Origin of the sequence: Ochrobactrum quorumnocens (assembly GCF_002278035.1) — a bacterium.
Lineage (GTDB): Bacteria > Pseudomonadota > Alphaproteobacteria > Rhizobiales > Rhizobiaceae > Brucella > Brucella quorumnocens.
Genome location: NZ_CP022604.1, coordinates 1,772,595 through 1,829,496, shown reverse-complemented (window position 1 = coordinate 1,829,496; position 56,902 = coordinate 1,772,595). Strand labels below are relative to the sequence as shown.

Below are 56,902 nucleotides of genomic sequence, written 5' to 3'. Positions count from 1 at the left end.
TCACAAATGAATCATCTGTGACGTAACTTGCTATATAGAAGCCGCTTTCCAAAATCAGATCACCGGACGGGCACCTTTTAGGAGACATGTTCTAGCTTTGATCAAGGACAAGGTGAATGGCTGTGTAGAGCGTCGATCTGATTATCAGGTCGACGCTCTACACATTTTAACGCGCATCTTGGTCCGAAAACCGTTTCACACTTTTCGGGGTGCGCTACAGGCAGCTATTCACCGTCCCCATGTCACAAGTTAGGCCTCACGATAGCGTCACTTTGCTGGGTAAGAAGTTTATCTTTCACCGACGTGTGAGAAAAACTCCAAGTTATACCTTTACACGCTCATAAAGCATCTTATTCTGCGCGCTGATTTGATGGGTGCGGATACAATTTGAATGACCAATGAAGCTGTCTCCGGCGGGCAACCGCCGCTATCCAATTTCGCGCGGCAGCTCTTGCAGTTTCTGGATCGGGTAGAATATCGTCGTGTTGTTCAAGCGGAAGATCTCGAAGAGATCGGTCGGTTGCGCTATCGATCCTATCGTACACGCAATGTGATGCATGAAGCGGAAGTGCCATCAATCGTCGATGACATTGATCGCGATAGCCATGCCTTTGTCTATGGTATCCACATTGATGGGCAGTTGGTCAGTACGTTGCGAGTTCACCACATCACGCCAGATCATCGCCGCGGCACAAGCTACGCACTTTTTCCTGATATTCTTGATCCGTTGCTGAACAGCGGCATGAGCTTTGTCGATCCCACACGATTTGCAGCAGATCCTGAGCTGCTGAGCGAATATCCGGCCATTCCTTATGTCACGCTTCGCATTGCCGCGATGGCTTCCGAATATTTCGAAGCTGATCAATGTCTTGCTTCAGTCAAGCCAGAGCATATGGCGTTCTACAAGCGCATTTTTGGTACAACGGTTATGGCTGAAGCGCGTGAGCATGAAGGTTATGGGATCAGGGTTGGCCTCGGTGCCGCGCCTATCCGCAATATTCGTGACGCGGTTGCTGTTCGATTTCCTTTTTTCAAGTCGCAGCCGCATGAACGTCGCGCCATGTTTGGCAATCTTGTAAATGGCGTGGGACCGCTGACCATCTTGCCGACCGCCAAATATACGGGTCTGGGTGTGTAACATCAATTGATGCGGAAAATGTGCAAACGCACGATCCTTACGACTGATCTTTTAAATCTTTTTGAAAGTTGCTCTAAATATTTAGATGTAGCACTTTTTGAAAATTGCCGCTAGTTAGGTGGAGGAGCCGCACTAAGCGGCCACTTGCGGAATGGAGGGGCGCTGCGACAAACAGCCGGGTAGGAAAGCCAGAGGCTAACTCCGGTAAAGGTTGCATGCGCGTTGAAGATTGCGGATATTCTGGCTAAGAATAGTCAAAATATCTCAATGGGTGGAACTAAACATGGCAGAACATCACAATACAGCCCCAGCTGAACTTGGCGCGTCGATGGATTATCCTGAGCATGAGAAAACTTATGCGGGTTTCACGATCGTATTTAAATGGGGCACAGTAGCACTCGTTGCGCTTCTGGCTGCCATGGCGTTCGGCTTCTTCGCGGGTGGTTTCTTCTCCGCGACCGTTCTTTTCCTTCTTATCTGCGTTGCTGCCTGGTTCCTTCTCTAAGGACTTAAACCAGCAATAATCCGTACGATTTGATCGAATGCCTTGGTATTGGTGCCGCCCGCACCGTGCCGGGGCTTTATGCATGTCGTCTACTTTGAGCGCATCTCGAAAATTGTGAAACGGTTTTCGGAAAAGATGCGCGCGAGAACAAAATGTTGAGACCGCCGATCTCAATCAATGAGGTCGAAACGCCTCGAATGAACTTTGATGGAGCCTCTTCCCTGAGGTTCTGAATTGTGCCCGCCCGCAAGGTCGGATCAAGCCACGAAAGGGAAACCAGTTGGCCCAGACTATATTCATTCCGAAAGAGAGTGATCCCAACGAGACCCGCGTTGCGGCATCCGCCGAGACGGTGAAGAAATTCATTGCTCTTGGCTTTGATGTCGTGGTGGAAAAAGGCGCAGGCGAAAAATCGCGTATCATCGATACCGAATTTTCTGGTGCCGGGGCGCGTATAGGAACTGCGACAGATGCCAAAACGGCAGATGTGATCCTCAAAGTACGCCGTCCAAACGACGCGGAACTCAAAGGATATAAATCGGGCGCGGCTCTCTTTGCGATGCTTGATCCTTATGGTCACGAAGATGCCGTCGCAGCATTGGGCAAGGCTGGAATTTCCGCATTCACCATGGAATTCATGCCACGTATTACGCGTGCGCAGGTGATGGACGTTTTGTCATCACAGGCCAATCTCGCGGGTTATCAGGCGGTCATTGACGCGTCCTCAACCTATGATCGCGCCATGCCGATGATGATGACGGCAGCGGGCACTGTTCCTGCGGCGCGCGTTTTTGTCATGGGTGCGGGTGTTGCAGGCTTGCAGGCTATTGCGACCGCACGTCGTCTTGGTGCTGTCGTAACCGCAACCGACGTGCGTCCGGCTGCCAAAGAGCAGGTGGCTTCCCTTGGTGCGAAATTCATCGCTGTCGAGGATGACGAGTTCAAGGCGGCTGAAACATCAGGCGGTTACGCCAAGGAAATGTCGAAGGAATATCAGGCAAAACAGGCTGCACTCGTTGCCGACCATATTGCCAAGCAGGATATAGTCATTACCACAGCACTCATTCCCGGCCGTCCGGCTCCGCGACTTGTGACCAAGGAAATGGTTGCGGCCATGCGTCCGGGTTCGGTGCTGATCGATCTGGCGGTTGAGCGCGGCGGCAACGTTGAGGGTGCAATTGCTGGTCAGGTTGCCGAGGTGAATGGTGTAAAGATTGTCGGGCATCTCAATGTACCGGGCCGGATCGCAGCGACTGCCTCGCAACTTTATGCGCGTAATCTTTATGCGTTCCTTGAAACACTTGTCGACAAGGAAGCCAAGCTTCTCAAACTCGATCCAGAAGAAGAGCTGGTAAAGGCAACGCTTCTTACCCATCAGGGCAAGGTCGTGCATCCGGCTTTTGCCAAGGTTGACGTGGTCCCCGTGGTTGAGGCCGAAACAGTCGCAAAGCCGAAAGCAGCACCCAAGACAAAGCCAGCGGCTGTGAAAGCAGAAGCGGCACCTGCTGCTGTAAAACCTGCTCGCAAGACAACCAAAAAAGCTCCCGCAAAAGCCGCAAAAACTTCCGCTGATGGAGGAGAGGCATAATGGCCGATACAGCACTTGAAAAAGCTCTCGAGAGCCTCAATCAAGCGGCAGATGCCGTAAGACAGGCAGCCGAAAACACCGCTGGTCTTGGGGATGCAGCGGCGGCTGCAGCACATGCCGCAACGGGTGGTGTGGTCGATCCGTTTGTTTTCCGCTTTGCGATCTTTATCCTGTCGATCTTCGTCGGATATTACGTCGTCTGGCAGGTGACACCTGCGCTCCACACCCCGCTTATGGCCGTCACCAACGCTATTTCATCCGTCATTGTTGTCGGTGCACTGCTTGCGGTTGGCCTGTCGCTTTCGGGCTGGGCCACTGGCTTTGGTTTCATTGCGCTGATTCTTGCGAGCGTGAATATTTTTGGTGGCTTCCTCGTCACCCAGCGCATGCTTGCCATGTACAAGAAAAAAGAAAAGTGAGGCTGAACCATCATGAGCATTAATGTTGCAGCCTTTCTTTATCTCGTCTCGGGCGTGCTGTTTATTCTGGCGCTGCGTGGTTTGTCACATCCCACGACCAGCCGTCAGGGCAACACGTTCGGCATGGTTGGTATGGCCATTGCTATTGTTACGACATTGTTGCTGGCCCGCCCAAGCTTCGGCGGTCTGGTCCTGATCCTTCTTGGTATCGGTATTGGTGGCGGTATTGGCGCGGTGATTGCGCGTCGTATTGCCATGACGGCGATGCCGCAGCTCGTTGCGGCCTTTCACTCGCTGATCGGTCTTGCGGCGGTTCTCGTTGCGGCTGCTGCGATTTACTCGCCGCATTCCTTTGACATTGGTGAAGTGGGCCAGATCCACGCTCAGGCTCTGATTGAGATGTCGCTTGGCGTTGCTATTGGCGCGATTACCTTTACTGGCTCGATCATAGCCTTTCTTAAGCTCGACGGTCGTATGTCGGGCAAGCCGATCATGCTGCCCGGACGCCACCTGATCAATGCAGCACTCGCAATTGCGATTGTTTTGCTGATCGCCGTTCTGGTGAACACCGAAAGCCATTTCGTATTCTGGTTGATCGTTGTCCTATCGCTTGTCTTCGGTGTGTTGATCATCGTGCCAATTGGCGGCGCGGATATGCCGGTTGTCGTCTCCATGCTCAACTCCTATTCGGGCTGGGCTGCGGCAGGTATCGGTTTTACGTTAGGCAATCTGGCGCTGATCATCACTGGTGCGCTGGTTGGTTCGTCCGGTGCGATCCTGTCTTACATCATGTGTAAGGGCATGAACCGTTCGTTCATCTCGGTTATTCTCGGCGGCTTTGGTGGCGACACTTCTGCTGCCGGCGGTAATGGCGAGGTCGAACAACGCCCGGTCAAGCAGGGCTCGGCTGACGATGCGGCTTTCATCATGAAGAATGCATCGAAGGTTATCATCGTGCCGGGTTACGGTATGGCGGTAGCACAGGCACAGCACGCGCTGCGTGAAATGGCCGATAAGCTGAAGGCCGAAGGCGTGGAAGTGAAATACGCAATCCACCCTGTTGCCGGTCGTATGCCTGGCCATATGAACGTGTTGCTGGCTGAAGCCAATGTGCCTTACGATGAAGTGTTCGAACTTGAAGACATCAATTCGGAATTTGCGACGGCTGATGTTGCCTTCGTGATTGGTGCGAATGACGTGACCAATCCGGCAGCGAAGACCGATCCGCAATCGCCGATTTTCGGTATGCCGATCCTTGATGTCGACAAAGCTGGCACGGTTCTGTTCATCAAGCGCGGCATGGGCTCAGGCTATGCGGGCGTGGAAAACGAGCTGTTCTTCCGCGACAACACCATGATGCTCTTTGCTGACGCGAAGAAGATGGTGGAGAGTATTGTGAAGGCTTTGGATCACTAGGCCTTTGATATTCGGGTTCTGGCGGCCTGCAAATGACATGGTTCTGCGCTTCCGGTGCTCATGTACTTTAAGTACACTCCGCTCCGGTTCTCAAACCCCACCATTTTCGGCGCGCCATTTCCCCGAATCTCATAAGGCCGGGGTGTTCTGGCAAGAAACAAAAACGGCGGCTTCGAGCCGCCGTTTTTGTTTGTGCTGGTAATTTTCGATCAACCGTAGATCATCTTGTCCTGCAACGCACGCAGCTCGGCAATCTTGGAGCCGGGCTGTGGTGCTGCGTTGGCATAGGTGATGAGTTCACCCTTTTTGATTGGTGCAGTGACGGTGCCGTTTTGCAGCAAGCCGCAAGGAATGGCCTTGGCACTGCGTGCTTCCGGTGTCGTCATGATCCACGAACGATAGCAATATTGACCGATGGCATCGAGATGATCGCCCGGCTGCAAGTCTTTCTTTGCGACCGCGCAGACTTCCGCTACCGGCTTTGGCAACGGCACCATATCGGATTTGCCGTACAGAACGGCGCGCGCGACTGTCAGTGGCACTTCAAGCGACGTAAGGTGATAAGGGCGGTGGAAGGTGAAGTAGGGGCCTTTACCGATTTTCAGATCTTCCAGCCGCTCATTGAGGCGAGGGTGGTCCATCTTAGCCACAACAAAGACGCCGGGTGAAACGCCTTTGCCGATAGAATAATCGACGACACCGCTTTTTGTCAGCACGCCACCATCGGCTTGTGGGATAAGCGTGCTGCTTAACTGATCGATTGCTGCACGCGGTCCGTGCATCCCGGCAATATCAGGAACAAGGCCAGTTGCATTGGCAATGGCTGCCATCTCGACCATGGTTTTTGAACCATCAATGAATTCGACCAGCAGGCGGACATTCATGTTCCGACGGTCGGCTTCTTCCTGATAGTCGTCAGGGATGGCATCAAAATTGAGCGGGTTGTTCTTGCCCTTGCCTGCGGAAACGACTTCGTAGCCAAGCGCCGAGACGAATTCGATCAGTTCCATGCAGGAGGAAGGTTCGTCACCTGCTCCCAGCGAATAAATCACGCCGTGTTTATCTGCTTGTGCTTTAAGATAAGGGCCGATGGTGACATCGGCTTCGACATTCATCATCACAAGATGCTTGCCGTTTTCAATCGCCTTGATACCGGTTTCAGCACCCACTTCGGGAATGCCGGTTGCATCGATAATGACGTCGATCAGCGGATTGGTGAGAATCAGATCGTTGTCGCCAGTAACTGCAATCTTGCCGCCCTCAATGGCGCGGGTCATGGCACTCTCAGTATTTGCTTCTTGTGCGTTGTCTTCATCGCCATAAGCGGTGCGCACGGCTTTGAAAGTGTTAGGCAGGCGTCGCGCAGATAGCGCGCCGACTTCAATGCCAGGCATGCGGGCAACTTGCGTGACAATATCGGTGCCCATCTCGCCAGCACCGATAAGACCTATGCGGATTGGTTTCCCTGTTTCAGCGCGTGCCTGAAGGTCGCGCGCCAATCCAACCAGTGCCACATTCGTTGTCATGAGAGTCTCCGCAATTTTTTAAAGCGGCTCCAGTTAAGACTGAATCGTTGGAACCGCGTCTCACTTTTTGTCTTTACGCATTATCTGACGCAAAAAGCTCACGTCCTGATGGCTCAAATGCTTTCACTATCTATTCCGCGATAATTTTGTCACGCTTATACTGTTATAGATGCGCAATTGACGAACAGTCTCTATATCAACAGTGGCAAGCGCGCACCTCAAATCGGCGCGACAAAATACGCATTCCACATACCTACTCCATCGGAGCCTTCATGAGTAATCTATCCCCCTTCGACCTCGTTATCTTTGATTGCGACGGCGTGCTCGTCGATAGCGAACCACTATCTTGCCGTGCATTCGAGCAGGTTTATGCCAATCACGGTATGGCACTGCCGCAAGGCACTGTAGCCAAGGGGATTGGCATGAAGCAGGCAGATATTATGGACATGATTGCCGATCTGACGGGTCATCGTTTGCCGGAAGAGGCGACCAGTCAGTTTTGGCCTGAGACGAAAATCCTGTTTGCCGAACACTTGCAGCCTGCCGTGGGCATTGCAGATTTTCTTAAGGTTCTGCCGCATAAGCGTTGCGTTGCCTCGTCTTCGCAGCCGGAGCGGATTGCATTCAGTCTGGAGAAGACGGGGATCAACCAATATTTTGGAGAAGCGGTCTATTCTTCCAGCATGGTCAAGCGCGGCAAGCCTGCGCCGGATCTCTTCCTGTTTGCCGCAGACAAGATGGGCATTGATCCAGCGCGCTGCGTGGTGATTGAAGACTCGCCTTTTGGCATTGAGGGAGCTGTTGCTGCTGGCATGACTGCTTTTGGTTATACGGGCGGTGGCCATACTTATGAAGGTCATACCGAAAAGCTATCATCAAAGGGCGCAAACCGCGTTTTCTCGCACTGGGATGATATTGCACGTGAAATACTGGTCGCTGCCTAATCGGCGACCTTGCCGTCTTGTGATTAGAGCGGTTCCAGTTAAGATCGAGTCGTTGGAGCCCTCTAATTATTTGTTTTTACGCATTATCCCACGCAAAACCGCTTCGCACTTTTGGCTCAAATGCTTTAATGGATAACAAAAGAGTATCAGTTCAGCAGAAAGTTTCATGGCATGAAAGACGCAATTACGCTCGACCAGTTGCGCGAAGCAATCGGTACGGAAATTGGATGCTCCGAGTGGCGTGAAGTCACACAGGCGATGATTAATCAGTTCGCGGATGCGACGGACGATCATCAGTTCATTCATGTTGATCCGGAGCGCGCAATCAAGGAAACGCCTTTCGGCGGCACGATTGCTCATGGCTTTCTGACGTTGTCGCTGCTTTCGACACTGGCATTTGAAGCGCTGCCGATGCTGGAAGGTGCCACGATGGGCATCAATTATGGCTTCGACAAAGTCCGCTTCATGTCGCCAGTGAAAACCGGCGCGCGTGTGCGTGCCCGCTTCAAGCTCGCTAACGCCGATATCCGTCCATCAGGCCGCGTGGTCAATCATTACGATGTGACGCTCGAAGTCGAGAATATGGTGAAGCCAGCACTGACCGCCACGTGGCTCACCATCGCCGTGGTTGAGCCGCCGCAAGCATAACAGCTTTCCGTTTTACGGATTGATAAGCCGTCCCTCTTCATCGAGCGGGGCGGCTTTGTCTTTATAGGTCGTCATCAGTTCGCGGAAAAAGAACGGGCCGTGCAGAAACATGCCGAAGTCAAAGAAATTCTTCTTCTCCGCACCGCGCATATAAAGCAGATGCATGAGGAAGAAGTTGCCCTTTGAGCGCTTGTAGCGGTTTTCGCTATGAACATTCTTAAAGCGGATACGGTGGATCAGGGGCGGATTGGCTGTCTTGATCTTGAGCGTTTTTGCGGGGTCAGAACCGTAGAAGTGGATGATATCCGTCAATACCTGAAACTCTGACCAAAGAACCGGACTTTCTTCCATCACCACACGCACATCTTCGCGCAAGCCACGTGCCTTTGGGTGAAGTGCGATCATCAGGAGGCATGAGCCAATGGCCAGCATCGATACAGGCTGTTTCTTAAGCAGATCAGGGCGCTCACGCTGAACATCCGCCAGTGCTTCGACAGCTGGCACCGTTCCGAGGCTGTGGGCGACGATAATCACTTCGTCAGCGTTGCTTTCTTCGATCTTCGTTTTGAGCGCTTCGGCAAAGGCTCGGCGACGTGCATTGAGCTTGTCGTTACGGCAATAGATGCGGTCATAGGCTGCCGACCAGTCATCCAACAGATAGGACATGAAGAAGCGGTCGCCTGGCCAGCGCACGAGCAATGTCGCGATAACAGCAGCCAGCGGCAGCGACCAGACGAGATTCCACAACGGGAAGCCTGCAAGCGTGGGCGCAGAGGCAATCAGGGCCGCGATTGCTATAATGACGATGGACAATAGAAACGGCCACATGAAGAACATCACGAAGCGCCAGCTTGTCAGCAAGTAGCGAAACAGGGTGCCGGTGAAGAAAATATTCATGAAGGCGTGAAAGCCGGTCAGCATACGCTTCGGTGTGGAACGGGCAGCATAGTCATCGAAGATGTCAGCAGTACCGAACTGGCAGAACTCCGTCTCGGTTTGCCAGCCGTTGCCCTGCGTCGTCGCGATCAGCGTTCCGCAATCATCTGGCTCATCGGTTATGGGTGAAAGCTTGGTCTTGGCTTTCCATAACCGATCAAAATCCTTCAGCGCCTGTGCATGGCGTATGCGCACAGCTTTGGGATGCAGGCCTTCATAGCCTGTAAACTGAATAACGAGTCGTTTGCGTAGGGACATGAAATTTAAGCGAAGGAATCAATCGAAAGGGAAAAAAGGCTGTGAATTGCCTGACTGTTCCTATGGTGGAGCAATGAGGCTGAATTGTGCGAAACTGGGTGGCAGATAGCGTATTCGGGACCAGTCAGTCATTATAAATCGATATAAGTCCATTATTTATCTGCAACGGTGGGCAAAGTTGCATCTGGAGGTGGACAGGGGGTGGGCTATCTGGTAATAGCCACCACCAATTTGCAGCGTTTAAGCTGCGAAGCTTGGGAGCCTTTGGGCGTTTACCGGTTGACTCGATTAGCTGGAACTCGTTAAGAGACGCCCTTAATGCCTCAGGCTCAATCGAAATTCTAACCGATACGGGATTACACGTGCAGGTACTCGTCCGCGATAACAATGTTGATCAGGCTCTCCGCGCTCTCAAGAAAAAGATGCAGCGCGAAGGTATCTTCCGCGAAATGAAGATGCGTGGCCACTATGAAAAGCCATCTGAAAAGCGCGCCCGCGAAAAGGCTGAAGCCGTTCGCCGCGCACGCAAGCTGGCTCGCAAGCGCGCGCAGCGTGAAGGTCTCATCGGCGGCGGTCGTCCTGCTGCTCGTTGATTGATCTGAAATTGGCGCTGCCTATGCGGCGCCTTTTTGCTTTCCGGTGCGGCTTATGGCTTGCGCCGGTTTTTGCATGTCTGGCGGTCGGAGCATAGTTCTGGTGTGCTTCACGGGATAAAACATGCCGATTTTATTAGTCAGCGGACCGCCATATACAGACCTTTATTGTGGCGTTGATCCATCTGGAGCGAAAATCCGATAACATCAGATCGTGCTTTATTGAGTTGAGTTAACGCGTATCTTCTCCGAAGGACGTCTTCAGTTTTCGGATGCGTTTTAGGGCGCAGTTTTTCTGCTGCCTTTTGCTGTGCTATAGAAGCAATTATAGTATTGTGGCTGTTGTATCAGCCGGGGACAAAGTTGACGGACGTTCAGGGTTTTAGATCCTTCGCTCCGGTCAAGCAGAAAGGAACGCTGTCTTTGCCAAAACGCTTTAAGGTGATGCATTCGTCCGGGAAATTTGTTGTGATGGCCGGAAAATCAACAAGCTCTCATTTTGCACGAAACAGCCTATTGGCGGTCACGGCAGTTCTGGCACTTGCTGTTGCTGGATGTCAGAGTTCTTCCACGAGCGCATTGACTTCTGTTGATCGTGCGCAAGGTTCGAGCGAGAATATCGGTTCGCTTACCAGCGTCATCCAGAGTAACCCGCGCGATCCTGAAGCCTACAATGTGCGCGGCTCTGCCTATGGTAAGGCTGGGCGCTACAAGGATGCGCTACGCGATTTTGAGCAGGCTATCGCGCTTAATCCGAATTTCTATCAGGCTTATGCAAATCGCGGACTGGTCTATCGTTACATGGGCGACAGCGGCAAGGCAGCGCAGGATTACAGCCGCGCAATCCAGATAAACCCGCAATATGACGCAGCTTATGTCGGCCGCGGCAATGTCTACCGTCTGGCCGGCCGTCTCGATCAGGCGCTGAGTGATTTCAATCAGGCGATTGCACTGCAGACCACCGATGGGCGCGCTTATCACAATCGTGGTCTGATCTATCAGGCTAAAGGCCAGCATCAACAGGCGATTGAAGATTTCTCAAAAGCGATTTCGCTCAATTCGACGGCGCCTGAGCCTTATAATGGTCGTGGCATTTCCTATGTTGCCCTTGGTGACTACGACAATGCGTTTGACGATTTTAATACGGCTATTACCCTTGATGGAAACATTGCTGAAAGCTGGTCCAATCAGGCGCTGGTTTATGAACAGCGTGGCGATAAGGCGAAGGCTGCCAACTCCTATTCGCGCGCGCTTCAGCTTGATGCAAACTATCAGCCAGCCAAGACAGGCCTTGCGCGTACACGTGGCTGATCTTTGACTTAGAGTGTGTCGCGCTTAATCGCACCCATGGCGCGTTCGCTCTAGATTCTTTTAACTGTCGCATGTTCGCGGGAGCTCAAATGAATCCATTTAACTGCAACATGCTTTAGGAATAATAAGGGCGGCGCTCTCCAAAATTGGGAGCGCCGCTTTCCTTTATTCAAAGCCGACATATAATGAACCCTATGTCGCTCTTCGATCACATTGGCTTTCAAAGCAGAAATCTTCGCCGCAGCCTTTCCTTTTATGAAAGCTGCATGCCCAAGCTTGGGCTGGCCGTTATTGCCCATTCGGACAGCGGTTTCTTCGTCAGTGGCGGGGAGAGGGCGCCGGTACCCTTTCTATGGATACATAGCGGCCCAAAGCCGGGCGCTGACGAGCCTGGCGGCAAGCCGGGCAACCACCTGCATCTCATGTTCAATGCCAGCAGTCGCGACGATGTAGAGGCATTTCACCGTGCGGCCCTTCAGGGCGGCGGCAGTGAAAGCGGGGCGCCGGCTTATCAGGGGCCGGAAGAAATGGGATATTATGCGGCTCTGGTCTTTGATCCAGACGGCAATACGCTGGAAGCCGGTTTCCGCCAGCGGGTAAGATAAAGCATGTAGCAGCTAAATGGGTTCATTTGAGCCCCCGCGAACATGCGACAGTTACAGCGGTTCCAGTTAATATTGAATCGTTGGAACCGCTGTGACTATTTGTTTTTACGCATTTCCGAACGCAAAACCGATTCCCACTTTTGCTGGATGTGCCCTACGCTCTCGAACGCAGATTGCGCTTGTCGAGACGGGTGACCAAACGATCACCGATCCACTGAACACCACAGACCATGATGATCAGAATAATCACAACAGCGATCATGATGGTAGTTTCGAAGCGCTGATAACCATAACGGATTGCAAGATCGCCAAGACCGCCTGCGCCGATTGCACCAGCCATTGCTGACGCACCAACAAGGGTGATGATGGTGACCGTGAAGCCTGCGACGATACCCGGCAGTGCTTCAGGCACCAGCACTTCGCGAACGATTGTCCAGCGGTTTGCCCCCATGGAGCGTGCAGCTTCGACAAGACCGTTGTCCACTTCGCGCAGCGAAACTTCCGCAATACGCGCATAATAGGGAATAGCAGCGATCGACAGCGGCACGATGGAAGCCCAGGTGCCGATAGACGTGCCAACGATAAAGCGTGTGACTGGAATAAGGGCCACCAGCAAGATGATAAATGGCACCGAGCGGAAGCCGTTGATGATCGCGCCCAGAAAGGTGTTGAGCGTCAGGTTCTGCGCCAGTCCACCACGTTCGGTCAGAATCATGATGAGTGCAAGCGGCAGGCCAACCACCAGCGAGATCAGGCTCGAAAAGCCCGTCATAATGATGGTTTCCCAGAAAGAGCGCCAGAGAAGATCAAGCATCGCCTGAGACATAACCAAGTACCTCCATGGCGTCTGCGTGGGTGTTGATGTAGCTGATAGCAGCGTCGAGTTTTGCCTTGTCCAGCGCGGGCAGGGCAACGAAGAGAGTGCCGACGGGCTCACCCTGAATTGTATCCATGCCGCCGTGAATAAGGCGTGTCTCAAGACCTGTTGCGGACGTGATATCGTTGAAGAAGGCGCTTCTTGCCGCCTGGCCAGAAAGTCTGATTTTAACGACTGCCTGATCGCTTGTTTCACTGACGAGCCGCTCACGCCACGAGGCAGGCAATTCTGGCGTCAGTACGTGCAACAGACTTTGCGTGACTGGCGCCTGTGGCCTTGCAAAAACCTTCCAGACCGGACCTTCTTCAGCAATTGCGCCGTGATCAAGCACAATTACGCGATCGGCGATACGACGGATCACATCCATTTCGTGGGTGATCAACAGGATCGTGAGGCCGAGCTTGGTGTTGATGTCTTTAAGAAGCGCCAGAATCGACTGTGTTGTCTCAGGATCGAGTGCTGAGGTTGCTTCGTCAGACAGCAGAACGGCGGGTTCGGCAGCAAGTGCGCGTGCGATGCCGACGCGTTGCTTTTGGCCACCCGAAAGCTGAGCTGGGTAGTGCTTTGCCTTATCGGAAAGTCCGACAAGCTCCAGCAGTTCCGCAACACGCTTCACGCGCTGGGCTTTCGGCTGCCCTGCGATCTTCAGCGGCAGAGCGATGTTCTGCTCAACGGTTTTTGCAGACAACAGATTGAAGTGCTGGAAAACCATGCCGATGCGACGACGCACCGGCTGCAGGCTGTTTTCCGTGAGTGCCGTAATTTCGCGGCCTTCGATCTTGATTGAACCGGCATCGGGTTTTTCAAGGCCATTGATGCAACGGATCAGCGTGGATTTACCTGCGCCGCTGCGGCCAATGATGCCGAGAATTTCGCCGCGCGCAACCGAAAGAGAAACGCCGTTGATGGCCGGCGTTTCACCGAACATTCGGCGCACGTCTTTCATTTCGACGATGGGCGCTAAAGCGGCGGTTTGCGGTTGAGTGGTCACGATCGTATCTTCTGCTTCTTGCACCGCGGAAAACCGCGACTTTCTAATCGGTAAGGCTTCAATGAAAATGATGCCAAAGGGGCTCATATGGGCAATGCCGCATTATATGTGAGCCATCGCGGATGCTTTTGGGCAATTTTTTTGCGTACGTCAATAAAAGCCGCGCCGGAAAAGCTTTTTCCGGCGCGGTCTTTCAATCTCCTACAGGGGATTAGTTCCAGGCTGGAATACCTGTTCCCTTGTAAACGCGGTCGAGTTCGGCCTTCACAGCATCGTTCTGGAACGAGGCTACGAGATTCTTGACCCATTCAGCGTTTTCATCATCGGTGCGGACCGCGATGAAGTTGTTGTATGGGTTGTTTTCCTTCGATTCCCAACCGATTGCTTCTTCCTTCTTGAGGCCAGCCTTGCCAGCCCAGTCGTTATTCACGATGGCGACATCGAGATCATCAATCGAGCGGCCGACAACACCGGCGTCGAGTTCCTTGATTTCGATCTTCTTAGGGTTTTCGACAATGTCGATTGGGGTTGCGAGAATGCCTGCATCTGGCTTCAGCTTGATGAGACCGCTGGCTTCAAGAACGCGGAGCGCACGGCCTTCGTTCGATGGGTCGTTCGGCACACCGACAACTGCGCCTTCTTTCAGTTCATCAAGACTCTTGATCTTGCGCGAATAGATGCCGATTGGCCATACAGCGGTGTAACCTGCAACGCTGATCTTGTAGCCGTGCTGCTTGATCTGTTCGTCAAGGTAAGGCTTGTGCTGGAAAGCGTTGGCATCGATTTCCTTGCGTTCCAGCGCTTCATTTGGCTGGTTGTAATCGTTGAAGGTCACGCGCTCGATGATGAGGCCGTGTTTCTTGCCTTCTTCGGCAACAACTTTCCAGACGTCTTCATCTTCGCCGCCCATGATGCCGACCTTGATGGTCTTGTCTTCTGCATGGCTTGGCGCGCTTGCAAAACCAACGGTGAGAGCTGCAGCGGTGAAGAGGGCAGCTTTCAGACCCGCGCGGCGGGTCAGCGAATAGCGGGAAAGGACTGACGACATTCTTATTTTCCTTGTCTAAAGTTTTTTGGAGAGCCGGTCCCGGAAAGCGATCATGTTAGATGATCTTTCTCCCCCTGCCCACCTTGATGCCGATAATTCCCGTTTGCACGGCAATAAACAAGGAAAATTATTTCAGTTTAACGAGATTCAGCAATCGCAAAATTGCGTTCACAGCTGCGTGAGCGGATTGCCATTTCCGCTCATCGGGCTCACGGGAATCGGGTTCTAACGATTGTCCGAAATGATCATCTGAGCCGCCTTCTCGGCAATCATCAAAGTGGGTGAGTTTGTGTTGCCTGAAGTGATTCCGGGCATGATCGAGGCATCGGCCACGCGCAATCCCTGAATGCCGTTAAGCCTCAAACGCGGATCGACAATCGCTTCTGCATCAGCGCCCATTCGGCAGGTGCCGACCGGATGGAAAATCGTGGTGCCGATATCGCCTGCTGCCTTTTCAAGCTGTTCCTGCGTTTCATAGCTTGGTCCGGGCTTGAATTCTTCCGGACGATATTGCTGCAGAGGTGCCTGCGCCACGATGTGGCGGGTCAGGCGGATGGAGTCGGCTGCAACGCGGCGGTCACTCTCCGTGGCGAGATAGTTTGGCCGAATTGCCGGTTGCATCCGATGATCGGGCGACTTGATATGAATCGAACCGCGGCTGTCGGGACGCAGATTACAGACCGATGCGGTAAAGGCCGGGAAGGGGTGGACGGCTTCGCCGAATTTCTCAAGGCTCAATGGCTGCACATGATATTGCAGATTGGCTGTTTCATAGGATGAGTCCGAGCGGGTGAAAACACCGAGCTGGCTGGGTGCCATCGACATGGGGCCAGAGCGGCGAAGCAGATATTCCAGCCCGATCATTGCTTTGCCTGAAAGTTTACTGGCTTTTTCGTTCAGTGTTGGAATGCCGGTTACTTTATAGGCGCAGCGCAGCTGCAGGTGATCCTGCAAGTTTTCGCCCATCTGCTGGCGTTCGAGTTTCAGCGGAATGCCTGCCTGTTGCAGCACATCACCGCGCCCAACCCCTGACAGCTCCAATATCTGCGGCGAGCCGACGGCACCTGCTGCCAGAATAATCTCGCGTTTTGCTTGTACGGTTCGGGTTGTCCCATTCTGATCGAAAGTGACGCCGGTTGCGCGCAACGCTTCGATTTCGATGCGGCGAACATGGGCGCCGGTTTCAACACGCAGGTTGGGGCGATCAAGGGCAGGACGCAGAAAGGCTTTGGCCGTATTCCAGCGAATGCCGCGCTTCTGGTTGACCTTGAAATAGGACACGCCTTCATTGTCACCGCGATTGAAATCGTCGGTTGCTGGTATTCCGGCTGCAACGGCTGCATCACGGAACGCATCCAGAATATCCCAGTGCAGGCGGGCGCTTTCGACACGCCATTCGCCGCCCGCTCCATGCAGCTCACTTGCGCCTTCAAAATAGTCTTCCGACTTTTTGAAGAAGGGCAACACGTCGTCCCAGCCCCAGCCGTCGCAACCGGCCTGTCGCCACAGATCATAATCGCGCGCCTGTCCGCGCATATAGATCATGCCATTGATAGAGGAGCAGCCACCAAGCACCTTGCCGCGCGGATAGCCGAGCGAGCGTCCATTCAGGCCTGCTTCCGCTTCTGTGGTAAAACACCAGTCGGTGCGCGGATTGCCGATGCAATAAAGATAGCCGACGGGGATATGAATCCACGCGTAATTGTCTTTGCCGCCTGCTTCAAGCAGCAGCACGGAACGGTTCTTATCTGCGGAAAGGCGGTTCGCAAGGGCGCAGCCAGCCGTGCCCGCGCCAACCACGATGTAATCGTAGGTGTCGGTCATGATTTCATATCCAGTAAAAAGGTGGAGCCGCTATCGTATGAACATGCGGCTCCGTCGGTTATCCGAACAATTTCTTTCCAAGCCGCGATGCATAGAACTCGCCTACGATGCCTCTACGGAAGAGCAGAACGCAGGCCATGAAGATGACACCAGTGACGATTGTCACGGGGAAGTCCGAGGTTGCGAGATAGTTCTGAAGAGCGACCACGAAGGCTGCGCCGACGATAGGGCCGATCAGCGTTCCGATGCCGCCAAGCAGCGTCATCAGGATCACTTCGCCCGACATCTGCCAGCCCACATCGGTGAGTGTGGCAAACTGGAAGACAAGTGCCTTCATGCCGCCTGCAAGGCCTGCAAGCGCTGCCGACATGACAAAGGCTGCAAGCTTGTAGTGATTGACGGAATAGCCCAGCGACACGGCGCGGTTCTCGTTTTCGCGCACCGATTTGAGGATCATGCCGAAAGGCGAATTGATGATGCGCCAGATCGCAAAGACCCCGATCACAAACACAGCCAGCACAAAATAATACATATTCATGGGCTGATTAAGGTCGATGAAGCCAAAGAGATAGCCGCGCGGCACACCCTGAAGGCCATCTTCGCCGTGTGTAAAGGCTGCCTGCAGACAGAAGAAGAAGAACATCTGCGCCAGCGCCAGCGTGATCATCGTTGAATAGATGCCCTGACGACGGATGGCGAGATAGCCGATGATGAGGCCGAGACCTGCGGCTGTCAGCATACCAAGCAGAATGCCGATTTCGGGCGTTACACCCCATTCCTTGACCGCATGAGCCGTCACATAGGCAGCACCGCCAAAGAAGGCTGCATGGCCAAATGATAGAATGCCGGTATAGCCGAGCAGCAGATTGAATGCGGAGGCAAAGAGCGCAAAGCACAGCATCTTCATCAGGAAGATCGGATAGACCATGAAGGGTGCTACGATCAATCCAGCAATGGCAATCGCCAGAACGACTGCCGAAAGGCTGTTGAGGGCCGGCGCTTTTGCCTGATGATTTGCCGTCGTTGCTTTGAGAGCAGTATCAGTCATATCAGGCCTCCTTCCCGAACAGTCCGGCGGGTCGCACCAGAAGGACGATAGCCATGATAACGAAGATGACGATGCTGGAGGCTTCAGGATAGAAGACCTTGGTCAGACCTTCGGCCAGCCCCAGCACATAGCCTGTGATGATCGCGCCAAGGATCGAACCCATGCCACCGACCACAACCACGGCAAAGACCACGATGATAATGTTCGACCCCATCAACGGGCTGACCTGATATATTGGAGCGGCCAGAATTCCGGCAAAGCCAGCAAGGGCTGCACCCAGAGCATAGGTGAAGGTGAGAAGCAGCGGCACATTGATGCCGAAGGCTTTGACAAGTGTGGGGTTTTCGGTCGCAGCGCGAAGATAGGCGCCAAGCTTGGTCTTCTCAATCAAGAGCCATGTGCCAATACAGACAATGAGCGAGGCCACCACCACCCATGCGCGATAGTTGGGCAGGAACATGAAGCCCAGATTATTGCCTCCGGCAAGCGATGGCGGGACGGCATAGGGCTGACCGGCAGCACCATAATAATAGCGGAAGGTGCCTTCGATCACGAGCGCCAGACCAAAGGTAAACAGCAGGCCATAAAGCGGATCGAGATTATAGAGCCTTGAAAGGGCAACGCGCTCGATGATAGCGCCGCCCAGACCCACGATCAGTGGAGCGAGAATAAGTGCTGGCCAATAGCCGATGCCTAGGCCGCTCAACAGCAGATAGCCCACAAATGCGCCGAGCATATATTGTGCGCCATGAGCGAAATTGATGATGCGCAAAAGCCCGAAGATGATGGCGAGGCCAAGGCTCAGGATTGCATAGAAGGACCCATTGATAAGGCCCACGAGCAACTGCCCGAGAAGTGCCTGCACAGGGATACCGAAGATCATTGTCATTGTTTCAGACCCCCAAGGCTTGCGTGAGTTCTGCCATGCGGGCAGGCAGCTCAGTGGTGGGGAAGTTTTCCGTCACCACACCATGATCCATCAGATAGAAGCGGTCCGCGACCTTGGCGGCAAAACGGAAGTTCTGCTCGACCAGAAGTACCGTCATGCCTCGCTTCTTCAGCTCCACCAGCACATCGCCGATGCGTTGGATGATGACAGGCGCCAGCCCCTCAGTCGGCTCATCTAGCAACAAAACTTTGACGCCAGTGCGCAATATCCGCGCAATCGCCAGCATCTGCTGTTCACCGCCCGATAGCTTGGTGCCGGGGCTGTTGCGACGCTCGTAGAGATTGGGGAAGAGCTCATAAATTTCATCAAGCGACATTGCCCCGCCGCCCTTGGCGACAACCGGCGGAAGCAGCAGGTTTTCATGCACATTCAGCGTTGCGAAAATACCGCGCTCTTCTGGCACAAAGCCAAGGCCTGTCCGGGCAATGCGATGTAGCGGCACGCGCAAAAGGTCTTTGCCATCAAGCGTGATCGTACCCGTGCGCTTGCGAATGATGCCCATGATCGCGCGCAATGTTGTGGTTTTGCCGACGCCGTTACGACCTAAAAGCGTGATGGTTTCACCACTCCAGATATCAAGATCGACGCCGTGAAGCGCATGGCTTTCGCCATACCAGGCATTAAGCCCGCGCACCGAAAGCAGAGGTTGGCCTCTATTCATGTTCAGTTCCCATGTAAGCGGTGCGGACGCGCTCGTCTTGGGAGACGGTGGCATAATTGCCCGATGCGAGGATCTCGCCGCGTTGCAACACCGTGACGTGATGGGCGATGTCAGCCACCACTTTGAGATTGTGTTCGACCATCAGCACCGCGCGATCCTTCGCTACATCGGTGATGAGGGCGGCAATTATGTGCACGTCTTCGTGCCCCATGCCGGCCATCGGCTCATCCAACAGCAATACTTTCGGATCGAGCGCCAGTGTGGTGGCGATTTCAAGCGCGCGCTTGCGGCCATAAGAAAGATCGGCGGCCAGCGCATGACGGGCATCAGCCAAACCGACGCGCTCAAGAAGATCAATCGCTCTAGCATCGAGCTGATCGAGTACAGATAGTGACCGCCAGAACTGTGTTGCCAGACCACTCGGGCGTTGAAGCGCGACCTTCACGTTTTCAAGTACCGTCAGATGGGGGAAGGTTGCGGAAATTTGAAACGAGCGCACCAGACCCATCCGCGCCACCTTGGCGGGGTTGGTTTTGGTGATGTTTTCGCCCAGAAGTGTAATCTCGCCGCTTGTCGGCTGGAGGAATTTGGTGAGCAGGTTGAAAACGGTCGTCTTGCCTGCGCCATTCGGTCCGATCAGGGCATGAACGCGGGCGTGCTCCACATCAAGATCGACATTCTTCACCGCATGAAAGCCGCCAAACGACTTGCCCAATCCACGCGCCGAGAGAACGGTCTGAGCAGGCGTTTGCACCACATCTGGCCCTGCTTCACGCAGGGCCGTACCGGTTTGAGTGTTAATTGCCATTAAATTACACCCTTACTGCGTGACCAGAGGGCAGCCGCTTTCTTCAGGCTTCAGATAAGCCTGATCGCCGGGGATGGTGGCCAGCACCTTATAGTAGTCCCATGGTGCCTTGCTTTCGTCAGGCTTTTTCACTTCCATGAGATACATGTCGTAGATCATGCGGCCATTGGCGCCGACCTTACCGTTGCGGGCGAAGACGTCATTGACCGGCATTTCATGAAGCTTCTTGGCGACAGCTTCTGTCTCGTCTGTGCCTGCTTCCTTGATGGCTTTCAGATACTGAAGCACAGCCGAGTAAGTGCCTGCCTGGATCATGTTTGGCATACGACCGGTGCGATCGAAAAAGCGCTTGCTGAACTCGCGCGATTCATCGTCACGATCCCAGTAGAAACCTTCGGTGAGGGTTAGTCCCTGGGCAGCTTCAAGACCAAGTCCGTGAACTTCCGCTAATGTGAAGAGCAACGCCGCAAGACGCTGACCGCCTGCAACGATACCAAATTCCGCAGCCTGCTTGATCGCGTTGGATGTATCGAGACCGGCATTGGCTAGGCCAACGACCTTGGCGCCTGACGACTGGGCCTGCAACAGAAACGAGGAATAGTCGGTGGTGCTCAATGGGTGGCGAACGGAGCCGAGAACTTTACCACCCTTGGATTCAACGAACTTCGACGTCTGTTCTTCCAGCGAATAGCCAAATGCATAGTCGGCCGTCAGGAAGTACCAGGTATCGCCGCCCTGCTCGACGAGCGAACCGCCGGTGCCGACCGCCAGCGCGTGCGTGTCATAGGCCCAGTGGAAACCATAAGGCGTGCATTGCTTTCCTGTGAGTTCTGATGTCGCGGCACCCGTATTGATAGTGATTTTCTTCTTGTCTTTGGAGAGCGCCTGAACGGCCAGACCGACTGAGGAACTGGTCAGCTCCATGATGGCATCCACCTGTTCGGTGTCGTACCACTGACGGGCAATATTTGCGGCAACGTCCGGTTTGTTCTGGTGGTCAGCGGTGATGATTTCAATCGGTGCATCGAGCACCTTGCCACCGAAATCTTCTGCAGCCATCTTTGCAGCTTCGAATGACCACTTGCCGCCGAAGTCGGCATAGACGCCGGATTGGTCGTTAAGGATGCCGATCTTGACCTTGCCGTCCGATATTTCTGCTGCGGATGAAATTGCGGTTGCAGCAAAAAGCGCAGCCGTTGCAAGTGCGAAAAGTTTCATTCAGTGCTCCTCCCAATAAGTCCATAAACCACCACGAGAAATCGGGCAGTAACCTCCAGTAAAATGCCTTTCAGATCGGGCTTATGGCCTTCCTCCTGGCCATTTCCTCTCTTTGCCTCCGCCCGATTTGTTCCTCCATTCGGGCAATTAATTAGAACGGTAGCATTGACAAATGCGTACACGAACAACAATTTTTGAACACAGTCTGTACGAAAATGTACAGTCAGAGGCAGGGAGGAAAAGTTGCGTCAATTTACCTGGGACGACCTGCAATATTTTCTGGCTGTCGCGCGGACAGGCCAGCTTTCGACAGCGGCGAGACAATTGCGGACAAGCCATGTCACGGTTCTGCGCCGGATTGATCGGTTGGAGCAGTCGTTAGCAACCAAGCTCTTCGAGAGAAACCCGCGTGGTTATCTTTTGACACCTGTGGGTGAGCGGCTTGTCGAGCCAGCGGAGATCATGGAACGTGAGGCCATGAAATTTCGCACAGAAGCAACGGGCAATCTATCCGCGCTTTCCGGCGTGGTGCGGCTTTCCACGCTTGAAGGTTTCGGCAACTTCTTTTTGGCCGATCGCCTGCCGGTACTCGCGCAGTCCTATCCGAGCCTGTCCGTCGAAGTGGTCACCATCCAGCAGATCATGTCACTCTCGCGCCGTGAAGCGGAATTATCCATCACACTGCATATGCCGCGTACTGGCCCCTATCACAGTGAACGTCTCACGCCTTATCGACTGTTCATCTATGGTCATCGTGATTATCTCAACGCGCATCCGCCGATCAAGTCGCGTGAAGATCTGACGGGGCATCCATTCATTGGCTATATCGACGATATGGTGTTCACACCTGGCCTTGATTACATGCGCGAAATATTGCCCGGGCAGCGCTGCAGCTATCAAAGCTCAAGCATTCACGCACAACTGACAGCGACACTGACCGGCTATGGGCTTTGTGTTCTGCCTTATTACATTGCCAGCCTGCACCCAGAGCTGGTGTCGGTACTACCTAGAGAAATGCATCTTGAACGCGAGTATTGGATGAATTGCCATGTTGATGTCATGGCCGCGCCGCGTATCAGAGTGATCAGCGATTTTATGCTTGGTGCAGTACGCGAAGCCTCAGCAAGCTTTCTGGGTGAGGATCTGCTTCGATCCAGAATGTGAGTTAGATCAGCCCGCCGCCAATGGCGTAAATGCAGGTGATGACAAGTGCGCTGAAGCCAAAGCCAATAATGAATAGATTAAGTGTTCGCAATTTACCCTCCCGTTTGCAACCCGGGCGGGTTATCTGCGACTTGTGCGGGAATGTCTACCCTAAATTGTATTCATCCCAACTAAAGTTGCATTGGCCGGATTTGGGACGGTTCTACGCTCGACATCGCGGTGAGTCCTCCTAATTCTAGGGGGAATCTCCGCGTTTAAATGGATTGAATTGACCTGAACATGGCTTGACCGGGTTTTCATGATCGAAAAAACCCGGCTTGAAGTTGAAAGCAAAGAGAGTCGCTATCTCTGTTTGGCTAACCCCTGTTCGCGCATTTGGCTCAGGGTCATTTTAGGTGAAAGAGCTTCCGGATCGATGCGGATTTCAATCAAAGCGGGTTTGCCAGATTGCTCGCAACGCTTGAACGCTTCCGCAAAGTCTGCGGTCTTTTCCACCGTTTCCCCATGCAGGCCATAGGCTCGGGCAAGCGCTGCAAAGTCAGGATTTGCAAGGCCAGTACCGGAAACGCGACCCGGATAGGTACGTTCCTGATGCATGCGGATGGTGCCATACATGCCGTTATTGACGACGATGAAAATCGCATTGGCACCATATTGCGCAGCCGTTGCGAGTTCCTGACCGTTCATCAGAAAACAGCCGTCACCAGCAAAACAGACGACGGTTCGCTCCGGTGCGGTCAGCTTGGCAGAAACTGCTGCAGGCACGCCATAGCCCATCGAGCCGTTGGTCGGCGCTAACTGGCTGCGATAGGTGCGGTACTGATAGAAGCGGTGCGGCCAAGCCGAATAATTGCCAGCACCATTGGTGATGATGGCATCATCAGGCAGATGCGCGCGCAGCCATTCCATGATCTCGCCCATCTGAACATCACCGGGAATTGTCGGTGTTTTCAGATTGTCGCGATAATCGGCATTGGCGCTTTCAACCCATGCTTTGAAACCGGGATTGGCGATAGGTTCAAGTTTGGAAGCTGCTTTGGTGAAGGCGGCCATGCTGGCATTGATCGGAATATCAGCATGATAGACACGGCCAAGTTCTTCCGCACCGGGATGAATATGGATGAGCTTCTGCTTTGGCACAGGAATATTGACCAGCTCATAGCCTTGCGTGGTCATTTCACCAAGGCGTGCGCCTACGACCAGCAAAAGATCCGAATCTTTGACGCGGGCTGCGAGTTTAGGGCTGATCGATGTTCCCATTTCACCGGCATAAAGCGGGTGGGTATTGTCGAACATATCCTGACAACGGAAGGATGCGGCAACAGGCAGAGACATGTTTTCCGCGAATGTTTGCAGGTCGCGAACCGCTTGCGCATTCCAGCCGCCGCCACCGACGATCATCAGTGGTCGTTCGGCCTTTTCGAGCAGCGATTTCATGTCCTGTAACTGATCGCTTCCCGGATGCATCTCGACATGCTTGTAAGCGGGTGCATCAGCGACGGTTGCATGCGATGTCAGCATATCTTCGGGGAGTGCAATCACAACAGGGCCGGGGCGTCCGTTGACCGCGCGGTGGAAAGCCTGACTGACCAGTTCCGGAATGCGGGCGGCATCATCGATCTGCACCACCCATTTGGCCATCTGACCGAACATACGGCGATAATCAACTTCCTGAAATGCTTCGCGTTCCACCTGATCGCTTGCGACCTGTCCGATGAACAGAAGCATCGGCGTGGAATCCTGAAAAGCTGTATGAACGCCGACGGAAGCATTCGTCGCGCCGGGGCCACGTGTGACAAAGCAGATGCCGGGTTTGCCGGTCAGCTTGCCATAGGCATCGGCCATATAGGCTGCTCCGCCTTCCTGTCGACAGACAATTAAGTCAATCTCGTCACTGACGTCGTGAAAGGCATCGAGTGCTGCAAGATAGCTTTCACCCGGCACGCAGAAAACGCGGTCGACGCCATGAATGCCCAGAGCATCTACCAGTATCTGGCCACCGGTTCGCATGTTGCTGTTGTTTGTGGATTTGTGCATTTCCCTACTCTCAAAATATCTGAACGGCTTTGGCGCGCATGCGCTCTATTTTGGAGGCATACGCAGCGCACCATCGAGTCTGATGGTTTCGCCGTTGAGCATGCTGTTTTCGATAATATGCATCGCGAGGGCTGCATATTCGTCTGGCCGACCCAGACGCGGGGGGAAAGGAACCATCTGACCGAGCGCATCCTGTGCAGGTTGCGGCAGGCCTTTGAGCATGGGGGTTTCAAAAATACCGGGTGCAATGGCGCACACGCGAATGCCGAGTGGTGCAAGTTCACGCGCAGCAGGTAGTGTCAGGCCGACAATGCCGCCTTTAGACGCTGCATAGGCCGTCTGGCCAATCTGACCATCATAAGCTGCAACAGAAGCGGTATTTATGACAACGCCGCGCTCGCCGGTTGGCAAGGCTTCGCTTTTGGATGCGACGTCTGCAAACAGCCGCAGCAGATTGAATGAGCCGATCAGGTTGATTTCAACGGCGCGACGGAAATCATCGAGCGGCATGACGCTGCCATCGCGCGCCAACATTTTCTTTGCTGGCGCTACGCCCGCACAATTGACCAGAATCTGCGGTGATCCGAGCTTTTCACCGATTGTCTTAAAGGCAGCTTCGGCACTTGCCGCATCAGAAACGTCGCATTGAATTGCGATGCCGCCAATCCCGGCTGCCACCACATTTGCACCATCGATGTTGAAATCGAGGATTGCAACTTTCGCGCCTTTGGCCGCCAAGGCCTGTGCCGTTGCGGCGCCAAGACCCGATGCGCCACCACTGACGATGGCGATTTTTCCTTCAATATCCATTTTTCCCCCTCACAACGTTTCAAGTGCAATGGCTGTCGCTTCACCGCCGCCGATACAGACTGAAGCCATGCCACGCTTGAGGTCGTTCTGCTTCATGGCATGAAGCAGCGTGACGATGATGCGTGCGCCAGAGCAGCCAATCGGATGGCCCATAGCGCAGGCACCGCCATGGATATTCACCTTGTCGGCGGGGAGGTCGAGTTCCTGCATTGCAGCCATAACAACAACGGCGAAAGCTTCATTGATTTCAAACAAATCGACGTCGCGTGCATTCCAGCCGGTTTTGTCGAAGAGTTTCCTCATCGCAAAAATCGGGGCCGTGGTGAAAAGGGCTGGCTGTTGTGCCTGACTTGCATGACCACGAATAATGGCAAGCGGTTCTATGCCAAGCTTTTCAGCTTTGGATAGCCGCATCAGGGTGAGGGCAGCCCCGCCATCCGAAATTGAGGAAGAATTAGCAGCAGTGATCGTGCCGCCTTCGCGGAAGGCAGGCTTGAGGTTTGGTATCTTTTCAGGCTTTGCGCGGGTCGGTTGTTCGTCGCGGTCAAGCTCCGCAACATTGACCAGCTCTTTCGCAAAATAGCCCGCTTCAGTAGCCTTGAGTGCGCGCGAGAGTGAGCGCAGAGCAAACTCATCCTGCTGTTGGCGGGTAAACTGATAATGGTCTGCGGTTTCTTCCGCAAAAGTTCCCATGGCACGGCCTTTGTCATAGGCGTCTTCAAGGCCGTCGAGGAACATATGATCGTAGATTTTGCCGTGGCCCATGCGATAGCCACCGCGCGCCTTTTCAAGCAGATATGGTGCATTGGTCATGCTTTCCATGCCGCCCGCAACAACGATTTCCGCGCTTCCTGCCGAAATGAGATCAGCGCCCAGCATGACTGTTTTCATGCCTGATCCGCAAACCTTGTTGATAGTCGAACACGGCACAGCCTGCGGGAGACCGGCATGAATTGAGGCTTGACGTCCGGGGGCCTGTCCCAGCCCTGCCGGCAATACACAGCCCATAAGCACTTCGTCGATCTGATCCGGATTGAGGCTGGCTCGGTGGACAGCTTCCTTGATTGCGATAGCGCCCAGTGCTGTTGCACTCTCCCCCTTGAGCGCTCCCTGAAAACTTCCGATCGGTGTTCGCACCGCACTGGCGATGACGATCGGATCTTTTGTTTCCGACATTTGTTTACTCCTCCAGTAAAGCCTATTGATAACAGCATAGCGAACGATATGAATACAGCTTAAACATCATGAGCAACGCTCATGAACTCATGTCGCGGAGGTATGGATATGATGAGCCAAAAAAACTCAGGCAAAATCCGTGTGGGTATCGGTGGCTGGGCTTTTGAGGAGTGGGACAAGAGTTTCTATCCGGAAAAGCTCTCCAAAAAGCGCCAGCTCGAATATGCTTCGAGCAAGCTGACTTCCATCGAAATCAACAGCACTTATTATGGCCCGCAGAAGCCTACGACTTTTGCCAAGTGGCATGATGAAACGCCTGGTGACTTTGTTTTCTCGCTGAAGGCACCGCGCTTTTCTACCAACCGACGGGTGCTGGCTGAAGCAGGCGAGGGCATCGAGAAGTTTATAAATGGTGGTCTTCTAGAGCTGAAAGACAAGCTTGGTGTCATCAACTGGCAGTTCATGGGAACGAAGAAATTCGATCCTGTCGACTTTGAGGCATTTCTCAAGCTTCTGCCGAAGCGGGCCGATGGGCGCGATCTGCGTCATGCTGTGGAAGTTCGTCACGAGAGTTTCAATTCGCCGGATTTCATCGCACTTCTGCGCGAATATGGTGTGGCGGTTGTGATTGCGGGCGACAGTAAATTTGTCGAAATCGCCGATATGACAGCACCCTTTGCCTATCTGCGCATTATGGGCACAGAGGAAAACAAGCCTCTCGGTTATAGTGAAGCCGAACTTGATCATTGGGCGGAGCGGGCCAAGGCAATTGCGGTTGGACATTTGCCCGACAGTCTTAAAACAATAAAGCCGCCAATGCCCGATAATGTGGCCCGCGATGTCTATCTCTATGTCATCAGCGGCCATAAGGCGCATAATCCACACGCGGCTATGGCCTTGATAGATCGCGTAAAATGATGCGTCTTGTCACGCATTGATTTTTTGTGAGTCTTGAGTCGACCATGTCCAAGTTTGATACGTCCGCCATTGAAGCCTTTGTTCGCAACATTCCCCAAAACTACAAAGGCCCCGGCGGCGTCGTAGCCGTCGTCAAGGACGGCGAGGTTGTTTTGCGGCACGCGTGGGGCTTTGCCGATCTTGCGACGCGGCAAGTGATGACCGCAGAAACGCGGATGCCGATTTGCTCGATCAGCAAGCAGTTCACTTGTGGCGTGTTGCTTGACGCTATTGGTGAACCAGAACTGCTGGATGATGCCTTAGCAGCCTATCTCGACAAGTTCGAAGAAGAGCGCCCGAGCACGCGTGAACTTTGCAATAACCAGTCTGGTTTGCGCGATTATTGGGCGCTGACGGTTTTGTGCGGTGCGGATCCTGAAGCCGTATTCTTGCCTGAACAGGCACAAAGCCTGCTGCGACGGTTGAAAACCACGCATTTTGAACCCGGTTCGCACTATTCCTACTGCAACGGTAATTTCCGTATTCTGGCAGATTTGATTGAAGCCCATACCGGACGCTCGCTGGTCGAGCTTTTGTCCGAACGCATTTTTGAGCCTGCGGGCATGAAGACAGCCGAATTGATCCCGGATACAGCGCTTTTCACTGAATGCACCGGATATGAGGGCGACACGGTTCGCGGCTTTCTGCCCGCAATCAATCGCCTTCACTGGATGGGTGACGCGGGTATCTGCGCATCCCTTGATGACATGATCGCGTGGGAGAAGTTCATTGATGCAACGCGGGACGATGAGAGCAGTATTTATCGCCGCCTGAGCGGACCGCAAACATTCAGCGACGGTACAAATGCACCTTATGGTTTCGGCCTCAAATTTGAGGAAGCGGGCGGCAAAAGGCTAACCGGCCATGGCGGAGCGTTGCGTGGTTGGCGCTGCCAGCGCTGGCATTGCGCTGATGAGCGGTTATCAACGATTGCCATGTTTAACTTCGAGGGCGGTGCCTCGGACGTTGCCTTCAAATTGATGAATATTGCTTTGGGCGCATCGACGTCCAAACCACAGCGCGTCGAAGCGGGTGCGGCCTGGTTCGGTTCATGGTTGTGTCAGGAAACAGGCCTTGTTCTGAGCCTTGAGGATTCTGGACCCGGTCTGATCAAAGCACGTTTTGGCACCGGGCCAGAAATGATGGATGTGGTGGGCGTGAATGAGGCTCGCTCGTCCGTGACGACGATTAAGCGCGATGGCGACGTGATCGAGCTTTCACGCGACGACGAGAATCTGCGTCTGACGATGAACCGCATCAAGGGCGAAGCCAGGCAGGACATCGTTGGCCGCTATCACAGCGATGAGCTTTATGCCGATCTTTTGCTCGTTGCTGAAGGTGGTGCGATCTATGGTGCTTTCGAAGGTTTTCTGGGCAAGAGCGATATGTATCCGCTTTATAGTGTCGGGGCGGATGTCTGGCTGTTACCGGTTCAGCGTTCGCTGGATGCGCCGTCGCCTGGTGAATGGAAACTCGTTTTCCGCCGCGATGCTAAAGGTGGAATACCAGATGTGAGTGTCAGCTGCTGGCTTGCACGCGGTATCGAATACAGGAGAGTTCAGCCATGAGTGAACTGAAGGTCAGGACCCGTGAGACCGGGGCGGTCGCGGAAATGCCGCATGGTAAGCTTCCAACGATCACCACGCCGACAGGCGGCACGGTGGAGATTGTCACCAGCGTCAGTCAGGCGGGGTTTAACCCGCTTGACCTGATTTATGCGTCGGTTGCTGCCTGCATGGCGCTGAGTGCGCGGATTGCTGCTACCAAGCTCGAATTGCGTGAAAAGCTCACCAATGTTCGGGTGGAAGTAAAAGGTGACAAGGCACATGAGGGGCCGTCACGGATCGAACGATTCGATATAACATTCCATTTTGATGGCGAGCTGACCGAAGGCGAGAAGCATCGTCTTGCGGAGATGGCCGAAGAAATCTGCACCGTCAGCAATACGTTGCGCGGCGATCCGAAATTTGATCTGAAGGTATCCTGACCAGTGGTTTAGATCGCGACGCGGATGCGTTCGACGCCAAGTGTGATCACACTCTCCATAGCTGCGCGCGCTTTCTGGCGGTCACGTGACGCAATGGCATGAGCGATACGCAGATGATTGGCGGCGCATTCCGCAATGCCTTCGGGGGAAGCTGCGGGCGAGGATAGCTGGAACGAGATGGCGAGAGCTGCCTCGATCAGCCCACTGACCGAACGCATGAACGGATTGCCAGACATGCGCGCAATAGCGAGATGAAATTCGAGATCGACCTTGGCAATCGATTCTGGTGTGTGTGCGGGATCGTCGAATTTCGCAGCCAGGGCATAGAGTTCGACGAGTTCTTCGCTGGTCGCATTTTGTGCGGCGGCAGCGGCGGCAGCAGGTTCAAGCGCCATGCGCATTTCAGCTAGATGGTCGACGAAGACTTCGTCAAAGCCAGCGTCAAAACGCCATGTCAGCACATCGGGATCGAAGAAGTTCCAGCTTGCTCGACCTAAAACGCGGGTGCCTACCTTTGCCTTGGCTTCAATCAACCGCTTTGCGGCAAGGGTCTTCATCGCTTCACGCAGAACAGTGCGGGAAACTCCAAATCGCAACGAAAGCTCGTTGTCGCCGGGCAGGATTGAGCCTTCGGGGATGGTTCCCGCAACGATGCCGCGACCGAGCTCACCCACGACAACCGAATGGCTGTTATGTCGTTTACGCCCTGTTATAGCCGTTTCCAGCAATCCCAATTCAGGCCTCCTTCATACGTTGGCGTGCTAATCTCATATCAGCAAACCAAACAAGTCCACGCTGTAGTGCTATGAACAGGAACAGCAATATACCGATTGCGATTTTCGTCCACCAGGAAGACAGCGTTCCATCGAAAACAATATAGGTCTGTATCAGGCCTTGGATCAGAATCCCGACGAAAGTACCTGCTACAAGACCTGCGCCACCGGTCAGAAGCGTTCCACCGATTACCACCGAAGCGATAGCATCGAGTTCTACACCGACGGTTGCCAGCGAATAGCCAGAAGACGTGTAGAGCGTATAGACAATGCCAGCGAGACCCGAAAGCACACCGGACATCGTATAGATGCCGATTGTTGTGCGGCCAACGGGAACCCCCATCAGTTCGGCTGATTGCTGATTGCCGCCGAGTGCATAAATATTAGCACCAAAGCGCGTGCGATGCGCGATAATACCGCCGATTATGAAGACGGACAGCATCACCATTGCAATGAATGTCAGTCTGCCTCCGCCCGGAAGCCGGAAATAAAGCCCCTGAAGCGTATCGAGGAAGGGGTGCGAAATCGGCACGGATTGTGTCGAGATGAGGAAGGCTGCGCCACGCGCTAGAAACATACCTGCAAGCGTCGCCACAAAGGGCGGAATACCCAGAAAATGGATCATCATGCCCATCCACGCACCGAAGAGGGCAGCAAGCACCAGCACCAATCCAAAAGCCACTAGAGGGTGCACACCCAACTGGCCGACAAGGACAGCCACAAAAACGCTGGTGAAAGCAATAACTGATCCCACCGACAGATCGATGCCGCCGGAGATGATGACAAATGTCATGCCGACTGCGGCAATGCCAAGAAAGGCATTATCTGTGAGAAGATTTCCGATAACCCGCGTTGAAAGCATGTTCGGAAACTGGATGACGCAGATCGCATAAGCGAGTAGAAAAATGGCCACGGTTGTCAGGAATGGAAGATTGCGAAGCACTCTCATCATTGTGCTCCCTGCTGGTTTTGATGTGTTGTTTTGGCTGCATTGCCTTTGCGCTCAGTACGCAGGAAGGCGATCAGATTGACAATTGCCGGTGACTGGAATGTCAGTACGATAATGATGATGCCCGCCTTGATGATCAGGTTGAATTCCGGTGGGAAGCCCGCCATCAGAATGCCTGTATTGATCGACTGGATAATGAGTGCGCCAAGCAGTGAGGCCATGATCGAGAAACGACCACCATTAAGCGAGGTGCCGCCGATAACGACTGCCAGAATGGCGTCGAGTTCAAGCCAGAGGCCTGCATTGTTGGCATCTGCACCGCGAATATCGGCAGTTGCGATCAGACCTGCGAGCGCCGCACCTGCGCCTGAAACCGCATAGACACTGAATAGAAGAAAGCGCGCTTTAACACCTGCCAGCATGGCTGCGCGGCGATTGATGCCGGTCGCCTCAATGAGGAATCCAAGCGCACTTGAACGCACTGCAAAGCCAACGACGATACCAGCAAGTAGCCAGATCAGCACCGGAATGGGCACACCAAGCAGCGAGCCCGAACCAAGGGCTGCGAAGGCATCATTATTGAAGGTGAGGATCGCGCCTTCGGTGATGAGCTGCGCAATGCCACGCCCCGCGACCATTAAGATGAGCGTCGCGATGATGGGCTGAATATCGAAAACTGCAACCAGAAACCCATTCCACAATCCGCAGAGCAGGCCAACGCCCAATGCGACCGGAATGACAATTGCCAGCGGATAGCCTGAGACGACCAACGACGCAGCACATGCGCCGCTTATCGCCATTACGGCTCCCACGGATAGATCAATGCCACGTGTGGCAATCACCAGCGTCATGCCGATGGCCAGAATGGCCACGGGTGCTGCACGCACCAGAATGTCGATCAAGCTTCCATAGAGACGCCCATTTTGAAATGAAATATCCAGAAATCCCGGCGATATAATCGTGTTTGCAGCAAGAATTGCCACAAGCGCGGCGAGCTGGGGCGCTAGTCTTTTAAGTTTTTTGAGCAGGCGAGCGATCATGCTGCAGCTTCCTTTTCGCTGACATGACCGGTCTCGGCAATTGCGCGAACAATATTGTCAGCGGTGATTTCTTCGCCTTTGAGTTCTGCGACATGGCGACGGTCGGAAAGCACGATGACACGATTGGCGACAGCAGCCAGCTCTTCAAATTCCGAAGAGATGATGACGAGTGACATGCCTTCAGTACAGAGTTCGCCGATCAGTTTCAGAATTTCCGCATGTGCGCCGATGTCGATGCCGCGCGTCGGTTCATCGAGGATCAAAAGGCGCGGATCGGTAGCGAGCCAGCGGGCCAGAATGGCTTTTTGCTGGTTGCCGCCGGACAAAAATTTGATTGGTTTGTTGGGATCAGGCGGGCGAATATCGAGCGCCTTGATATAGCGCTGGGCGAGAGCTGCTTTTTCGCGGGAGGAAATAGGCGTTGACCAGCCCCGTTTTGCTTGCACGGCGAGGGCAATGTTTTCAGCAACCGAAAAGTCGCCGATGATGCCATCCGTTTTACGTTCTTCTGGGCAAAAGGCGAAGCGTTCAGCGATAGCCGCCACAGGTGTAGGCAGTTTTGTCTCTTTGCCGTCTACCGTCAGTGTGCCGCTGTCGGCTTGATCTACACCGAACATGAGAAGTGCGGTTTCGGTGCGTCCTGAACCGAGCAATCCTGCAATACCGATCGCTTCGCCCGGCTTGATAGCAAGATCGAAAGGCACAACGCTGCCTTTTTTGCCAAAATCCGAAAATCGAATGGGTGCGGCGGTGTCGTCGCTCACTTCTTCGGTGAGTTGTCTGCGCACGGTCTCTTGCAGTTGATGGCCGAGCATCATGGAAATGAGGTCGGTGCGTGGTAATTCGGAAAGATTGCGGCTGCCAACCAGCCGTCCATTGCGCAAGACGGTGGCGCAATCGGCGATAGCATAGACTTGATCCAAAAAGTGAGTGATGACGATGATGCCGAGACCTTCAGCTTTCAATTGCCGCAACACGCCGAACAGCATATCGACCTCACGCGCGTCAAGGCTGGCGGTCGGTTCATCCAGTACGAGAACCTTGCCCGAAAGATCGACGGCGCGGGCGATGGCGATGATCTGTCGTATAGCGACGGAATAGGCTGAAAGTGGTGCGCTGACCTCAATCGTCAGTCCATAGCGTGATAGAAGTGCTGCTGCATCGCGTTCCATCTGACGGCGATCAACAAAGCCGAACCGACTTGGCTGCCGGCCAAGAAAAAGGTTTTCGGCGACTGTGAGGTTTTCGAGAAGATTGACTTCCTGATAGACTGTGCCGATGCCAAGTTTTTGCGCGTCGGTGACGGATGCGGGGGCGATCGACTGGCCTTCGAGCAGTATCGCGCCGTCAAAATTGTGATAAGCGCCAGTCAATATCTTGATGAGCGTCGATTTCCCTGCGCCGTTTTCCCCAAGCAAAGCGTGGATTTCACCTGTCGCAAGAGCAAAGTCGACATGATCAAGCGCTGTGACGCCGAAAAATGATTTTGTTATTCCACGAGCTTCAAGCAGCGGGGTCGCCGTTACTGACGCTGCGCCGATATCAGAGCGAGCCATATGATTTTTCCGCCTGCTGATTTGCGAGTTCTATCCGGGCTACTCAACTTGCGCAGCCCGGATAAGATGATGCGATCAGTAGCCCAGGCCCTTCTTGGCCTCATAAACAGCCTTCGGATCGTCAGCCTGTGTATAAAGCTTGGATTCGGTCTGGATCCACTTTGGTGGAACCGTGCCCTTTTCTTTGAAAGCTTCGATGGCATCGAATGCCGGGCCAGCCATATTTGGCGTCAGCTCAACCGTTGCATTGGCTTCACCATTGGCCATTGCCTGGAAAATATCCGGCACGGAATCGATCGACACGATCTTGATGTCGGTGCCTGGCTTTAGACCTGCTTCTTTGATGGCCTGAATTGCGCCGACGGCCATGTCGTCATTATGGGCGTAGACAGCACAAATATCCTTGCCGCCACCTTCAGCCTTGATGAAGCTTTCCATGACTTCCTTGCCCTTGGTGCGGGTGAAGTCGCCGGTCTGAGAGCGGGAAATCTTGATATTGTCGTGGCCGGCAAGAGCTTCTTCGAAGCCCTTTTTACGGTTGATTGCCGGGGACGAACCTGTGGTTCCCTGAAGTTCAACCACGGAACAAGGCTTGTCGCCCACGTCTTTCACCAGCCACTCGCCAGCGACCTTGCCTTCATGGACTTGATCGGAGGTAACAGCAGTGAGATAGAGATCTTCCGGTGCATCGATCTGGCGGTCGAGAAGCACAACAGGAATTTCTGCTTCCTTGGCTTCCTTCAGCACCGCATCCCAGCCTGTCGCAACCACTGGCGCGATCAGGATTGCATCGACGCCCTGCGCAATGAAGCCGCGAACGGCCTTGATCTGGTTTTCCTGCTTCTGCTGTGCGTCGGCGAATTTCAATGTATGGCCGCGCTTTTCAGCTTCCTGCTTGGTGACGCTGGTTTCGGCTGCACGCCAGCCCGATTCCGAACCGATCTGCGAAAAGCCGACCGTCAGTGAGGCTGCAGATACACTCGAAATCAGGGCGAAAGAAAATGCGGCCGTCAGGGCCGTCAAACTGCGTTTCATAATAGTTCCTCCCAATAAAAGGCCCTCCCGGCCTTTGCGATTATGAAGCATATAATATTACTTTATAGCAAGTATATTTCTGAATCCTGGTAAGCGATTGAGGTGCGACAAACGTGCATAATTTAGAATAATTATTTAAAATCAATATGCTAAATCTACTTTCCCAGTAAGGTAGCGACGGGGCGCGTGATCAGTTCTTCGAGCTTGCTTGACAAAGCGGTGTTTGGCAAAATAGTCATATTAATAAGAAGGAGCCGTCAAATGGCACGGATGTGTTTTTGAACGGTCAGGATAATGTTCCGCGATGGTTTTGCGGAAATTGGGAGGTTCAATGTTACGTCTGATACAGTTCCGCGACGCGCGCGGAGAAACACGTGTGGCTGCTTGCGATGACGAGGGCGCGGCACACATCGTTAATGGCGTAACGACAACTTATGAATTGGCCTGGGCAGCAATTTCTGCAGGTATCAGTCTTGCCGAGCAGGTGGCCGAGCAAGTGAAACATAATGGCAAGGGTGAGGCTGTCGATATTCATGCAGCACTTGCAGGTGGTCAGGTTGGCCTGCCGATTACCCATGAAGATCCAGCACATCTGATTGTTGCAGGTACGGGCCTCACACATCTTGGTTCTGCTGACGGTCGCGACAAGATGCACAAGGCAGCACAGGCTGCTGAAAAGCCGACCGACTCCATGCGTATGTTTTTGATGGGTGTTGAAGGCGGCAAGCCAAAGCCCGGCCAAACCGGCGTGCAGCCGGAATGGTTCTATAAAGGTGATGGTTCGGCGCTGGTTGAAACGGGCGGTGAATTGGTCTCGCCATCTTTTGCCGAAGATGGTGGTGAAGAACCGGAACTCGCAGGCGTCTATCTGATTGGGCCAGATGGCACGCCGTTTCGCCTCGGCTTCTGCCTTGCCAATGAGTTTTCTGATCATGTGACGGAAAAGCAGAATTATCTCTGGCTCGCGCATTCCAAGCTGCGTCAGGCGTCGCTGGGGCCGGAGCTTTATGTGGGGGACCTGCCGGATCATGTTGAAGGCGTTTCACGGATTCGTCGCGGCGATCAGGTGATCTTTGAAAAGCCGTTCCTTTCGGGCGAAGCGAACATGTCGCACACGATTGCCAATCTGGAACATCACCATTTCAAGTACGAGCTGTTCCGTCGTCCGGGCGATATTCATGTACATTTCTTTGGCACCGCAACCCTGTCTTTCTCCGAAGGAGTGAAGACGGAAATCGGTGATCAGTTCGAGATTTCGGCAAAGCCTTTCCGTTATCCGCTGGTCAACAGACTGGCACAGGCGAAAGCCGAAGATGTTGCAGTGAAGGCGCTGTAAGATGTCAGCTCAGTCCAATATCTCTCTTGCTATTGTTGGTCTTGGCAAGATTGCGCGCGACCAGCATCTACCGTCCATTGAAGTCGTAAACGGCATTCATCTTGCCGCCGTTGCCAGCCGCAACGCCGGTCTCGATGGTCTGCCATCTTTCCACGATATTGCTGACCTGCTGGCGTCGGACGTTACCATTGATGCCGTTTCGCTCTGCACGCCGCCGCAGGGGCGCTTTAACCAAGCCTATGCGGCACTCAAAGCGCGCAAGCATGTGATGCTGGAAAAGCCTCCGGGGGCTACGATTTCGGAAGTGCAGGCACTGACGCGTTTCGCTGAGAAACAGGGCGTGACGCTTTATGCAACATGGCATTCGCGCGAAGCCGCAGCCGTCGAACGTGCACGCGAATTTCTGAAAGACGCTGCAATCAAGTCTGTTGCGGTTTCGTGGAAAGAAGACGTGCGCCATTGGCATCCCGGCCAGCAGTGGATCTGGGAGCCAGGCGGTCTTGGCGTTTTCGACCCGGGCATCAATGCGCTGTCTATTGTCACGCATATTATGCCGGAAAGGTTTTTCCTGACGAAATCCGACCTGTTTTTCCCCGAAAATAGAGCGGCACCGATTGCTGCTGATCTAAAGTTTGAGACGGAAAGCGGCGTGCCGGTCTCGTTTGAGCTCGACTGGCGACAGACGGGTCCGCAGACATGGGATATTCGTGTCGAGACCGATAAAGGAACGCTGCTGTTGAGCCATGGCGGTAGTCGGTTGACCATCGCAGGCACGGAGAAAATGGCCGAGCCGGATCGTGAATATCAGCGCCTTTACCAGAATTTTGTGAAGCTGGTTGGCGAAGGGCAGAGTGATGTTGACCTGGCACCTCTGACCCATGTTGCCGATGCCTTCCTTCTGGGGCAGCGGCATGTGGTTGAAGCTTTTGAAGATTAAAGCGCATCCCGAAAAGTGTGAAACGGTTTTCGGAACAAGATGCGCGATGAAACAAACATTCAGCACGCCGATCTGACTTTGAGGATCGGTGTCGAAGGAATTGGGACCGCCCGACGGTCTCTTACCCACGCAGGACAGTGAAATGAATAAGCCCGTTACGCCAAAGGCACCAAGATTCCGCTCGCGCGCATGGTTCGATAATCCGGACAATGTCGACATGACTGCGCTCTATCTTGAGCGCTATATGAATTACGGTCTCAGTCAGGAAGAGCTGCAATCCGGTCGACCGATCATCGGCATTGCGCAGACGGGTTCTGACCTTTCACCGTGCAACCGTCATCATCTGGAGCTGGCCAATCGCGTTCGTGAAGGTGTGCGTGAAGCGGGCGGCATCGTGATCGAATTTCCGGTTCATCCTATCCAGGAAACCGGTAAGCGTCCGACGGCGGGTCTGGACCGTAACCTTGCTTATCTCGGCCTCGTGGAAGTGCTTTATGGCTATCCGCTTGACGGCGTTGTGCTGACCATTGGCTGTGACAAGACTACACCTGCCTGCCTGATGGCTGCTGCGACCGTCAATATTCCGGCGATTGCGCTGTCGGTTGGCCCAATGCTCAATGGTTGGTTTCGTGGCGAGCGTACCGGTTCGGGCACAATCGTCTGGAAGGCACGCGAGTTGCTTGCCAAGGGCGAGATCGACTATCAGGGCTTCGTGAAGCTGGTTGCTTCTTCGGCCCCATCGACTGGCTATTGCAATACGATGGGCACGGCCACGACGATGAATTCGCTTGCCGAAGCACTCGGCATGCAGTTACCGGGTTCTGCTGCAATTCCAGCGCCTTATCGTGACCGTCAGGAAGTTTCCTATCTGACCGGCCGCCGCATTGTTGAGATGGTCTATGAAGATCTGAAGCCAACAGACATCATGACCAAGGAAGCCTTCATCAATGCAATTCGCGTCAATTCTGCGATTGGTGGTTCGACCAATGCGCCGATCCATTTGAACGCTTTGGCGCGTCACGTTGGCGTGGAGCTGACTGTCGATGACTGGCAGAAATATGGCGAGGAAATTCCACTTCTGGTCAACCTTCAGCCAGCGGGTGAATATCTCGGTGAAGATTATTACCATGCGGGCGGTGTGCCAGCAGTCGTCAATCAGCTGATGGGGCAGGGCCTCATTCATGAAGATGCGATCACTGTTAATGGCAAGACCATTGGTGAAAACTGCAAGAATGCCACGATTGAAGACAGCAATGTCATCAAGACTTATGATGATCCATTGAAGAAACATGCTGGTTTCCGTGTGCTGCGCGGCAATCTCTTCTCTTCGGCAATCATGAAGCTCAGCGTTATTTCGGAAGAATTCCGCAATCGCTATCTGACGGACGAAAAAGACCCGAATGCCTTTGAAGGCAAGGCTGTCGTGTTTGACGGCCCGGAAGATTATCATCACCGCATTGACGACCCGTCGCTGGAAATCGACGAGCATACCGTGCTGTTCATGCGTGGTGCAGGGCCAATCGGTTATCCGGGTGCCGCAGAAGTCGTGAACATGCGCGCGCCTGACTATCTTTTGAAGAAGGGCATCAGCTCCTTGCCTTGCATCGGTGATGGTCGCCAGTCGGGCACGTCGGGTTCGCCTTCGATCCTCAACGCATCGCCTGAAGCTGCGGCTGGCGGTGGCCTTGCCATCCTCAAGACGGGTGATCGGGTTCGCATTGATATCGGTCGTGGTACGGCGGATATTCTGATTTCCGATGAAGAACTGGCAGAGCGTCGCAAAGCTCTGGAAGCTGCGGGCGGCTACAAATACCCGGAAAGCCAGACTCCGTGGCAGGAAATCCAGCGCGCGGTTGTTGGTCAGATGGAAACGGGTGCCGTTCTCGAAAACGCGGTCAAGTATCAGGATATTGCGCATACGCGTGGCCTGCCGCGGGATAACCACTGATGTCGGAGGTTCAGAAGCCATTTGCGGCAGTTGCGGACTGGGGAACGACCCGGTTTCGCCTCTGGACGCTGGATGTCGATGGCACTGTGCTCAAGGAAAGCCGTGGCGATGACGGGCTGCTGCACGCCAAAGAAGCGGGTTTTGAGACGCTGCTTGAACAGCATCTGGCTCAGGTCAATGCGCCCGATGATCTGCCGGTGGTGATCTGCGGTATGGCCGGTTCGCGGACCGGCTGGATCGAAGCGCCCTATATGAGCTTGCCTGCGGGGCTGACAGGCGTTGTTGCTGCTGCGGTTCGGGTGCCTGCAAAACGCCATGTCATCATGCTGCCAGGTGTTGCGCGGCGCAGCGAGGATGCGCCGGACGTAATGCGCGGCGAGGAAACCAAGCTGCTTGGTCTGGTGCATCGCGGCACGCGTGATGCCGTGGTGGTGATGCCCGGAACGCACGCCAAATGGGTACATATCGCAGACGGCAAGCTCAACGATTACCGCTCTTTCATGACGGGCGAATTGTTTGCACTCCTGAAAGACAAGTCGGTTCTGGCTGGTGCGCTTGAAGGAGCTGAGCCGGTCGATCCGACAAGCGCTGCCTTTGCAGCAGGTGTCAAAGCTTCGCTTGAGACACCTGAGCTTATCGCCAATGCGCTCTTTACGGTGCGTGCTGGCTGGCTGGTGCATGACTATAAGCCGACAGATCAGCTTGCACGTCTGTCGGGACTGCTGATCGGATTGGAAGTTGCCGGTGGCCGCACATTGTTTGGTAAACCAAGCGAGGTTCTGCTGCTTTCCGACGGCATGATGGGCGCGCTTTATGCTTCTGCACTTGAGATTGCTGGTGTGAAAGTGAACCGCATCGAAGCCGATGAGCTGGTGCGCGATGGGCTGTTTATGGCGGCAAAACACGCATTTGCGGGAGGAGCGCGATGAGCGAACGTATCGCATGGCCAAAGCTTCGCTATCCGCTGGTGGCAATCCTGCGCGGCATTCGGCCAGAAGAAACGGAAGGTGTTGTCTCCGCTCTGATCGAGGTGGGTTTTGAGGCGATTGAAATTCCACTCAATTCGCCGGAGCCGTTTGTATCCATTGAAAAGGCTGCGAAACTCGCGCCAGACAATGTGCTGATTGGTGCTGGCACAGTGCTTTCGGTCGAGAATGTGGATCGGCTCAATGATGTTGGTGGCCGACTTCTGGTCAGCCCCAATGTCGAACCCGATGTCATTCGCCGTGCGACCAAGCATGGCATGGTGACGATGCCCGGAGTGTTCACACCGACGGAGGCTTTCAGCGCCATTCATGCAGGCGCATCGGCGCTCAAGTTTTTCCCGGCAAGTGTGCTGGGTGCTGACGGCATCAAGGCCATTTTCGCGGTCTTGCCGAAGGATATTCCGGTGGGTGCCGTGGGTGGCGTCTCGGAAGTTGATTTTGCGACTTATCGGGCAGCGGGAGTGAGCTGTTTCGGGCTTGGTTCCAGTCTTTACAAGGCTGGTTTGACGGTCGCTGACGTGCGTGAACGCGCGCAGCGTGCGGTTGAGGCATGGGACAAGATCGCAGGCTAGAGCATGTCTCCCAAAAGTGGGAACCGGTTTTGGGACAAAGACATGCGTAAAAACGAAGGCTTAGCATCTTGTTTTGGAGGAATTCCGCAGGGCCTAACGGCGGGGGCGGAAATTTTGGGAGAACGGCAGGCTTATAGAGCCTGTCCCAATTTGGGAGTGAGACAATGGCAGGCATAAAATCATTAACACTGGCAGTGGCGATGGCCGCCTTTGCCTTTACCGGCTTTGCACAGGCAGAGGACAAAGGTCTTGTGGGTGTAGCAATGCCAACCAAGTCGTCGGCGCGCTGGATTGCGGACGGCGACAACATGGTAAAGGTACTTCAGGAGCGCGGTTATCAGACCGACCTTCAATATGCTGAAGACGATGTGCCGAACCAGCTTGCACAGATTGAAAACATGGTCACCAAAGGTGCCAAGGTTCTCGTGGTTGCATCCATCGACGGCACCACGCTTTCCGATGTTCTGGCAAAAGCCAATGAAGAAGGCATCAAGGTCATCGCTTATGACCGCCTGATCCGCGACACGCCAAACGTGTCCTATTATGCGACTTTCGACAATTTCCAGGTCGGTGTGCTTCAGGCGCAGTCCATTGAGACCGCTCTTGATCTCAAGAACAAGGAAGGCCCGTTCAATATCGAGCTTTTCGGTGGTTCGCCTGACGATAACAATGCCTACTTCTTTTACAACGGCGCTATGTCCGTTCTGCAGCCATATATCGACAGCGGCAAGGTCGTCGTTGCCAGCGGCCAGACGGGCATGGACAAGGTAGCAACCCTGCGTTGGGATGGTGCGACGGCTCAGGCACGTATGGATTCAATCCTTTCGGCCTTCTATTCCGACAAGAAGCTAGACGCTGTGCTTTCGCCTTACGACGGCATTTCCATCGGTATCCTGTCTTCGCTGAAGGGCGTTGGCTATGGCAGCGGCGACATGCCGATGCCTGCGGTTTCCGGTCAGGATGCTGAAGTACCTTCGGTCAAGTCGATCCTTGCTGGCGAGCAGAATTCTACAATCTTCAAGGACACCCGCGAACTCGCCAAAGTCACCGTCGATATGGTTGATGCGCTGATGACCGGAAAAGAGCCAGAAGTGAACGACACCAAGACCTATGACAATGGCGTCAAGGTTGTGCCGTCCTATCTGCTCAAGCCGGTTATTGTCGACAAGTCGAACTGGAAGCAGGTTCTGGTCGATAGCGGTTATTACAAAGAAGACCAGATCCAGTAAATTTGTGCCCGGACGCGTGCTGAAAAGCGCATCCCGAAAAGTGTGAAACGGTTTTCGGACAAAGATGCGCGTGAAAACAAATGTTTAGAACGCGTCCGGAATGCCTGCTCATTGCCATCATCCCCGCCGCCCAGTTTTCGAACTGGGTTAGGCTAACAGATTGACAGCGTTGTCTATTTGAGAGCTGAGGATTCGCAGAATGATGGCATGGCAGGCCACAGCTTAATTCCTTCAACTTGAGTAAGTTAAGGTAAAATTATGCTGTAAATACAGAATGTTAGAGCGACATTTGTGCGCCCCAGAGGGCGCGCGGCGCTCTAGTAATGGGAGCGAGCGATGAACGTAGCCAATCCTGTCCCGCTTGAGCAGAACAGCGGTCAGCCGGATATTGCCGGTAAACCCCTGCTTGAGATGCGCGGTATCAGCAAATCCTTCGGTGTCGTGAAGGCGTTGAGCGATGTCAATTTTACCGTGATGCCGGGAGAAATTCACGCATTTGTCGGCGAAAATGGCGCGGGCAAATCAACGCTGATGAAAGTGCTGTCGGGTGTTTATCCCTCTGGCAGCTATGGAGGTTCGATCTTCTTCGACGGAGAAGAGCGCCACTTCCGCGATATCAATGATTCCGAAGCGCTCGGCATTGTCATCATCCATCAGGAGCTGGCGTTGGTGCCGCTCATGACGATTGCCGAGAATATTTTTCTCGTCAATCCGCCTGCAAGCTATGGTGTTATTGACCGCAGCGAGGTGCATAGCCGCACAAAGGCGCTTTTGAAGAAGGTTGGCCTGACGGAATCGCCGGATACTCTGGTGACGGATATTGGTGTCGGCAAACAGCAACTTGTTGAAATTGCCAAGGCGCTTTCCAAGCGTGTGCGCCTTCTGATCCTTGATGAGCCGACGGCAAGCCTCAACGAAACTGATAGTGCGGCCTTGCTGGCATTGCTGCGCGAGTTTCGCGCGCAGGGCATCACTTCGATCCTGATTTCGCACAAGCTCAATGAAATTCGTGAAGTAGCTGACAAGATCACGGTGCTGCGCGATGGTCGCGCTGTAGCAACGCTTGATTGCAATGCGGGCGAGGTCGAGGAAGACGATATCATCCGCAAGATGGTCGATCGTGATCTGGAAAGCCGCTATCCTAAGCGCGACCCGAACATTGGCGATGTGATTTTCGAGGTGGATGACTGGTCCGTTTATCATCCGCTGCATCCGGAGCGCCACTCCGTCAAGAACGTTTCGTTTAAGGTGCGAGCCGGTGAGATCGTCGGTATTGCAGGCCTGATGGGCGCTGGTCGTACCGAGTTTGCCATGAGCCTCTTCGGGCGTTCATGGGGTACGAATATTTCCGGTGAAGCTCGTATGAATGGCACTCCGGTTGATATTTCCACGGTCGCCCGCGCCATCAAATCGGGGCTCGCCTATGTGACTGAGGACCGCAAAAAGCTGGGCCTTGTTCTTGGCGAAAATATCTCGCGCAACATATCGCTTGCACATTTGCGCGGCGTCAGCCCCAAGGGTGTGATCGACAGTATTCGCGAAATGAAGGTCGCGAACAGCTATCGCGATCAGATGAGCATCCGCTGCCACAACGTCTATCAGGAAACGGGCACGCTTTCAGGCGGCAACCAGCAGAAGGTGGTGCTGTCGAAATGGCTGTTCACGGGGCCGGATGTGCTGATCCTCGATGAACCGACACGCGGCATCGATGTCGGTGCCAAATATGACATTTACACAATCATCAATTCACTGGCCGACAGCGGCAAGGGCGTGGTCGTCATTTCTTCGGAAATGCCCGAGCTCATCGGAATGTGCGACCGCATCGTCGTTATGCATGAAGGCGCTTTCGTTGGCGAAGTGGCTGGCGAGGGCGCGACGCAGGAAAACATCATGCGCGCCATCATGCGGAATAAGGGAAAACAACAATGAGCGACAATGTCATCCAGAGCGGCCAGAAAGCGCCAAGCGGTGTGGGGCGTTATCTCAAAAACAATCTGCGCGAATCGGGAATGTTGCTTTCGCTCATCGCGATCATGATCTTTTTCCAGATCGTGACCGGCGGCGTGCTGATGAAGCCGCTGAACCTCACCAATCTCGTACTGCAGAACAGCTATATCGTCATTATGGCGCTCGGAATGCTGCTGGTCATTGTGACCGGGCACATCGATTTGTCTGTCGGATCGGTCTGCGGTTTCATCGGCGCACTGGCAGCTGTCATGATGGTGAAATGGGGTATTCCGTTTCCTGTTGCAGCCATTCTGTGCTTGATTGCCGGGGGGATTATCGGTGCGATGCAGGGTTTCTGGGTCGCCTATTTCAACATTCCATCCTTCATCGTAACGCTCGCGGGGATGCTGGTTTTCAAAGGGCTGATGCTTGCTGTTCTTGGTGGGCAGTCGGTCGGGCCATTCCCGCAGGTTTTCCAGAAGCTTTCGTCCGGCTTCATTCAGGAGTTTATTGGCACAACATCAGGCGGTATCTATCTCACATCGCTGATACTTGGTGTGGCAATTGCGGGTTTCATCGTCTGGCAGAACACAAGATCGCGCGCGCGCCATATCGCGCATGAGGTGGAGACAGAACCGTTTGGCCTGTTTGTGGCCAAGAATATTCTGTTCTTCGCTGGTATTGCTTATCTCGCGCTGCTGATTTCCTCGCATCGCGGTATGCCTAACGTATTGATTATCATGGCCGTTTTGATCGCTGCCTATGCGTTCCTGACCAATCGCACAGTAATCGGTCGTCAGATTTATGCTGTTGGTGGCAATCGTCATGCGGCGAAGCTTTCGGGCGTCAAGACCGAGCGGCTGACCTTCCTCGTCTTCGTGAATATGGGCGTGCTGGCAGCGCTTGCCGGTCTGGTTTTCGCGGCTCGTCTCAACACGGCAACACCAAAAGCTGGCCTTGGTTTTGAGCTTGATGTGATTGCCGCCTGCTTCATCGGTGGTGCATCGGCTTATGGTGGTGTGGGGCGTGTGACGGGGGCGGTGATCGGCGCGCTCATCATGGGCGTGATGAATAATGGCATGTCGATCTTGGGTATTGGTATCGATTATCAGCAGGTCATTAAGGGCATCGTTCTGCTGGGTGCTGTCTGCATCGATGTCTACAACCAGCGCCGCTAAACGGGGTTTGGCCATGGAATGGCCATATTCCTGACGCGGGTTTGACACGATTTAACGTGTTTCAGAGGCCGTTTTTGCGGATAAAAGCTCACAATCGGCGCGTTATCGCGCTGGTGCTTCGCCTTTTGGGAGAGGGAGGCAGAAGCCATTCGGGCCGGAACATTGTTCCGGCCCGATTTGTATTTTTAGCTCAGTTTGTATTTTTCAGATCGCCGTACGGCGCGCGTGGTCGAGATAAATCTCGCGCAGCTTCAGCGCAACCGGACCGGGCTTGCCGCCGCCAATAGGCTTGTTGTCGATAAACGAAATCGGCGTTACAAAAGTACCCGCGCTGGTCATGAAAGCTTCTTTCGCAGCATAGGCTTCATCAATCGTGAAAAGACGCTCTTCAAGCTTCATGCCGGTCTCAGCAATCAGTTGCAGCAGCGACAGGCGCGTGCAGCCCGGCAGGACCGCGTTGCTGTTTGGGCGGGTGACGATGACATCATCCTGCGTGACAATATAGCCGGTCGAAGATGCGCCTTCCGTGACATAGCCGTCCTCTAACATCCAGGCTTCATCGCAACCGGAACCCTTGGCGATTTCCTTGGCGAGAGCCTGCGGCAAAAGGCAAACGGTCTTGATGTCGCGGCGTTTCCAGCGCAGGTCTTCAAGGGAGAGTACCCGTGCGCCGGTTTTCAATACAGGTTTCTCGATCAGTGATACCGACTGCGTGAAAAGCACCACAGAAGGCTTCATGTCCTTTGTAGGAACGAAATCACGGTCGCGACCGTCGCCGCGCGTCACCTGAAGATAGACCAGACCTTCGGTCAGATTGTTGCGGCGGATCAGTTCGCGCTCGATCTCGACAATCTCATCTTCGCTCATCGGCATCGGAATGCCGATTTCACCTGTCGAACGACGCAGGCGCTTCATATGCGGATTGCTATCGATCAGCTTGCCGTCAAGCACGGCGGTTACTTCGTAAATTCCGTCACCAAAGAGAAAACCACGATCAAAGATCGAGATTTTGGCATCGCGCGCGGCGACATATTCGCCATTCACGTAAACGATGCGTTCTTCAAGTTCTGCTGAAACGGCCATGATGAATCCCGAAAAGAGCGCATCCCGAAAAGTGTGTAGCGGTTTCGGATCAGATGCGCGCAAACGCTAAAAAGAAAAAGGCTGCGAAGAACATCGCAGCCTTTTCTTATGCCTTCAACGCGTGAAGCGAAACATCTATTTTCAGGCGGCCTGCTTGGCGGCTGTGATTGCTTCGCTGCGGATTTCTTCGGTGAGCTTCAGACGTAGTTCTGAAAATTCCGGGCTGGCCTTCACATGGTAGGAGCGCGGATGCTCGATATCGACTGGGGTGATCGATTTGATCTTGCCGGGACGAGCCGTCATCGTGACCACGCGGGTCGCCATGAAGATGGCTTCTTCAATATCGTGGGTGACGAAGACGACTGTCTTCTGCTCACGCTCCCAGATACCGAGCAGCAGTTCCTGCATCAGCCCGCGGGTCTGGTTGTCGAGCGCGCCGAAAGGCTCGTCGAGCAGCAGAATCTTCGGATCGTTGGCAAGCGCACGGGCAATTGCCGTGCGCTGCTGCATCCCGCCTGAAAGCTGCTTCGGCCAATGGTTTTCAAACCCGCGCAGGCCAACCTTGTCGATATAATTATCGACAATTTCGCGCGCCTGTTTTTCCGGCATACCTTTTTCGCGCAGGCCGAAACCAACATTCTGCCGAATGGTGAGCCATGGAAACAGTGTATAGGACTGGAACACCATGCCGCGATCGGCACCCGGCCCTTTGACGGGCTGACCTTCCAGTGTCACCGTGCCGGTGCTTGGCTTGTCGAGACCGGCAATGATGCGCAGAAGCGTGGACTTGCCGCAGCCCGAAGGGCCGAGAATGGTGACAAAATCATTCTTGGGAATGATCAGGTCTGTTGGCTGCAATGCCAAAGTAGGTCCGCCGCCATGAACACCTGGGAATGTGCGGCTCACACCTTTGATAACAAGTTCCTGCTGGGATGCCGTAACCATTATGCGAACCTCCAGGCAAAGAGCCAGCGGTTGAAATATTTGAAGGCCAGATCGGAAATCAGGCCAATAACGCCGATCACAATGATACCGAAAATGATCTGTCCGGTGGCCATAAGCGCCTGCGAATTGATAATCATGTAGCCGATGCCCGATGATGCGCCGATCAGTTCTGCAACGATCACGTAAGTCCAGGCCCAGCCAAGCACGAGACGCAGCGTTTCTGCGATATCGGGTGCGCTTGCAGGCATCAATACGCGACGAATAACGCCACGGTCTTTCGCGCCAAGCGTATAGGCTGCTTCAACCAGATCGCGGCGCGTGTTGGAAACAATGACAGCGATCATCAGAATGAGCTGGAAGACTGCGCCGATGAAGATGACGAGCAGCTTCTGCGTTTCGCCAATGCCCGACCACAGAATGAGAAGCGGTACGAAAGCCGATGCAGGCAAATAGCGTGCGAAGGAGACGAACGGTTCGAGCAGCGCTTCAATGGGTTTATATGCACCCATGGCTATGCCGAGCGGAATGGCAACGATGCTTGCCATGATGAAGCCACCCAGCACGCGCCAGACAGTCATACCGATATCCGAAAGGAAGCCCTGATTGGCGATGAGATCCCATCCGTCCTGAACCATGGTGATCGGATCGGCGAGGAAGGTGGGGGAAACGAAGCCTCCGAGCGTGGCGACGCCCCAGAAAGCAAAGAAAAGCACGAAGAACAGAATTCCCAGAAGAATTCGGGCTCCGTTTCCAATCGGTTGCATAGGCTGCATAGACATATCCGTTTAGTGAGACGGTCGCTCCTCAGAATGGAGCGGAAATGAAACAGACCCGGAGCGAACTCCGAGCCTGCTTTCTCGATGTGATTACTTGATGAAGCTTGTATCGACAATATCGTCGAGGTTCGGCTTGTTCTTGATCACGCCAGCGTCAAGCAGGAGCTTGGTGGCTTCTTCCGAAAACTCCTTGAACTCGCCTTCAAAGAACTTCTGGTTGGCGGCCTTGTCCTGCCAGCGCAGATAAGCTGCGGATTTACCGAATTCTTCGCCCGACTGCTTCACGTCCTTGCCCATGATTTCGTAGGACTTAGCCTGATCGGCTGCGATCATTTCAAGCGCTTCGAAATAGCTGTTGGCGAGTGCCTTTGCGGCTTCCGGGTTCTTTTCAAGGAAATCCGGGGTGCAGCCAACGGTGTCCATGACAGCCGGATATTCGAGTGTTGTGGCAAGAATTTTGCCTTTGTCGGGTGCTGCACGTACCGTCGACAGATATGGTTCATAGGTCAGGGCAGCGTCGTTCTGCCCTGCAACGAAAGCCTGTGCAGCCGGTCCCGGCTCCATGTTGACGATCTTCACGTCCTTGGTGGTCATGCCATTCTTGGCCAGCATGAAGGCAAGGAAGAAGTACGGTGAAGTGCCGGGAGCCGACGCCGCAACCGTTTTGCCTTTGAGATCAGCAAAGGAATTGACATCACCACGCACGGCGATGCCGTCAGCGCCATAGGATTTGTCCATTTGGAAAATCTGCTTGGACTTCACGCCTGCCGAGTTCCAGATGATCCATGTTTCAACAGTGGTTGCAGCGCACTGAATATCGCCGGAAGCCAGAGCCAGATGGCGGCTTGCCTGTGGGATCTTGTTCAGCGTGACGTTGAGGCCGTTTTTCTTGAAGATGCCTGCTTCCTTGGCGAGCGTCAGCGGACCAAAGCCGGTCCAGCCGGAAAAACCAATCGAAACATTTGTTTCTGCCTGTGCGGCAGAAGCGAAGGTGAGCGCTGCAACCGCAGCGCCAGCCAACCAGGATGTTTTCATATGCGAGTACCCCTTTTATAGTGTTTTAAGCATATACATATCGGTTGCGGACAAATTAGCAGGGCGGAGATTTCTGTCCAGAGAGGCGCGTAAAGAATCCTTTGGCCGCCAAACTGTTCAAATTTCCCGTAGATTGTTGATTATACTTCTATAATCGAAATCCGATAGACGATCCCCTTACCAATAAGTTCTAGAGAAAACTGAGCCTCTCCCGACATGACCAAGCAATCATGCAGGCTCAGATGCGCGATTCTGCTGTCTGTTTTTAGATCGAAATTGCCTTCTGCACAGAAAATAAGCATGGTGCCGCGATTGGATGCAACAATTCTCGAATCATCAATGACGATGCGTTCGACGTGATGCGTGAAGCGTCCGCGTCGCGTCATGACGTTGAGATCGGTGATTGTTCCGTCGATGAGGCGGGCACCAGAGCTGGCATCGGCGGCAAAAGCAAAGGGCGCTGTCTCGCGGGTGAGGGTGGTTTCCACACCTTCAACATCGAGAACAATGCTGTTGCCTTCCAGCACCGACAATGTGCGATCAATGCCAGAGAAAACCGAAAACGGGCCGTCATTGGCAACGGTTGCTGTGGAAATGCGCCAGTCGAAATTATCGACTGACGCATTTTCAGGATTGATCGCAATTTCAACCGTTACACCGCCGCCGTTTTTCCATGGCATGTGTTTGTGGTCGGCGCTGCGTAAGATGTGCATGGATTAATTACCCAGGATGGCCGGCAGACGCAGACCCTGCTGCTTTGCCCAGTCGAGCGCTTCTTCATAGCCCGCATCGGCATGACGCATGACGCCGGTTGCCGGATCGTTCCACAATACGCGTCCGATGCGTTCATCTGCATCTTCCGTGCCGTCACAACAGATGACCATGCCCGAATGCTGAGAGAAGCCCATGCCGACGCCGCCACCATGATGGAGCGATACCCATGTTGCGCCCGATGCCGTGTTGAGCAGCGCATTGAGCAGCGGCCAGTCGGACACTGCATCCGAGCCGTCCTTCATGGATTCGGTTTCGCGGTTTGGCGAAGCAACCGAGCCGCTATCGAGGTGATCACGGCCAATGACGATAGGTGCTTTCAGTTCGCCGTTGCGGACCATTTCGTTGAAGGCGAGGCCGAGGCGGTGACGATCACCGAGACCAACCCAACAGATGCGCGCTGGCAGACCCTGAAACGCGATGCGTTCCTTCGCCATATCAAGCCAGTTGTGCAGATGTTTGTTGTCCGGCAGCAGCTCTTTAACCTTGGCATCAGTCTTTGCAATGTCTTCCGGGTCGCCGGAAAGGGCTGCCCAGCGGAAAGGTCCAATGCCGCGGCAGAACAGCGGACGGATATAGGCAGGTACGAAGCCCGGGAAGGCGAAGGCGTCTTCCAGACCTTCTTCCAGCGCCATCTGACGGATATTGTTGCCATAATCGACGGTTGGAATGCCCGCATTCCAGAAGTCGAGCATAGCCTGAACCTGCATTTTCATCGAAGCGCGGGCAGCTTTCGCAACGCCCTTCGGGTCGCTTTCCTGCTTTGCGCGCCATTCAGCAACGCTCCAGCCGATTGGCAGATAGCCGTGCACAGGATCATGGGCCGAGGTCTGATCTGTGACGATGTCTGGGCGCACGCCGCGCTTGACGAGTTCCGGGAAAACATCAGCGGCATTGCCGATCAGTGCAATAGACTTGGCTTCGCCTGCTTTGGTCCATTCGTCGATCTTGGCGAGGGCTTCATCGAGGCTGTGGGTCTTTTCATCGACATAACGGGTGCGCAGGCGGAAATCAGCGCGAGTTTCGTCGCACTCGACCGCGAGGCAGCAAGCGCCAGCCATAACGGCTGCGAGCGGCTGAGCGCCGCCCATGCCGCCCAAGCCGCCGGTCAGAATCCACTTGCCCTTGAGGTTGCCATCATAATGCTGGCGACCAGCTTCCACGAAGGTTTCATAGGTGCCCTGAACAATGCCCTGTGCGCCGATGTAAATCCACGAACCGGCGGTCATCTGGCCATACATGGCGAGACCCTTCTTATCCAGTTCGTTGAAGTGATCCCAAGTCGCCCAATGCGGCACGAGGTTGGAATTGGCGATCAGAACGCGCGGCGCATCCTTGTGGGTGCGGAACACGCCGACCGGCTTGCCCGACTGCACAAGCAGGGTTTCGTCGTCGTTGAGCGTCTTCAGCGTTGCAACGATACGGTCGAAATCGTCCCATGTGCGGGCAGCGCGACCAATGCCGCCGTAGACAACCAGCTCATGCGGGCGTTCGGCAACATCCGGGTCGAGATTGTTCATGAGCATACGCAGCGGCGCTTCGGTAAGCCAGCTCTTGGCGTTGAGTTCGGTGCCGCGTGGAGCACGAACGTCGCGTTCATTATGACGTGGGTTGGACACAGTGTTCTCCTCGAAATTATAGTTGGACGGCTATTGTTTGCAGCCGTTGCAAAAGGGTTTTGAGATGAATACGCAGCGGTTCAGCCTTGGTGGTATCATAGGCGAAGGGCACCGCTTCCGTTTCGAGATGGGTTGATTGCGCCAGTTCCATCTGGATGGCGTGGACGCCGGTTTCGGGCCTGCCGTAATGGCGCGTCGTCCAGCCGCCCTTGAAACGGCCATTGAGGATGGACGTGTAGCCGGTGGCGTTTTGGGTCACTTCCACGGCTGCGGCTTCGATCTTCGGATCGCAGGTTTTGCCTAAATCTGTGCCGATGTTGAAATCAGGCAGTTTGCCTTCAAACAGAAACGGAATATGCGAGCGGATCGAGTGGCAATCATAAAGGATCGCCACGCCATGGATCGCCTTCACGCGTTCGATTTCGGCTGAAAGCGCATCGTGATAAGGCTTGTGAAAGCGACTGATACGGTCAGCAATATCCGCTTCTTTAGGCGCTTCGCCGTCTTTCCAGATGGCAAGGCCATCGAAGTCGGTGGTCGGGATCAGTGTCGTGGTGTTCTGGCCGGGATAGAGGCTGACGCCTTCGGGATCGCGATTGGCATCGATGCAATAGCGATGAAAGGTGGCGCGGACGGTCGTGACATTGTCCAGCAGCCCGTCATAGAGCTGATGGATATGCCAGTCGGTGTCGGCGAGAATGCGGCCATTGTCATTGAGCCGTGCCCAGATGTCTTCCGGCACATCTGTTCCGGTGTGGGGCAGGCCGAGAATGACGGGTGATGAACCCTGATGGAGTTCAAAGGCGCTCATATCAGGCCTCCAGTGCAGGCAGGATGTTTGCGCTGATGCTGCCGGTAAAAGAGCCATCGGCGATGATGGAGCTTGCGCTTGCCAAATCGTTGGCCATGTAGCGATCAACTTCCAGCGTCGGCACATGCGCGCGCAGAACGGCGATGGCGTTTTTCAGTTCTGGACTGGTTTCGAGTGGGCCGCGCAGTTCGACGCCGAGTGCGCCGGTCAGTGCTTCAATGCCGATGATAGCGTTGAGGTTTTCGGTCATCTGCAACAGGCGGCGCGCACCGTGGCAGGCCATGGAAACGTGGTCTTCCTGATTGGCGGAGGTCGGTGTGGAATCAACCGATGCCGGATGCGCCATCTGCTTGTTTTCGCTCATCAGTGCTGCGGAGGTTACCTCCGCAATCATCAGGCCGGAATTGAGGCCCGGCTTTTTGGCAAGGAAGGCAGGCAGACCAAAGGACAGCGCTGGATCAACCAGAAGTGCAATCCGGCGCTGGGCAATTGCGCCAATTTCACAGACGGCAAGCGCGATCTGGTCGGCTGCGAAAGCAACAGGTTCGGCATGGAAATTACCACCTGAGACAACACTGTTATCGGAGAGAACCAGCGGGTTATCAGTAACGGCATTGGCTTCGATTTCCAGCGTGCGAGCGGCCTGACGCAGAATATCGAGACAGGCACCGTCAACTTGTGGCTGGCAGCGGATGCAATAAGGGTCCTGCACGCGTTGGTCTCCTTCAAGATGGCTCTCGCGAATGACCGAACCGGAAAGGAGATTGCGCAGTGCTGCGGCCGTATCGATCTGGCCCTGATGTCCGCGCAGGGTGTGAATATCCGGATGGAACGGGGCAGTTGAACCCATCGCCGCATCGGTCGAAAGCGCGCCGGTGATGAGGGCTGCCTGCAATGCACGATGTGCGCGAAACAGACCGGCCAATGCCAGTGCAGTCGAGGTCTGTGTGCCGTTGATCAGCGCCAGACCTTCTTTGGCAGCCAGAATAACCGGGTTTAGGCCTGCTTTCTTGAGCGCGTCAGCAGATGGCAGGCGTTCGCCCTGATAGAAGGCTTCACCTTCGCCAATCATGGTCGCTGCCATATGAGCGAGCGGTGCGAGATCGCCAGAAGCACCAACCGAACCCTTGGCCGGGATCATTGGTATCACGCCTTTTTCAAGCATGGCCTCGATGAGTGTAATGAGTTCGAGCCGCACGCCCGATGCACCACGGCCAAGCGAAATGAGTTTCAGCGCCATGATGAGGCGCACGATGTCTTCGCTCAGCGGTTCACCCACGCCACAGCAATGCGACAGGATCAGATTGCGCTGAAGTGTTGCCACGTCTTCGGGAGCAATACGGATAGAGGCAAGCTTACCAAAGCCGGTATTGATGCCATAAACCGGTGCATCGCCCGCGGCGATTTCGGCGATGCGTGCCGCTGCCTTTTCAACGCCCTTATGAAAGGACGGATCAATGCGGGCGGCGAGATTGCCGCGATAGATTTGTTCAAGTATGCCAAGCGAAACGCTGCCGGGACGAAGAACGAGGGACATGGAAAGCTCCATAAGAGCGCATCCCGAAAAGTGTGAAGCGGTTTTCGGACAAGATGCGCGTTGAAATAAACTCTGATTAAATTTGGCCTTTGAAAACCCGCTTCCAGAGCGGGTTGAAGCCAATGCGGTAAACAAGCTCTGCCGGACGCTCGACACTCCAGATGGCAAGATCCGCGTCCTTGCCGACTTCAAGCGTTCCGGTCTTGTCGAGCAAACCAAGGGCACGGGCTGCTTCGCGGGTGACGCCCGCAATGCATTCATCGACCGTCATACGGAACAGGGTTGCGCCCATGTTCATGGTGAGCAGAAGCGAGGTGAGCGGCGAAGTGCCGGGATTGTTGTCGGTTGCAAGCGCCATTTTGGTGCCAGCCGCGCGGAAAAGATCAACTGGCGGCTTTTGCGTTTCGCGGATGAAATAATAAGCGCCGGGAAGCAGAACTGCGACAGTTCCGGCCTTCGCCATGGCGGCTGCACCTTCCGCATCGGTATATTCGAGATGATCGGCGGAAAGCGCATCATATGAAGCGGCAAGAGCTGCGCCATGCAGATTGGAAAGCTGGTCTGCGTGGAGTTTGACCTGAAGGCCATGAGCCTTTGCGGCATCGAAAACGCATGCGATTTCGTCAGGCAGGAAGGCGATGCCTTCGCAGAATCCGTCCACTGCATCGGCGAGATTTTCGCTCGCAATAGCAGGCAGCATTTCGTTGACGATCTTGTCGATGAAAGCCGTTTTGTCGCCATTCATTTCCGGCGGCAGAGCGTGTGCGCCCAAGAAGGTCGTGCGAATAGCGACATCGCGTTCATGCCCAAGACGCCGAGCCGCACGCAATGACTTTGCTTCGCTTTCCGTATCGAGGCCATAACCCGATTTGACTTCAACCGTCGTCACGCCTTCAGCAATCAGCGCATCAAGGCGTGGCAGGGTTTCACGGACCAGATCATCTTCGCTGGCCGCACGCAGGTTTTTAACAGAGGAAACAATGCCGCCGCCCGCGCGCGCAACTTCTTCGTAAGTGGCACCATTCAGGCGCAGCTCAAATTCATGCGCGCGATTGCCTGCGTGGACCAGATGCGTGTGACAGTCGATCAGACCGGGCGTGATCAGGCGGTTTTCGCAGTCAATCTTCTCAAGCGAGGCATATTCAGCAGGAAGATCAATTTCTGCGCCGACATAAGCGATTTTGCCATCTTTGACGGCAGTTGCTGCAGCTTCGATCAAACCAAGTCCATCTGCCTTTTCCGATAGAGTGGCGATGCGTGCCTGCGTTAAAACGAAGTTCGATTTCTGTGTCATGAGCGTTTTCTCGCTTCCCCTGGTTTTCAATAATGTATATACATATTAACGGAACCGCCAAGAGAAAAAATGCATCCAATTGCTATCTGTTAAAAAATGGGTGGGTAAATTGGGCGGAATGAGGAGCTTCGCCGAATGTCAGCCGCAGTCCCAAAAACACAATTTATCCACGCTGGTCAGGCACTTTTGCATACGGGCTGGGCAGAGGATGTGCGGCTTGGCTTAGTTCAGGGAAAAATTGCTTCTGTCGAGATTGGCGTTGAAGCCAAAACGGGAGACGAGCGCTATGAGGTGATCGTAGCGGGGATGCCAAACCTTCACAGCCACGCGTTTCAATATGGCATGGCTGGCCTTGCTGAACGGCGCGGCCCATCGGCTGACAGTTTCTGGAGCTGGCGCGAGATCATGTATAAGTTCGCGCTGACCATGACGCCGGAACAGGCGGAAGCAGTCGCGTTGCGGCTCTATGTCGATATGCTGGAAGCCGGGTTTACCCGCGTTGGTGAGTTTCATTATCTGCATCATGATCGCGACGGCACGCCTTACAGCAATATCTCGGAAATGGCGGATCGCATTGTCTCGGCAGCGCAAACTGCTGGCATCGGTCTGACCTTGTTGCCGGTGCTTTATGCGCATTCAAGTTTTGGCGGTGCCGATCCCAATGAGGGGCAGCGCCGTTTCATCAACGATCAGCAGAGTTTTGCGCGGCTGATCGAGGGCTGCGAGAGGGCTCTTTCTGGCTTCGACGGTGCTGTGCTTGGCGTGGCGCCCCACAGCCTGCGTGCGGTCACCCCGGATGAGCTGACATTTGCAGCGAAGCTTTTGCCCGACGCGCCAGTGCATATTCACATTGCCGAGCAGGTAAAGGAAGTTGAGGACTGCATTGCGTGGTCTGGGCAGCGACCTGTCGAATGGCTGCTTGACCATCAGGAATTGTCGTCGCGCTGGTGCCTCATTCACGCAACGCACATGACCGATGCGGAAACCGTGCGCATGGCCGAGGCTGGTGCGATTGCGGGTCTTTGCCCGGTGACGGAGGCCAATCTCGGCGACGGCACTTTCAATGCAGCAGCGTTTGCTGCCGCGAGCGGCAAGTTTGGCATCGGGTCGGATTCGAACGTGCTGATCGGCATTGGCGATGAGTTGCGGCAGTATGAATATTCGCAGCGTTTGCTGCATCGCGCGCGCAATGTTCTGGCGAAAAATGAAGGCTCAACCGGACGAGCCTTGTTTGATGGTGCATTGGCAGGCGGCAATGTTGCCATGGGTCGCGAAGGCGATGGCTTGAAACAGGGTGCTTCGGCAGATTTTGTATCGCTTGATGTTGAGCGTTTGCCCCATGCGAAAGGGGATGCGGTTCTCGATGGCTGGATTTTTGCCGGTCGTGCGCGTGCCTCTGATGTGTGGGTGCGCGGCGTGAAACAGGTGGAGCGTGGACATCACCGCTTGCGCGATGCGGCAGAGCGTGCTTTCCAGAAAGCAATCGGCGAATTGCTGAACTAATTAAAGGGAACAAAGTGCAGGATATTTCATCCAGACAAAGCGAAGCTACGATATCGCTGCATCAGCGTATTCTGGATGATATTGAAACGCGCATTATTTCTGGCGAATGGCAGCCCGGTCATCGCATCCCGTTTGAGCACGAGCTGACCGAGTATTATAGTTGCTCGCGCATGACCGTGAACAAGGCGCTGACGCAGCTGGCAAAAGCCGGTCTGATTGAGCGAAAGCGCCGTTCGGGCAGCTTTGTTTCCTTCCCGCAGTCGCAAGCCGCGATTCTTGAAATCCATGATATTCGCGACGAGGTTGCAGCGCTTGGCGTGCCTTATCGTTTTGAGCTGCTGAAACGAAACGAGCGGTTGAGCGGCCCTGCCGATGCGCGCCATATCGACATGCCGCGACACACGCCGCTGATCGAACTTGTCTGCCGTCATTATGCAGGGAAGCGGGTCTTTGCGCTGGAAGAACGCTTCATCAGTCTCGATGCTGTGCCAAGTGCAGCCAGTACTAATTTTGCGGAGCAGTCACCCGGTCCATGGCTTGTTTCCTGCGTGCCGTGGAGCAATGCGCAGCATTCCATCCGAGCGGTTGTCTCAACCGAGG

The 56,902-nt window shown here is 54.3% G+C and carries 52 protein-coding genes (1 of these 52 running past the window's edge); 24 read left to right on the top strand and 28 right to left on the bottom strand.

What is annotated here, in order from left to right; all coding sequences use genetic code 11:
- The first annotated feature begins 391 nt into the window (after positions 1–391).
- The 5 genes from CES85_RS18360 (at position 392) to CES85_RS18340 (ending at position 5,066) form a co-directional block, all read left to right on the top strand.
- Positions 392–1,138 (top strand): N-acyl amino acid synthase FeeM domain-containing protein, encoded by a 747-nt coding sequence (locus CES85_RS18360; protein WP_095447223.1) that lies wholly within the window; start codon positions 392–394, stop codon positions 1,136–1,138.
- Between the two features lie 283 nt (positions 1,139–1,421).
- Positions 1,422–1,643 carry an aa3-type cytochrome c oxidase subunit IV gene (locus tag CES85_RS18355; protein WP_024899281.1) on the top strand — a complete coding sequence of 74 codons (222 nt, stop codon included), beginning with the start codon at positions 1,422–1,424 and terminating at the stop codon, positions 1,641–1,643.
- Between the two features lie 280 nt (positions 1,644–1,923).
- Positions 1,924–3,231, top strand: coding sequence for a Re/Si-specific NAD(P)(+) transhydrogenase subunit alpha (locus CES85_RS18350; RefSeq protein WP_095447222.1), 1,308 nt, complete (start codon positions 1,924–1,926; stop codon positions 3,229–3,231).
- Positions 3,231–3,650, top strand: a complete 420-nt coding sequence (locus CES85_RS18345; RefSeq protein ID WP_095447221.1) for an NAD(P) transhydrogenase subunit alpha part 2 — start codon at positions 3,231–3,233, stop codon at positions 3,648–3,650. Before CES85_RS18350 ends, CES85_RS18345 begins: the two co-directional genes overlap by 1 nt.
- A gap of 12 nt (positions 3,651–3,662) precedes the next feature.
- Entirely contained in the window at positions 3,663–5,066 is a 1,404-nt protein-coding gene (locus CES85_RS18340) for an NAD(P)(+) transhydrogenase (Re/Si-specific) subunit beta (protein WP_095447220.1), read from the top strand.
- A gap of 209 nt (positions 5,067–5,275) precedes the next feature.
- On the opposite strand, the gene CES85_RS18335 is transcribed toward CES85_RS18340, so the two are convergent.
- On the bottom strand, positions 5,276–6,592 hold the full coding sequence (locus tag CES85_RS18335; RefSeq protein WP_095447219.1) for a 1-deoxy-D-ribulose 5-phosphate reductoisomerase: 1,317 nt from the start codon (positions 6,590–6,592) through the stop codon (positions 5,276–5,278).
- A 272-nt stretch (positions 6,593–6,864) separates the two neighbouring features.
- Between CES85_RS18335 and CES85_RS18330 the strand changes: the two genes are divergently transcribed.
- Both CES85_RS18330 and CES85_RS18325 read left to right on the top strand, forming a co-directional pair.
- Complete coding sequence (locus tag CES85_RS18330) at positions 6,865–7,536, top strand: HAD family hydrolase (RefSeq protein WP_095447218.1); 672 nt, start codon at positions 6,865–6,867, stop codon at positions 7,534–7,536.
- 171 nt (positions 7,537–7,707) lie between these two features.
- Positions 7,708–8,184 carry a MaoC family dehydratase gene (locus CES85_RS18325; protein WP_095447217.1) on the top strand — a complete coding sequence of 159 codons (477 nt, stop codon included), beginning with the start codon at positions 7,708–7,710 and terminating at the stop codon, positions 8,182–8,184.
- Between the two features lie 12 nt (positions 8,185–8,196).
- On the opposite strand, the gene CES85_RS18320 is transcribed toward CES85_RS18325, so the two are convergent.
- Positions 8,197–9,378 carry an alpha/beta hydrolase gene (locus tag CES85_RS18320; RefSeq protein ID WP_095447216.1) on the bottom strand — a complete coding sequence of 394 codons (1,182 nt, stop codon included), beginning with the start codon at positions 9,376–9,378 and terminating at the stop codon, positions 8,197–8,199.
- A gap of 362 nt (positions 9,379–9,740) precedes the next feature.
- Here CES85_RS18320 and rpsU point away from each other — a divergent pair, with 362 nt between their 5' ends.
- The 3 genes from rpsU (at position 9,741) to CES85_RS18305 (ending at position 11,887) form a co-directional block, all read left to right on the top strand.
- On the top strand, positions 9,741–9,971 hold the full coding sequence (gene rpsU, locus CES85_RS18315; RefSeq protein WP_024899289.1) for a 30S ribosomal protein S21: 231 nt from the start codon (positions 9,741–9,743) through the stop codon (positions 9,969–9,971).
- A gap of 471 nt (positions 9,972–10,442) precedes the next feature.
- Positions 10,443–11,282, top strand: a complete 840-nt coding sequence (locus tag CES85_RS18310; protein WP_235901847.1) for a tetratricopeptide repeat protein — start codon at positions 10,443–10,445, stop codon at positions 11,280–11,282.
- A gap of 194 nt (positions 11,283–11,476) precedes the next feature.
- Positions 11,477–11,887 (top strand): VOC family protein, encoded by a 411-nt coding sequence (locus CES85_RS18305; protein WP_095447960.1) that lies wholly within the window; start codon positions 11,477–11,479, stop codon positions 11,885–11,887.
- Between the two features lie 154 nt (positions 11,888–12,041).
- Here CES85_RS18305 and CES85_RS18300 read toward each other — a convergent pair whose 3' ends face one another.
- From CES85_RS18300 to CES85_RS18260, 9 genes are all read right to left on the bottom strand, one after another.
- Positions 12,042–12,713, bottom strand: a complete 672-nt coding sequence (locus CES85_RS18300) for a methionine ABC transporter permease (protein ID WP_095447215.1) — start codon at positions 12,711–12,713, stop codon at positions 12,042–12,044.
- Positions 12,694–13,710, bottom strand: coding sequence for a methionine ABC transporter ATP-binding protein (locus CES85_RS18295; protein WP_095447959.1), 1,017 nt, complete (start codon positions 13,708–13,710; stop codon positions 12,694–12,696). Before CES85_RS18295 ends, CES85_RS18300 begins: the two co-directional genes overlap by 20 nt.
- 256 nt (positions 13,711–13,966) lie before the next feature.
- Positions 13,967–14,803 carry a MetQ/NlpA family ABC transporter substrate-binding protein gene (locus CES85_RS18290; protein ID WP_095447214.1) on the bottom strand — a complete coding sequence of 279 codons (837 nt, stop codon included), beginning with the start codon at positions 14,801–14,803 and terminating at the stop codon, positions 13,967–13,969.
- Positions 14,804–15,028: 225 nt separating this feature from the next.
- Positions 15,029–16,627 carry a GMC family oxidoreductase gene (locus tag CES85_RS18285; RefSeq protein ID WP_095447213.1) on the bottom strand — a complete coding sequence of 533 codons (1,599 nt, stop codon included), beginning with the start codon at positions 16,625–16,627 and terminating at the stop codon, positions 15,029–15,031.
- 58 nt (positions 16,628–16,685) lie between these two features.
- Positions 16,686–17,675 carry a branched-chain amino acid ABC transporter permease gene (locus tag CES85_RS18280; protein ID WP_095447212.1) on the bottom strand — a complete coding sequence of 330 codons (990 nt, stop codon included), beginning with the start codon at positions 17,673–17,675 and terminating at the stop codon, positions 16,686–16,688.
- A 1-nt stretch (position 17,676) separates the two neighbouring features.
- On the bottom strand, positions 17,677–18,564 hold the full coding sequence (locus tag CES85_RS18275) for a branched-chain amino acid ABC transporter permease (protein ID WP_094577908.1): 888 nt from the start codon (positions 18,562–18,564) through the stop codon (positions 17,677–17,679).
- A gap of 4 nt (positions 18,565–18,568) precedes the next feature.
- On the bottom strand, positions 18,569–19,285 hold the full coding sequence (locus CES85_RS18270) for an ABC transporter ATP-binding protein (protein WP_095447211.1): 717 nt from the start codon (positions 19,283–19,285) through the stop codon (positions 18,569–18,571).
- A complete protein-coding gene (locus CES85_RS18265) occupies positions 19,278–20,093 on the bottom strand; it encodes an ABC transporter ATP-binding protein (RefSeq protein WP_210318388.1) in 816 nt (271 codons plus the stop codon). Before CES85_RS18265 ends, CES85_RS18270 begins: the two co-directional genes overlap by 8 nt.
- 12 nt (positions 20,094–20,105) lie before the next feature.
- Positions 20,106–21,311, bottom strand: coding sequence for an ABC transporter substrate-binding protein (locus tag CES85_RS18260; protein ID WP_095447210.1), 1,206 nt, complete (start codon positions 21,309–21,311; stop codon positions 20,106–20,108).
- Between the two features lie 243 nt (positions 21,312–21,554).
- On the opposite strand from CES85_RS18260, the gene CES85_RS18250 reads away from it, so the two are divergent.
- A complete protein-coding gene (locus tag CES85_RS18250; protein WP_095447208.1) occupies positions 21,555–22,475 on the top strand; it encodes a LysR family transcriptional regulator in 921 nt (306 codons plus the stop codon).
- 342 nt (positions 22,476–22,817) lie between these two features.
- Here the strand turns inward: CES85_RS18250 and CES85_RS18245 are convergent, their stop codons facing one another.
- From CES85_RS18245 to CES85_RS18235, 3 genes are read right to left on the bottom strand one after another with little or no spacing between them, the layout of a single operon-like run.
- Positions 22,818–24,512, bottom strand: coding sequence for a thiamine pyrophosphate-binding protein (locus tag CES85_RS18245; RefSeq protein ID WP_095447207.1), 1,695 nt, complete (start codon positions 24,510–24,512; stop codon positions 22,818–22,820).
- A 45-nt stretch (positions 24,513–24,557) separates the two neighbouring features.
- The gene (locus CES85_RS18240; protein ID WP_095447206.1) at positions 24,558–25,322 is read right to left on the bottom strand and encodes an SDR family oxidoreductase; all 765 of its coding nucleotides are present in this window, start codon (positions 25,320–25,322) and stop codon (positions 24,558–24,560) included.
- A gap of 9 nt (positions 25,323–25,331) precedes the next feature.
- Positions 25,332–26,498 (bottom strand): acetyl-CoA C-acyltransferase, encoded by a 1,167-nt coding sequence (locus tag CES85_RS18235; protein WP_095447205.1) that lies wholly within the window; start codon positions 26,496–26,498, stop codon positions 25,332–25,334.
- Between the two features lie 111 nt (positions 26,499–26,609).
- On the opposite strand from CES85_RS18235, the gene CES85_RS18230 reads away from it, so the two are divergent.
- The 3 genes from CES85_RS18230 to CES85_RS18220 are packed head-to-tail and all read left to right on the top strand — an operon-like array spanning position 26,610 to position 29,442.
- Positions 26,610–27,416 (top strand): DUF72 domain-containing protein, encoded by an 807-nt coding sequence (locus CES85_RS18230; RefSeq protein ID WP_095447957.1) that lies wholly within the window; start codon positions 26,610–26,612, stop codon positions 27,414–27,416.
- A 44-nt stretch (positions 27,417–27,460) separates the two neighbouring features.
- Complete coding sequence (locus CES85_RS18225; RefSeq protein ID WP_095447204.1) at positions 27,461–29,023, top strand: D-aminopeptidase; 1,563 nt, start codon at positions 27,461–27,463, stop codon at positions 29,021–29,023.
- Positions 29,020–29,442, top strand: coding sequence for an OsmC family protein (locus tag CES85_RS18220; protein WP_095447203.1), 423 nt, complete (start codon positions 29,020–29,022; stop codon positions 29,440–29,442). Before CES85_RS18225 ends, CES85_RS18220 begins: the two co-directional genes overlap by 4 nt.
- A gap of 8 nt (positions 29,443–29,450) precedes the next feature.
- On the opposite strand, the gene CES85_RS18215 is transcribed toward CES85_RS18220, so the two are convergent.
- From CES85_RS18215 to ytfQ, 5 genes are all read right to left on the bottom strand, one after another.
- Complete coding sequence (locus CES85_RS18215) at positions 29,451–30,176, bottom strand: FadR/GntR family transcriptional regulator (RefSeq protein ID WP_095447202.1); 726 nt, start codon at positions 30,174–30,176, stop codon at positions 29,451–29,453.
- Position 30,177: 1 nt separating this feature from the next.
- Complete coding sequence (gene yjfF / locus CES85_RS18210) at positions 30,178–31,164, bottom strand: galactofuranose ABC transporter, permease protein YjfF (protein ID WP_095447201.1); 987 nt, start codon at positions 31,162–31,164, stop codon at positions 30,178–30,180.
- Complete coding sequence (locus CES85_RS18205; RefSeq protein WP_095447200.1) at positions 31,164–32,204, bottom strand: ABC transporter permease; 1,041 nt, start codon at positions 32,202–32,204, stop codon at positions 31,164–31,166. The genes yjfF and CES85_RS18205 overlap by 1 nt, the downstream gene beginning before the upstream one ends.
- Complete coding sequence (locus CES85_RS18200; protein ID WP_095447199.1) at positions 32,201–33,760, bottom strand: sugar ABC transporter ATP-binding protein; 1,560 nt, start codon at positions 33,758–33,760, stop codon at positions 32,201–32,203. The genes CES85_RS18205 and CES85_RS18200 overlap by 4 nt, the downstream gene beginning before the upstream one ends.
- A gap of 75 nt (positions 33,761–33,835) precedes the next feature.
- Complete coding sequence (gene ytfQ, locus CES85_RS18195) at positions 33,836–34,795, bottom strand: galactofuranose ABC transporter, galactofuranose-binding protein YtfQ (RefSeq protein ID WP_095447198.1); 960 nt, start codon at positions 34,793–34,795, stop codon at positions 33,836–33,838.
- A gap of 331 nt (positions 34,796–35,126) precedes the next feature.
- Between ytfQ and araD1 the strand changes: the two genes are divergently transcribed.
- The 8 genes from araD1 (at position 35,127) to mmsB (ending at position 44,928) form a co-directional block, all read left to right on the top strand.
- On the top strand, positions 35,127–36,131 hold the full coding sequence (araD1, locus tag CES85_RS18190) for an AraD1 family protein (RefSeq protein WP_095447197.1): 1,005 nt from the start codon (positions 35,127–35,129) through the stop codon (positions 36,129–36,131).
- Position 36,132: 1 nt separating this feature from the next.
- Positions 36,133–37,068: a Gfo/Idh/MocA family protein gene (locus CES85_RS18185; RefSeq protein WP_095447196.1), complete on the top strand. Its 936-nt coding sequence runs from the start codon at positions 36,133–36,135 to the stop codon at positions 37,066–37,068.
- 142 nt (positions 37,069–37,210) lie between these two features.
- Complete coding sequence (locus tag CES85_RS18180) at positions 37,211–39,016, top strand: IlvD/Edd family dehydratase (RefSeq protein WP_095447195.1); 1,806 nt, start codon at positions 37,211–37,213, stop codon at positions 39,014–39,016.
- Positions 39,016–39,945, top strand: a complete 930-nt coding sequence (locus CES85_RS18175) for a 2-dehydro-3-deoxygalactonokinase (RefSeq protein WP_095447194.1) — start codon at positions 39,016–39,018, stop codon at positions 39,943–39,945. Before CES85_RS18180 ends, CES85_RS18175 begins: the two co-directional genes overlap by 1 nt.
- Positions 39,942–40,574, top strand: coding sequence for a 2-dehydro-3-deoxy-6-phosphogalactonate aldolase (locus CES85_RS18170; RefSeq protein ID WP_095447193.1), 633 nt, complete (start codon positions 39,942–39,944; stop codon positions 40,572–40,574). Before CES85_RS18175 ends, CES85_RS18170 begins: the two co-directional genes overlap by 4 nt.
- Before the next feature lie 164 nt (positions 40,575–40,738).
- Entirely contained in the window at positions 40,739–41,803 is a 1,065-nt protein-coding gene (gene chvE / locus CES85_RS18165) for a multiple monosaccharide ABC transporter substrate-binding protein (protein WP_095447192.1), read from the top strand.
- A gap of 336 nt (positions 41,804–42,139) precedes the next feature.
- Complete coding sequence (gene mmsA, locus CES85_RS18160; protein WP_095447191.1) at positions 42,140–43,732, top strand: multiple monosaccharide ABC transporter ATP-binding protein; 1,593 nt, start codon at positions 42,140–42,142, stop codon at positions 43,730–43,732.
- Positions 43,729–44,928, top strand: coding sequence for a multiple monosaccharide ABC transporter permease (gene mmsB / locus CES85_RS18155; RefSeq protein WP_095447190.1), 1,200 nt, complete (start codon positions 43,729–43,731; stop codon positions 44,926–44,928). Before mmsA ends, mmsB begins: the two co-directional genes overlap by 4 nt.
- A 204-nt stretch (positions 44,929–45,132) precedes the next feature.
- Here mmsB and CES85_RS18150 read toward each other — a convergent pair whose 3' ends face one another.
- The 9 genes from CES85_RS18150 to hutI form a co-directional block, all read right to left on the bottom strand.
- Complete coding sequence (locus CES85_RS18150) at positions 45,133–46,014, bottom strand: D-amino-acid transaminase (protein WP_191793572.1); 882 nt, start codon at positions 46,012–46,014, stop codon at positions 45,133–45,135.
- A gap of 138 nt (positions 46,015–46,152) precedes the next feature.
- Complete coding sequence (locus CES85_RS18145; RefSeq protein WP_095447188.1) at positions 46,153–46,956, bottom strand: ABC transporter ATP-binding protein; 804 nt, start codon at positions 46,954–46,956, stop codon at positions 46,153–46,155.
- A complete protein-coding gene (locus tag CES85_RS18140; protein ID WP_095447187.1) occupies positions 46,956–47,729 on the bottom strand; it encodes an ABC transporter permease in 774 nt (257 codons plus the stop codon). The genes CES85_RS18145 and CES85_RS18140 overlap by 1 nt, the downstream gene beginning before the upstream one ends.
- A gap of 93 nt (positions 47,730–47,822) precedes the next feature.
- A complete protein-coding gene (locus CES85_RS18135; protein WP_095447186.1) occupies positions 47,823–48,767 on the bottom strand; it encodes an ABC transporter substrate-binding protein in 945 nt (314 codons plus the stop codon).
- A 140-nt stretch (positions 48,768–48,907) separates the two neighbouring features.
- On the bottom strand, positions 48,908–49,480 hold the full coding sequence (locus CES85_RS18130) for a HutD/Ves family protein (RefSeq protein ID WP_095447185.1): 573 nt from the start codon (positions 49,478–49,480) through the stop codon (positions 48,908–48,910).
- Positions 49,481–49,483: 3 nt separating this feature from the next.
- Entirely contained in the window at positions 49,484–51,157 is a 1,674-nt protein-coding gene (gene hutU, locus CES85_RS18125) for a urocanate hydratase (protein ID WP_095447184.1), read from the bottom strand.
- 16 nt (positions 51,158–51,173) lie between these two features.
- Positions 51,174–51,968 (bottom strand): N-formylglutamate deformylase, encoded by a 795-nt coding sequence (hutG, locus tag CES85_RS18120; RefSeq protein ID WP_095447183.1) that lies wholly within the window; start codon positions 51,966–51,968, stop codon positions 51,174–51,176.
- A 1-nt stretch (position 51,969) separates the two neighbouring features.
- The gene (gene hutH, locus CES85_RS18115) at positions 51,970–53,505 is read right to left on the bottom strand and encodes a histidine ammonia-lyase (protein ID WP_095447182.1); all 1,536 of its coding nucleotides are present in this window, start codon (positions 53,503–53,505) and stop codon (positions 51,970–51,972) included.
- 76 nt (positions 53,506–53,581) lie between these two features.
- Positions 53,582–54,799, bottom strand: coding sequence for an imidazolonepropionase (hutI, locus tag CES85_RS18110; RefSeq protein WP_095447181.1), 1,218 nt, complete (start codon positions 54,797–54,799; stop codon positions 53,582–53,584).
- Between the two features lie 135 nt (positions 54,800–54,934).
- Between hutI and CES85_RS18105 the strand changes: the two genes are divergently transcribed.
- Entirely contained in the window at positions 54,935–56,302 is a 1,368-nt protein-coding gene (locus CES85_RS18105; protein ID WP_095447180.1) for a formimidoylglutamate deiminase, read from the top strand.
- Positions 56,303–56,316: 14 nt separating this feature from the next.
- Positions 56,317–56,902, top strand: the 5' portion of a protein-coding gene (gene hutC / locus CES85_RS18100; protein ID WP_095447179.1) for a histidine utilization transcriptional repressor HutC. The gene runs 155 nt beyond the window's last position; the window shows 586 of its 741 coding nt (coding positions 1–586); its start codon is at positions 56,317–56,319; its stop codon lies off the right edge, out of view.

Excerpts from the sequence above, each read along its gene's own strand:
- CES85_RS18335 (WP_095447219.1), bottom strand. The coding sequence starts at position 6,592 with ATGACAACGAATGTGGCACTGGTTGGATTGGCGCGCGACCTTCAGGCA.
- hutI (WP_095447181.1), bottom strand. The coding sequence starts at position 54,799 with ATGACACAGAAATCGAACTTCGTTTTAACGCAGGCACGCATCGCCACT.
- CES85_RS18325 (WP_095447217.1), top strand. The coding sequence starts at position 7,708 with ATGAAAGACGCAATTACGCTCGACCAGTTGCGCGAAGCAATCGGTACG.
- CES85_RS18135 (WP_095447186.1), bottom strand. The coding sequence starts at position 48,767 with ATGAAAACATCCTGGTTGGCTGGCGCTGCGGTTGCAGCGCTCACCTTC.
- CES85_RS18145 (WP_095447188.1), bottom strand. The coding sequence starts at position 46,956 with ATGGTTACGGCATCCCAGCAGGAACTTGTTATCAAAGGTGTGAGCCGC.
- chvE (WP_095447192.1), top strand. The coding sequence starts at position 40,739 with ATGGCAGGCATAAAATCATTAACACTGGCAGTGGCGATGGCCGCCTTT.
- CES85_RS18340 (WP_095447220.1), top strand. The coding sequence starts at position 3,663 with ATGAGCATTAATGTTGCAGCCTTTCTTTATCTCGTCTCGGGCGTGCTG.
- mmsB (WP_095447190.1), top strand. The coding sequence starts at position 43,729 with ATGAGCGACAATGTCATCCAGAGCGGCCAGAAAGCGCCAAGCGGTGTG.
- CES85_RS18285 (WP_095447213.1), bottom strand. The coding sequence starts at position 16,627 with ATGACCGACACCTACGATTACATCGTGGTTGGCGCGGGCACGGCTGGC.
- hutG (WP_095447183.1), bottom strand. The coding sequence starts at position 51,968 with ATGAGCGCCTTTGAACTCCATCAGGGTTCATCACCCGTCATTCTCGGC.
- CES85_RS18235 (WP_095447205.1), bottom strand. The coding sequence starts at position 26,498 with ATGTCGGAAACAAAAGATCCGATCGTCATCGCCAGTGCGGTGCGAACA.
- hutH (WP_095447182.1), bottom strand. The coding sequence starts at position 53,505 with ATGTCCCTCGTTCTTCGTCCCGGCAGCGTTTCGCTTGGCATACTTGAA.
- CES85_RS18330 (WP_095447218.1), top strand. The coding sequence starts at position 6,865 with ATGAGTAATCTATCCCCCTTCGACCTCGTTATCTTTGATTGCGACGGC.
- CES85_RS18205 (WP_095447200.1), bottom strand. The coding sequence starts at position 32,204 with ATGATCGCTCGCCTGCTCAAAAAACTTAAAAGACTAGCGCCCCAGCTC.
- CES85_RS18170 (WP_095447193.1), top strand. The coding sequence starts at position 39,942 with ATGAGCGAACGTATCGCATGGCCAAAGCTTCGCTATCCGCTGGTGGCA.
- CES85_RS18240 (WP_095447206.1), bottom strand. The coding sequence starts at position 25,322 with ATGGATATTGAAGGAAAAATCGCCATCGTCAGTGGTGGCGCATCGGGT.
- CES85_RS18130 (WP_095447185.1), bottom strand. The coding sequence starts at position 49,480 with ATGCACATCTTACGCAGCGCCGACCACAAACACATGCCATGGAAAAAC.
- CES85_RS18360 (WP_095447223.1), top strand. The coding sequence starts at position 392 with ATGACCAATGAAGCTGTCTCCGGCGGGCAACCGCCGCTATCCAATTTC.
- CES85_RS18355 (WP_024899281.1), top strand. The coding sequence starts at position 1,422 with ATGGCAGAACATCACAATACAGCCCCAGCTGAACTTGGCGCGTCGATG.
- araD1 (WP_095447197.1), top strand. The coding sequence starts at position 35,127 with ATGTTACGTCTGATACAGTTCCGCGACGCGCGCGGAGAAACACGTGTG.
- CES85_RS18180 (WP_095447195.1), top strand. The coding sequence starts at position 37,211 with ATGAATAAGCCCGTTACGCCAAAGGCACCAAGATTCCGCTCGCGCGCA.
- yjfF (WP_095447201.1), bottom strand. The coding sequence starts at position 31,164 with ATGAGAGTGCTTCGCAATCTTCCATTCCTGACAACCGTGGCCATTTTT.
- CES85_RS18220 (WP_095447203.1), top strand. The coding sequence starts at position 29,020 with ATGAGTGAACTGAAGGTCAGGACCCGTGAGACCGGGGCGGTCGCGGAA.
- CES85_RS18265 (WP_210318388.1), bottom strand. The coding sequence starts at position 20,093 with ATGGCAATTAACACTCAAACCGGTACGGCCCTGCGTGAAGCAGGGCCA.
- CES85_RS18300 (WP_095447215.1), bottom strand. The coding sequence starts at position 12,713 with ATGTCTCAGGCGATGCTTGATCTTCTCTGGCGCTCTTTCTGGGAAACC.
- CES85_RS18105 (WP_095447180.1), top strand. The coding sequence starts at position 54,935 with ATGTCAGCCGCAGTCCCAAAAACACAATTTATCCACGCTGGTCAGGCA.
- CES85_RS18270 (WP_095447211.1), bottom strand. The coding sequence starts at position 19,285 with ATGAATAGAGGCCAACCTCTGCTTTCGGTGCGCGGGCTTAATGCCTGG.
- CES85_RS18320 (WP_095447216.1), bottom strand. The coding sequence starts at position 9,378 with ATGTCCCTACGCAAACGACTCGTTATTCAGTTTACAGGCTATGAAGGC.
- CES85_RS18345 (WP_095447221.1), top strand. The coding sequence starts at position 3,231 with ATGGCCGATACAGCACTTGAAAAAGCTCTCGAGAGCCTCAATCAAGCG.
- CES85_RS18245 (WP_095447207.1), bottom strand. The coding sequence starts at position 24,512 with ATGCACAAATCCACAAACAACAGCAACATGCGAACCGGTGGCCAGATA.
- CES85_RS18305 (WP_095447960.1), top strand. The coding sequence starts at position 11,477 with ATGTCGCTCTTCGATCACATTGGCTTTCAAAGCAGAAATCTTCGCCGC.
- CES85_RS18200 (WP_095447199.1), bottom strand. The coding sequence starts at position 33,760 with ATGGCTCGCTCTGATATCGGCGCAGCGTCAGTAACGGCGACCCCGCTG.
- CES85_RS18280 (WP_095447212.1), bottom strand. The coding sequence starts at position 17,675 with ATGACTGATACTGCTCTCAAAGCAACGACGGCAAATCATCAGGCAAAA.
- CES85_RS18310 (WP_235901847.1), top strand. The coding sequence starts at position 10,443 with ATGGCCGGAAAATCAACAAGCTCTCATTTTGCACGAAACAGCCTATTG.
- CES85_RS18175 (WP_095447194.1), top strand. The coding sequence starts at position 39,016 with ATGTCGGAGGTTCAGAAGCCATTTGCGGCAGTTGCGGACTGGGGAACG.
- CES85_RS18295 (WP_095447959.1), bottom strand. The coding sequence starts at position 13,710 with ATGAAAGACGTGCGCCGAATGTTCGGTGAAACGCCGGCCATCAACGGC.
- CES85_RS18290 (WP_095447214.1), bottom strand. The coding sequence starts at position 14,803 with ATGTCGTCAGTCCTTTCCCGCTATTCGCTGACCCGCCGCGCGGGTCTG.
- CES85_RS18140 (WP_095447187.1), bottom strand. The coding sequence starts at position 47,729 with ATGCAGCCTATGCAACCGATTGGAAACGGAGCCCGAATTCTTCTGGGA.
- CES85_RS18225 (WP_095447204.1), top strand. The coding sequence starts at position 27,461 with ATGTCCAAGTTTGATACGTCCGCCATTGAAGCCTTTGTTCGCAACATT.
- CES85_RS18260 (WP_095447210.1), bottom strand. The coding sequence starts at position 21,311 with ATGAAACTTTTCGCACTTGCAACGGCTGCGCTTTTTGCTGCAACCGCA.
- CES85_RS18275 (WP_094577908.1), bottom strand. The coding sequence starts at position 18,564 with ATGACAATGATCTTCGGTATCCCTGTGCAGGCACTTCTCGGGCAGTTG.
- mmsA (WP_095447191.1), top strand. The coding sequence starts at position 42,140 with ATGAACGTAGCCAATCCTGTCCCGCTTGAGCAGAACAGCGGTCAGCCG.
- CES85_RS18185 (WP_095447196.1), top strand. The coding sequence starts at position 36,133 with ATGTCAGCTCAGTCCAATATCTCTCTTGCTATTGTTGGTCTTGGCAAG.
- CES85_RS18230 (WP_095447957.1), top strand. The coding sequence starts at position 26,610 with ATGAGCCAAAAAAACTCAGGCAAAATCCGTGTGGGTATCGGTGGCTGG.
- ytfQ (WP_095447198.1), bottom strand. The coding sequence starts at position 34,795 with ATGAAACGCAGTTTGACGGCCCTGACGGCCGCATTTTCTTTCGCCCTG.